The sequence below is a fragment of the Marinobacter arenosus genome (assembly GCF_019264345.1).
In the GTDB taxonomy this organism is placed as follows: Bacteria; Pseudomonadota; Gammaproteobacteria; order Pseudomonadales; family Oleiphilaceae; genus Marinobacter; species Marinobacter arenosus.
This window is the reverse complement of the sequence record NZ_JAHVAO010000001.1, coordinates 1,207,714-1,265,384: the sequence shown is the minus strand read 5'-3', so window position 1 is coordinate 1,265,384 and position 57,671 is coordinate 1,207,714. Positions and strand designations below refer to the sequence as shown.

Genomic DNA, 57,671 nt, shown 5'->3' with positions numbered 1-57,671 from the left:
CCGCCGTTGAGCTGGTGGAATCCCGGGCCGCCATGCTGCAATCGCTGCCCGGTGTGCTGTCTGTGGAGCCGGATACCGTGGTTACGGTCCGGGCGAGCCAGGCGGGCGCAACCTGGGGCCTGGACCGGGTTGATCAGCCCTTCCTGCCTCTGGATGACACCTACCAATACCCAGATCAGGCAGGGCAGGGCGTCAACGTCTACGTGATCGATACCGGCATCCGGGACACCCATGAGGAATTCACGGGCAGAGTCATCGCGGGGCGTAACTTCGCCGTGAACGACACCGGGCTGCTTGGGCTTGGCGGCCTTCCGTTGATCGGGCCGCTGGTGAACATCGGAGGCGAAACCGACCCGAATGACACGACGGACTGCAATGGTCACGGCACCCACGTTGCCAGTACCAGCGTCGGACGCCTCTACGGCGTTGCCAAACAGGCTTCGGTGGCGGCCGTGAGGGTGCTGGATTGTTCGGGCGCAGGCAGTACCGCGGACGTCATCGCAGGTGTTGACTGGGTCGCCGCAAACCATCAGGCACCGGCAGTTGCCAATATGTCACTGGGTGGCGGTAATTCCGACGCGCTGGATGACGCGGTGCGTGGGGCTGTTGAGCAGGGCGTTACTTTCGTGGTGGCTGCAGGGAACAGCGATGCCAACGCCTGTGACGGTTCCCCGAACCGGGTGCCGGAAGCCATTACCGTGGGCAGTACGGATCGGGAAGACCAGCGGTCCTCGTTTTCCAACTTCGGTGAGTGTCTGGATCTGTTTGCGCCGGGCTCGGAGATCACCGGCGCCTGGTATCAGAGCGACACCGAAACCAACACCATCAGCGGAACCTCGATGGCTTCGCCCCATGTTGCGGGTGCCGTGGCATTGCTGCTGGGGGCAAGTCCCGGGTTGGCGCCGAGTCAGGTGGATGCTGCGCTGGAAGACCTCGCCTCGACCAATGTTCTGAGCGACGTCAACAGCGGTTCGCCGAATCTGCTGTTGCAGGTGCCCCGCTAAATCTGGCCCCACAAAAAAGCCCGGGCGAGTGCCCGGGCTTCGATGGTGCTGGACTCTGGGCAGAAAGGCTCAGAACAGGACGCGGCAGCGGATGGTGCCTTTCACGTGGCGCAACTTCTCCAGCGCCAGCTCACCGTACTCCTTGTCAACGTCGACCACCACGTAACCAATGTCTTCCTTGGTTTGCAGGTACTGGCCACAGACGTTGATTTCGTTCTCCGAAAACACCTGGTTGATCTCGGACATCACGCCCGGCACGTTCTCGTGGATGTGCAGCAGGCGGTGCTGGTTCGGGTGAGACGGCAGTGCCACTTCCGGGAAGTTGACCGACGACACCGACGTGCCGTTGTCACTGTACATGGCCAGCTTCTCGGCGACTTCGCGGCCAATGTTCTCCTGGGCTTCAATGGTAGAGCCGCCGACATGCGGGGTCAGGATGACATTGTCGAACTCACGGAGCGGGGAGACGAACTCTTCGGTGTTCGACTTCGGCTCAACCGGGAACACGTCAATGGCTCCGCCCAGCAGCTTGCCGCTGCGCAGTGCGTCGGCAAGCGCGTCGATGTCCACAACCGTGCCACGGGACGCGTTCATCAGGATGGAACCGGGCTTCATCTGCGCGAACTGCTCCGCCTTGAACATGTACTTGGTCGACGGCGTTTCCGGCACGTGCAGGCTGACCACGTCAGCGATGTTAAGCAGCTCCTGCAGGGTGCCTACCTGGGTGGCGTTGCCAATCGGCAACTTGGAGACCACGTCGTAGAAGTAGACATCCATGCCCAGGCCTTCCGCGAGTACACTGAACTGGGTACCGATGTTGCCGTAGCCGATGATCCCCAGTTTCTTGCCACGGATCTCGTAGCTGTCCTTGGCGGACTTCAGCCACTCGCCGCGATGGGCCTTGGCGTTCTTCTCGGGAACTCCACGCAGCAAGAGAATGGCTTGTGCCAGAACCAGCTCGGCGACGCTCCGGGTGTTGGAGAAGGGCGCGTTGAAAACGGCAATGCCCCGGCGGGTTGCCGCCTGCAGGTCGACCTGGTTGGTGCCGATGCAGAAACATCCCACAGCCACCAGTTTGTTGGCAGCTTCAAATACTTTCTCGGTCAGCTGGGTGCGCGAGCGAATACCGACGAAGTGCGCATCGGCAATCTTCTCAATCAGGTCTTCCTCGGCCAGCGAGTGAGTCAGATACTCGATGTTGGTGTAGCCTGCAGCGTTCAGGGTATCAATGGCAGATTGATGCACGCCTTCCAGCAGCAGGATCCGGATTTTGCTCTTTTCGAGAGACGTATTTGACATGGGCTTGCTTCCGAACCTTTCGTCACGTGAAATGACCCGTGGCCAGTGATCGTCAGGGCTGGCTCACAGAACAGGGGCGGTATGATACCATAAACGCAGAATTTCACAGCGCGCCGGTTTACCTGAATCAACTGCCCCACAAACCGCCAGTTTTCAGGCCTCCGGACCAACCTCGATGAGACATACGCATTCATGAATTCCGAACAGATCATTGCTTCCCTGAAAGAGCTGGTCGCCTCTGGCGACAATCCCGGAAAGGTACTGACCGATCCTGCGGATCTTGAGAACTATGGCAAGGACTGGACCAAGATTTATCCGCCCAAGCCGGTGGCGATTGTTCTGCCAAAGACCACCGAGCAGGTTCAGTCGCTGGTGCAGTTTGCCAACGAGAATCAGGTGGCCCTGGTGCCTTCCGGCGGCCGAACCGGTCTGAGCGCCGGCGCGGTTGCGGCCAACGGTGAGGTGGTGGTCGCGTTCGATAACATGAACCAGATCCTGGACTTCAACGCCAGTGACCGGACCGTCCGCTGTCAGGCGGGCGTGGTCACGGAGCAGCTCCAGAACTTTGCCGAAGAAAACGGGCTCTACTACCCGGTGGATTTTGCCTCCGCCGGCTCCAGCCAGCTTGGCGGCAACCTGTCTACCAATGCCGGTGGTATCAAAGTCATTCGCTACGGCATGAGCCGTGACTGGGTGGCTGGCATGAAGGTGGTGACTGGAAAGGGGGACGTCCTCGATCTCAACAAGGACCTGGCCAAGAACAACACCGGCTATGATCTGCGCCACCTGTTCATCGGGGCGGAAGGAACCCTGGGTTTCATTACCGAAGCCACCATGAAGCTCTCGCGCAAACCCGACAACCTGACGGTGCTGGTGCTGGGATTGAACGACCTGACCAACACCATGGATGTGCTTCAGACCTTCCAGAAGCAGATTGACCTCACCGCGTACGAATTCTTCTCGCACCAGGCCATGGGGCATGTGCTGGCTCATGGTCAGGTCCAGGCCCCGTTCGAGACCGAGGCGCCGTACTACGCGCTGCTGGAATTCGAAGCCGTTTCCGATCAGGTCATGGACGATGCCATGTCGCTGTTCGAACAGTGCGTGGAGAATGGCTGGGTGCTCGACGGCGTCATCAGCCAGAGCGAGACCCAGGCCCAGAACCTCTGGCAGTTGCGGGAGCGGATCTCGGAATCCATTGCGCCCCGCACGCCCTACAAGAACGATATCTCGGTCGTGGTTTCCAAGGTGCCGGGATTCCTCGAGGAAATCGACGCGGTGGTGACCGAACATTACCCGGATTTCGAGATCATCTGGTTCGGCCACATTGGCGATGGGAACCTGCACCTCAACATCCTCAAGCCCGAGGATATGGCCAAGGAAGACTTCTTCGAGAAGTGCCAGCAGGTCAATAAGTGGGTATTCGAGATTGTCGAGCGTTACCAGGGCAGTGTTTCGGCCGAGCACGGCGTGGGCATGACCAAGAAACCGTATCTGCAATACACCCGCAGCGAGGCGGAAATCGCCTACCTGAAAGGCATCAAGCAGGTGTTTGACCCTGCGGGCATCATGAACCCGGGAAAGATCTTCGACTGATGCAGGATCATATCGTCGTACTCACCGGCGCTGGCATCAGCGCTGAAAGCGGACTCTCCACCTTCCGTGACAACGGCGGTCTGTGGGAGGAGCACAGTGTGTACGACGTGGCCACGCCCGAGGCGTTCGCCCGCAATCAGGAACTGGTGCTGCGGTTCTACAATGACCGGCGGCGCCAGCTGGAATCCGCCCGGCCCAATCAGGCCCACCGCCTGCTGGCGGAGCTGGAATCCAGATACCGGGTGACGGTGGTCACCCAGAACGTCGACGACCTGCACGAGCGTGGCGGCTCCAGCAACGTTATTCACCTGCACGGTGAACTGACCAAGGCCCGCAGTTCCCGGCATCCGGAGCTCATCTACGACATTGGCTACCGGGACATCCGGCAGGGCGACACCTGCGACCGCGGCGCCCAGCTTCGCCCCCACATCGTCTGGTTCGGCGAAGAAGTGCCAATGCTGGAGGCAGCGGCGGACGTGGTTCGCACCGCCGATCACCTGCTGATCGTGGGCACCTCGCTGCAGGTCTACCCGGCGGCGGGCCTGGTGCATGAGGTGGACTGGGATGTGCCGATTACCGTCGTCGATCCCGGCGAACCGGCGTCCGTGTCCCGGGCCCGGGTGATTCGCAAGGGTGCTGGAGAGGGCGTTGCCGAGTGGATAGGTAGCCTGAAGTAACTCTTAGCCCGGTCCAGCTTGCTCCGACAGTTTCAGGTATTTTTCCAGTTCTTCCTTGAACGCCGCCTGCACCCCCAGCCGCTTCAGCATCCAGTAGTGCCCGGCAATCATCCGGTCGATAAAGATGCTCTCCACGGGCGGCTTGAAGTAATCCAGGTATTTGAAGACGGTACTGGTCTTGGCCGCTACGTGCTTGTGCAGGTCCGCTTCGGCGAAGTCGTAGGGTTCGTCCTGGTTGAAAGGGACAATCAAGATGTCGCGCCACATTGCGTAATAGGCTTCGTCCACGGCTGGCTGGCTTTCGACCCGGGCACCCAGAGCGATCAGGTGGCGGTCCAGTGCCTGATAATCCTCCTCCAGCGCCGCAACCAGGGCCTTGCGATAAGACTCCACAATGCCCGGTTTCAATTTTTTCACGCAGCCGAAATCGTACATGATGATGGAGCCATCTGGCCGGTAGGCGAAATTGCCGGCGTGCGGATCGCCGTGGATGCACTGGAAACGGAACAGTTGGTCGGCCATGGTGGTGAAGATGCGCTGGCCGATGAGGTTGATGGTGTCCTGATCGTAGCGCTCCGGTGTGACCTCGCTGACATGGTCGCCCTCGACCAGTTCGAGGGTGAGTACCCGGCGGGTCGAGTGGCTGTCGACCACCGACGGAATGATGACCCAGTCGTCGTTCTGGTGGAACTGCCGGAATAGCTGGATGTTATCGGCTTCATTGACGTAATCGAGTTCCTCTTTGAGCCGTTCCCGGATCTCGCCGAAGAGCTGGTCGACCGCCTCCTTGGGCATCTTCAGCAACCCGCCGAGCTTGAGGGTCATGCGTAGTTGCTTGAGATCCGAATCGCAGGATTCGTCCACCCCCGGATACTGGACCTTCACAATCACATCCGTGCCGTCGTACAGGCGGGCACGGTGTACCTGGCCGATGGAAGCCGCGGCGTAGGGCTTTTCCTGAATGTATTCGAAGAGTTCCGTGACCGGCTTGCCGAGCTCCGATTCAATCTGCTCGACGATCACCTCAAAGGGCATGGGGGGTGCTTCTTTTTGCAGCGTCTGTAGAGCCTCGGAGAATTCCTTGGGCAGGAAGTCCTGGGTCTGGGACGCAATCTGGCCCACCTTCATGACGGCGCCTTTCAGTTCACCCAGGGTGTCGACAATCTGTCCGGCCATCCGGGTGTAGCTCTCGCTCTGAGCGCCCTCGTCGTTCTCGCTGCGAAACATCCGGCGCGCGCGCTGGCCAGCGTACTGGCCGGCCACGGAGGCGGTCATGCCTGCGAGTTTCAGAAATCGTCCGCGTCGGGAGGTTACCGGTTTCTTTGCCATGCCAGATGTACGTCCTTCACCGGAGATAGGTTTGCTGACTGAACGTTAAACCACTTTGGTTTCCACGAACAGCACATCCTCCATTTCCAGTGACAGTGTCTGGTCGATTTGCAGGGGGCCAACCCCCTTGGGCGTGCCGGTCAGCACGACATCACCGGGCAGCAGTGAGAACAGGCTGCTGATATGGGCAATCAGTGGGACCACCGGGTTGAGCATGTCGCGGGTCTCCCCGGTTTGCCGGCGCTCGCCGTCAATGTCCAGGGTAAAGTGGATGTTGTCCGTGCGAAGTTTTTCCTTGGCGACAAACGGTGACAGCGGGCAGGCGCCGTCGAACGCCTTGGCGCGTTCCCACGGGTGGCCCTTCTCTTTCAGCGTGGTCTGAACATCCCGGAGCGTCAGATCCAGTGCCAGACCATAACCGAGGATGGCGGTTTCCGCTTCACTCGCCGAGGCGTTGGTCAGCGGGCGCCCGATCAGCACCGCCAGTTCCGTCTCGAAATGAACCGACCCGAGATTTCGGGGGAGGATCAGGGGGCGGGTGAGGTGCACCGCCGCTGTCGAGGGTTTTATGAACAGCAGCGGTTCATCAGGCACCGGGTTGTCCAGCTCCCGGGCGTGTTCGGCGTAATTGCGGCCGATGCAGACGATTTTGCCCAGTGGCAGGTGTACGGGCGTGCCATCCTTCCAGTGGTGCTGATAATCCTGCATAACCGCCTCCTGTCTGCTGTGGTCAGTCTCCGTCGAACGAACAGACAGTATAAACCTGAAGCCCTTCCTCCTGCAGCTTGCGGGAGCCACCCAGGTCCGGAAGATCGATCATGGCTGCCACTTCCACGATCTCGGCACCGATACGTCGGATCAGGCGGGTGGCCGCAAGCATGGTACCGCCGGTGGCGATCAGGTCGTCCACCAGTACCACCTTGTCGCCGGGCTTGAAGGCATCCTTGTGCAACTCCACCGATGCGGTGCCGTATTCGAGTTCGTAGTCTTCGACCAGCGTGTCGAACGGCAGTTTGCCCTTCTTCCGGACCAGCACCAGTGAGGCGTTCAGTTCGTACGCCAGAGCCGAGCCGATGATAAAGCCGCGGGCGTCAACGGCCGCCACGGCGTCGATTTCATGACCGTGATAGCGATGGACAAAGGCGTCAATCAGCTTCCGGAAGGCCGTTTTGTCCTGCAGGACGGTGGTGATGTCTCTGAAGGCCACGCCGGGCTTGGGCCAGTCCGGGACGGTGCGAATGGCCTTCTTGATGCTTTCTGCAAAATAATCCATGAAAGGTCCGGTTTATCGCTCTGGCGGCGGCTCAGGCCGCGTCCAGGAAGATGAATTTCAGCACGAATACAACGGCGATGGTCACCACGCTGGCGTTCAGGTCAGACCAGCGCCCGCTCAGGGCTTTCACGATAGCGTAGGTGATAAAGCCCAGGGCAATGCCGTTGGCGATGGAAAAGGTCAGCGGCATCATCAGCGCGGTCACCACCGCAGGCGCGGCGTCGGTGATGTCTTCCCAGTCGACCAGTTTCAGGCCGCTGGTCATGAGCACGGCCACGTAGAGCAGGGCGGGTGCCGTCGCGTAGGCCGGGATGATGCTGGCAATGGGCGACAGCAACAGGCAGGCCAGGAAGAGAACCGCCACCACGACGGCGGTCAGACCGGTACGACCTCCGGCCGAGATGCCCGCCGTGGACTCGATGTAGCTGGTGGTTGTGGACGTGCCCAGGGCCGCACCGGACATGGTGGCCACCGAGTCGGACATCAGGGCCCGGCCCAGGCGGGGCAGTTTGCCCTCCTTGTCCAGCAGGCCACCGCGCTGGGCAGCGCCGATCAGGGTGCCGGAGGTGTCGAACAGGTCTACAAACAGAAACGCGAACACGATGCTGATCATGCCGACGTTGAGCGCACCGGCAATGTCCAGCTGCATAAAGGTCGGAGCCAGGCTCGGCGGTGCCGACACGAACCCTTTGTATTCCACCATGCCCAGCATCATTGCGATCAGCGTCACGGCGATGATGCCAATCATCACCGCACCGGTTATCCGCCGGAACGACAGCGCGCAAATCAGCACGAATCCGCCGAAGAACAGAAGGCTTTCGGCCGTCTTGATCTCACCCATGCCAACCAGTGTGGCCGGATGATCGACGACGATACCGGCATTCTTCAGGGCAATCAGCGCCAGGAAGAAGCCGATGCCGGCGGAAATGCCAAAGCGAAGTGACATCGGAATGCTGTTGATGATCCACTCGCGAATCTTGAGGACGCTGAGCAGGAAGAAGATCAGGCCCGAGAGGAAGACTGCCCCGAGAGCAACCTGCCAGCTGTAACCCATGCTGCCGACGACCGTAAAGGAGAAGAAGGCATTCAGCCCCATGCCGGGGGCCAGGGCGATCGGGTAGTTGGCCCATAGGCCCATGATCAGGGTGCCGATGGTGGCCGCCAGACAGGTGGCGACAAATATGGCGCCAAAGTCCATGCCGGTGGACGACAGGATGCTCGGGTTGACCACGATGATGTACGCCATGGTCAGGAAAGTGGTGATGCCCGCTACCAGTTCTTTTCGAACTGTGGTGCCGTGGGCCTGGAGTTGGAACAGTCGTTCAAGCATGACGGGAGTCTGCCTCTCAGGATGCCAAAAGTTGGGATTGGGAATCAGTGTCGAACGGAAAACGCGAATTGCGTGAAAAAACGGCAATCTTACCGGCTGACGGCCCTCAGGCCAAGGGATGATTGACAGTTCACTATTAATTAGGTGTCAAGCTATTGGTGGTTGGCGTCCCGCTGAAGGCGAATGTCGTAGCGTACCGCCAGGATGCGGACAATCGCGATGAACACGACACCGATGGTGAGCGGCAGGGCTTCATTCACAAGGAGCGACTGGCAGAAAAAGTAGAGCCAGCAGCCGGCAAACGAAACGGACGCGTAGACCTGGTCCTTGCGGAAAATCTGCGGGACCTCGTTGCACAGCGTGTCGCGCAGGGCGCCGCCGAATGTGCCGGTCATCACGCCCAGGAAGGAGGCGATCAACCACGAGTGGCCCAGGTCCAGTGCCAGTTGTGCGCCCAGAATGGAAAAAACACCAAGTCCCACGGCGTCCGGAATGACGATCTGTGAAGCCCGGAGCCGGTCAGCGTGCTTCCAGTAGCTGAACAGGATCGCCATCACGAGGATCAGCACTGGCTGCTCCTGGTGTTTGATCCAGTACACCGGGTGGTTGTCCAGAATCAGGTCCCGCAGGGTGCCGCCGCCCAGTGCGGTGATGAAGCCGATGGTAAACACGCCGACAGGGTCCATGTTCTTGGCTCGCGCCACGATCATTCCCGAGATGGCAAAGGCTATGATCCCGAGCATTTCGAGCAGGTAGACAATGTCGAACATGGCAGGGCCTGACGTGATGAGAACGAACAACGGAACGTCTTGAACCGGGTGCGCGAAGAATAGCCCAAAAGATCGGTGGATTCATCCCGGGATGCCCGGCTTGATCGTCGAATTGATCCATAGTCACGTGTCCATACGTATCATGTGTCGCATTTATATCAATTCTGCAGTTTGGAGTCGCTGACATGTCCCTGATGCGCTTGGCCTACGCCAGTGAAGCCACCTTTGAAGCCAAGCCGGCGGAAAAAGGTGTTGAGCCCAACGTTGCCCGGATTCTGATGACATCGCGGCGCAACAATGGAAAATGCCTGCTGGTTGGGGGGCTGTATTACGGAGACAACCGCTTCTTCCAGTATCTCGAAGGGGACGAAAAAGACGTTCTTGAAACCTACCGCAGAATCCAGAGTGACAGCCGGCACAAAAACATCGTCACGTTGATTGAAGAGCCGCTGGAGGCTCGCACCTTTGAGAACTGGTCCATGAAGTACGTCCCGCTATCAAGCGACGTACACCGTTTCCTGAAGAAACATGGCCTCAGCCGATTCGATCCGGCTTCGTTCAGCTCGACGCAATGCGAGGAGATGATCCAGTTGATCCGGAGCTCCAGTCAGGACCTGAAGCTCGTCAACCACGATGAAGACGGAACGTTCGAGGCGAAGTCACAGGTGCTCTCGACCGGCCTGCGTAACGGCCTCATCGCTGCTGCCCTGTTCCTGGTGGGGGCGCTATTTGTTGCCGGTTCGATGCTGTGAGGCAGGGGGCGACGCTGCATAAGTCTCGCTTATAAAATTCGATAAGAGATCTTTATTTGCTTCATGGGGAGACACTGTTTAGCTTGACGGGTACTGAAAATCAGGCCGACGATCGGTCTGCCCCGTCGCCAAAACAATGCTGTTACAGGAGTTTCCATGAAAGCCATCCTCTGCAAGGAATACGGCCCGGCCGATACCCTGGTGATTGAAGACGTCCCCAGCCCGGAGGTTAAGGGCCGTGGTGTCAAAGTTCGGGTAAAAGCCGCCGGTCTGAACTTTCCCGACACCCTGATCATCGAGGGCAAGTACCAGCTGAAACCTTCCATGCCGTTCTCCCCCGGCGGCGAGATGGCCGGAGAAGTGATTGAGGTCGGCGAGAAAGTGACCCGCTTCAAGCCCGGCGACCGGGTTGCCGGCCTGACTGGTTACGGCGCCTTTGCCGAGGAAGTGGTGGTGCCTGAGCAGAACCTCCTGCCGGTGCCTGATGGCATGTCCGATGAAAAGGCGGCTGCCTTCACCATGGTGTATGGCACCTCATACTACGCGCTCAAGCAGCGCGCCAACCTCCAGCCGGGTGAGAGCCTGCTGGTGTTGGGTGCCAGTGGCGGCGTGGGTCTGGCCACGGTGGAACTGGGCAAGGCGATGGGGGCTCGTGTGATTGCCGCTGCGAGCTCCGCCGAGAAGTTGGCCATTGCCAAGGACGCCGGTGCGGACGAACTGATCAATTACACCGAGGAGCCCCTGAAGGAGGCCGTCAAGAACCTGACCAAAGGGAAGGGCGTGGACGTGATCTACGACCCGGTTGGTGGTGATTTTACCGAACAGGCGCTCCGTGCCATGGGCTGGAACGGTCGGCACCTTATCGTCGGTTTTGCCGCCGGTGATATTCCCAAGGTTCCCGCCAACCTGACCCTTCTGAAAGGCTGCTCGGTGGTTGGCGTGTTCTGGGGCAGCTTTACCCAGCGTGAGCCGGAGGCCAGTGCCCAGAACATGATGGAGCTGATGAAGCTCTACGCCGAGGGCAAGATTGATCCGAAGATCAGCGAAGTGTTCGAGTTCGAGGATTATGCCAAGGCCCTGGGGGCGCTGACCGAGCGCCGTGCTACCGGCAAAGTGGTGCTCAAGGTAGGCTCCTGAGATTTCCTATAGTTCCGTTGCTTGAGCGACGTGCTGAGTCAGCCTTCCCAAAAATGTAGAGGGCCATGGACGGCCCGAAACAAGCGCACACGGATGTGCTTGTAGCGGTTTTTGGGAAGGCTGACCCAGCTCGGCGAACTCCGGGCCGCGAAGGCTGGAGCCAAAAGCAGATCGACGAACGCCAAGCGTTAGAAATTAACTTTCCCGGCGTCGATCTCGGCAACCAGCTCCGGCGTTAGCCGAGTATACCCCTCCGTTTTCGGTAGCCAGGCAAACACCGCCTCATCGGCCCGCTCCAGCGAATAACCGGTTTTCTGGATGTCCACCTTGCGATACTTGAAGGTGCCGGTCTTCTCGATGGCGTGGGTGACCCGCACGAACACGGGAATCGCGTAGGGTGGCAGGTTGGCGCTCAGATACGCAAACAGCGCGTTGACATCAAAGTCGCTGGCCTTGCCATGGGGCACCAGGGTCACCATGCCCGCCTTGCCATTGGTGTTCGGGATCTCGACGCCGTAGACGATGGCCTCTTCCACCAGGCCGGAACCATCGATGATGTTTTCCACCTCGTTGGTCGAAACGTTTTCGCCTTTCCAGCGGAAGGTGTCGCCCATGCGATCGACAAACTGCAGGTGCTTGCATCCGATCTCTTTCAGCACGTCGCCGGTGTTGAACCAGGCATCGCCTTTCTTGAAGGCGTTTCGCACAATGGATTTTTCGGTCGCGTCTTTCTGGGTATAGCCCTCGAAGGACCATTTTTTCGTGATCTCGCCGATCAGGAGCCCCGGCTCACCTTTGGCGACCTCCTCCATAAAGCCCTTGGCGTTGCGCACCGGGTCCCGGGTGCCGTCATGGAACTTCACCAGTTTGTAGGGTGCGGTGGAGAAGCCAACGGTGTTGTCCATGTTGAAGAAGTTGCTGAAGCCGATGTTGCCCTCGCTGGAGGCGTACAGTTCGGCCACGGTTTCGATGCCGAAACGCTCCTTGAATTCCTGCCAGATGGACGGGCGCAAGCCGTTCCCGATCATCTTGGTCAGTCCGTGGGTCCGGTCCTGATCGCTGGCGGGCTGGTTCAGCAGGTAGCGGCAGAGTTCGCCCACATACCCGAAAGTTGTGGCGCGATAGCGGCGCACGTCGTCCCAGAACGCACGGGCGGAAAACTTCCGGCGCAGGGCGATGGCAGAGCCGCCCGCCAGTACCGAACCCCAGCACACCAGCAGGGCCGTACCGTGGTAGAGCGGCAGGGTGCAGTACAGGACGTCCTCGGGTTCCATCGCCAGGGACATAAGGCCAAAGCCGCCGTACGCTTTTATGAACTTGCGATGGGACCCCGGAGCCGCCTTGGGCAGGCCGGTTGTGCCTGAGGTGAACAGGTAGATGGCGGTGTCCCCCATGCGTGGCGGATCGCAGAGCTCAGGGTTGTCGCTGTTGAAGGTGCTGACTCGCTCCGCCATGTTGAGGTAGCCCTCGGGTGCCTCACCAAAGGCGTTCAGGGTGTTGACGTCGGGCACGAACAGGAAGGGGGTGGGGTGGCTGGTCCTGAGTTTGTCCTTGACGCCTTCAAACGACGAGATCAGCTCCTCGCCGACCACCACCATCTTCGGTTCGATCAGGTTGATGCTGTGTTCCAGCACCTTGCCTTTCTGGGAGGTGTTCAGCATGGCGCAGGCGACGCCGAGTTTGGCCGCGCCCGCGACGATCGCCAGTAACTCCGGACGATTCTCCAGGAAGACCGCAATGGCGTCGCCCTTGGTCAGGCCCTGGGCCTGCAGGAATCCGGCAATGCGGTTGGCCCAGCTGTTGAAATCGCGCCAGGTGGTCGTCCGATCTTCGAACAGTATGGCCGGCCGCTGACCGTGCCTTTCGGCATTCCGTTCGATCAGGGTGCCCAGGGTCAGCTCCCGGTTTTCATCCTTGGCCGCGTAATAGTAATAGCCGCGGGCAATGGACGGGAAACGTCGCATGATGCCCGGCAGTCGCCGGGCGATATCCAGTGCTGAAACGCTGTTGTTGCTCATACTGTTCTTCCGTAAGGGGTCCGATTATCTTTATTGTCGGTCTCGCTCCTTCGCCACGGGAATGCTGCCCTGGCGCTAGTCCAGGAACAGATCCGGCATAAGAGGCTTATCGCCCGGAGCGTACCGGTAAGGTTCGAAATCCGTAATGCCATCCTGCCGCAGCAGGTCTTCGTCAATCAGGTGCTGGCCCGTCAGGTCGTCCGCGGTGCGATTCAGTATGCTTACCGCGGCATCGGCCATGATGTCCGGTTTCCGGCCCTGCGCCATCATCTGTGGCCCGCCGACTTCAAACTCGATCGCCGCGGTGGCGATCAGGGTCTTTGGCCACAGCGTGTTCACGGCTATGCCGTAACGCCTGAATTCCTCGGCCATGCCCATGCTCAACATAGTCATGGCGTACTTGGTCGTGGTGTAGGGCCCGTACTGGGCAAACCACTTGGTGTTCAGGTTCAGCGGCGGCGACAGGCTCAGTATGTGTGCCCGATCCGAGGCTTTCAGATAGGGCAGAGCCGCCTGGCTACAGGTGAAGACTGCCCGGGCGTTGACCTGGTGCATCAGGTCGTACCGGCTGACCTTCAGGTTTTCCACGCCAGTCAGACGGATGGCGCCGGCGTTGTTGATCAACGCGTCGATGCCACCGAAGTGGTCCGCGGCCTCGTCCACGCGCTGGCGAACCTGCCTGTCGTCACGAACGTCGAGAACCAGGGGCAATGCCTGGCCACCGGCCGCCCGTATTTCCTCGGCCACGGTGTGAATGGTGCCCGGCAGCTTCGGATGTGGTGTGTCCGACTTGGCCGCAATAACCACGTTGGCGCCCTGTCGGGCACAGGCCAGTGCGATTGCCCGGCCGATGCCGCGGCTGCCTCCGGTGATAAATACCGTACGCTGGTTCAGTGTGTTCATGCTCCGGCCTCCTGTTTGGCGGATTCGTCGGCGGTAATCTCCACCAGCAACTGGCTTCGTTTCACCTGATCACCCTTGCTGGCATGTACCTGGCCGACAGTTCCGTCGCGGTCGGCCTTGACTGGGTGTTCCATTTTCATGGCTTCCAGGATGACCAGCGTCTCGCCCTGACGGACCGCCTGTCCAGGCTCGACGAGCACTTCGATGAGGGCACCGTCCATGGACGCCTGGATCCGTCCGCTGCCGCCACCAAGGGCGCCCGCTGCGGGCTGATGGGTGATGTCACGCACCAGCCAGGACTGTCCGGAGGCCTGGAAATATAGGGAATCGCCATCCCGGTGATATTGGCAAGACTGACGCACACCATTGTCGATGATGCACAGATGGTCGTCCTGAAGGTTTTCGATCTTCACGTCGTGTTGGTTGCCATTCAGGTCGAGACTCAGGTGGCTGCCGGTTCGGCGTACCAGGAGTTCAAGGCTGTCGTCACCGATTTCGAGCAGGATCGGGGTCCTGGTGGCCGGTGCATTGCTCCAGGCGGTCTGGCCTGAAATGCCATGGTCGAGCACGCTGGCAGCCATGGCCAGCTCCCGCGGGCCCGGACTTTGCGGCTGCAATGAGGGATCCTGGCTGAACGACTGCTGCAGGAAGGCGGTGGTTGCGTCACCGGCGCCGAAGGTCTCGTCAGCGATGATGCGGCTGAGGAAGTAGCGGTTGGTGGTGACACCGAACACGAGGGTGTCCTCGAGGGCCCGAATCAGCCGCCGGCGGGCATCGTCCCGGTTTTCGCCCCAGGCAATCACTTTTGCCAGCATGGGGTCGTAGTGCGGGGTAATAATGTCGCCGGAGCGCACACCGGTGTCGAAGCGTACGCCGTCGCCTTCGGCCGGACGGAAGACCAGCAAGAGGCCGGTCTGGGGCGTGAAATTATTGGCGGGATCCTCGGCGTAGAGTCGAACTTCGATGGCGTGGCCGTTCAGTTCGATCTCCTCCTGTGCCAGCGGCAGTGGCCGCCCCTCGGCGACGCCGAGCTGCCAGGCGACGAGATCCTGGCCGGTGATCAGTTCGGTCACCGGGTGCTCCACCTGCAGGCGGGTATTCATCTCCAGAAAGTAGAAGTTACGATCCTTGTCGACCAGAAACTCCACCGTTCCGGCACCCTCATAACTGCAGGCCAGCGCCGCCTTGACCGCCGCTTCACCCATGGCGGCCCGCAATTCGGGAGTCACAAACGGCGACGGCGCTTCCTCCACCACTTTCTGGTGTCGCCGCTGCACTGAACAGTCCCGTTCGCCGAGATACACCGCATTGCCGTGGCGATCGGCGAACACCTGAATTTCCACGTGGCGAGGTTCGATGACGGCTTTTTCGAGGATGAGTTCGTCGTCGCCGAAGGCCTGTTTGGCCTCGGAGCGGGCGCGCTTGATGTTGTCGGTCAGGGTCGTTTCGTCCTCCACCAGGCGCATGCCCCGGCCACCGCCGCCGGCGGACGCCTTGATCATGAGCGGATAGCCGATGTCCGCGGCGGCCGCAATCAGTTCGTCGTCGGTGGCGTTGTTGCCCTCATAGCCGGGTACAACCGGTACGCCGGCTTCCTGCATGGCGATTTTGGAGCGGCGCTTGCTGCCCATGAGCTCAATGGCATCCGACGGCGGCCCCACGAAAGCCAGGCCCGCAGCCTTGCAGGCGTTGGCGAAGCCGGCGTTTTCGGAGAGGAAGCCGTAGCCGGGGTGAACGCAGTCGGCCCCGGTTTTTCGGGCGGCTTCGAGAATGGCGTCGGCGTTCAGGTAGGAGGCGGTGACCTGGGCCGGGCCGATGCAGACTGCCTCGTCCGCTTCTTGAACGTGCAGGGCGTTGGCGTCTGCCTCGGAGTAGACGGCCACGGTTCGATAGCCGAGGGCCTTGGCGGTGCGGATGACTCGGACGGCAATTTCACCGCGATTGGCGATCAACAGTTTGCTTAGCATGTTCTTGATCTCTCAATTGGGAGCGGGTCCGCGGGTGAATGCGGGCGTGGGGCCAGAAAACCGCTACAAGCACGTCCATGTGCGCTTGTTTCCGGCCATCCCTGGCCTCCAACATTTTCTGACCCCACGCCCGCATCCACCCGCTCCGCGATCATTCGGAGTCACCTGCCCAGGCCGGTGGACGCTTCTGCATGAAGGCCATGGTGCCTTCCGCGCCTTCGCTGCCCCGGATGGCTTCGGCGAACTTCTCGGCCGCGCTGTCGAGCAGGCCACTCATGGCCTCATGGCCCACCCGGTGGAGCAGTGCCTTGGTTTCGGCGGTGGCGACCGGCGCGCACTGACGAACCCGTTCCAGGGCGTGGGCAACCATCTCTTCAAGTTCCTGATCGGAGGTGGCCGCCTGGTGGACAATCCCCAGATCGCAGGCTTCGTCCGCGCCAATCCGCAGCCCGAGCAAAGCGAGGCGACGGGCCTGGGTCAGACCGATCCGTTCGACCACGAACGGGGCAATCTGGGCTGGAATGACGCCCAGTGAGGTTTCCGGCATGCCGAACTTTGCCGTCGGGCCGGCGATGGCTACGTCGGACACGCAGGCGAGTCCGAAGCCGCCACCCATCACGGCACCTTCGGTCACCGCGATCACGACCTTGGAGGATTCGTTGACCTGCTGGATCATCTGACCGAAGGCTCGGTTCAGTCGGTAGAACGGATCGGCTTCGCCCTCGGCCGCTTGCTGGCCCCGGGCGCCGGCCATGTCCTTGATATCGCCGCCGGCGCAGAAGTGTCCGCCGGCACCCCGGATGACCACGGCCCGGATGTGCAGGTCGGATTCGATCTGCGAGAAAACCGTCGATAGCTCGGCGACCATCTGCAGGCTCATGGCGTTTCGCACCTCCGGCCGATTGATGGTGATGAACAGGGTCGGGCCCTGTTTCTCCAGCAGCAGTGTTTCGCAATGAGGTAAGGATTCCATCTCAGACGACTCCATGCCGTGTTAGTCGCGTTTCTTGCCAGGCAGGGTGCCCATCATCTTGCAGATGATGCCCAGCATGATTTCATCGGCGCCGCCGCCGATGGAGACCAGGCGAACATCCCGGAAAGCCCGTGACAGCGGGTTATCCCACATGTAGCCCATGCCGCCCCAGTACTGCAGGCAGCTGTCCGTAACCTCACGGCCCAGACGCCCGGCCTTGAGTTTGGCCATGGAGGCCAGTTTGGTAACGTCCTTACCTTCGATGTGCAGCTCGCAGGCCTGATAGGTGAGGGCGCGCAGGGCTTCCACTTCGGTTTGCAGTTCGGCCAGGCGGAAGTGGATGACCTGGTTGTCGATCAGTGGCTGGCCAAAGGTCTTGCGCTCACGGCAGTAGGCGATCGTCTGGTCGATGCAGTTCTCCAGTGCCTTGATGACGTTGGCGGCGCCCCACATGCGCTCTTCCTGGAACTGCAGCATCTGCATCATGAAGCCGGTGCCTTCGGCGCCGATGCGGTAACGCTGGGGCACACGAACGTCGTCAAAGAAGATCTGGGCGGTTTCCGATGACCGCATGCCGAGTTTGTTCAGGTGGGGACTGAAGGAGATGCCCGGGGAATTCATGGGCACCACGATCAGTGACTTGTTCTTGTGGGGTTTGTCGTCGCTGGTGTTGGCAAGCAGGCAGATGAAGTCGGCCTTCGGGCTGTTGGTGATCCACATCTTGGAGCCGTTGATCACGTAGTCGTCACCGTCCGGGCGGGCGGTGGTCTTCATGCCCGCGACGTCGGAGCCCGCGCCCACTTCACTGACGCCAATGCAGCCGACCATCTCACCGGCAATGGCGGGTGCGAGGAAGGTGCGTTTCAGCTCGTCGGAACCGAAGCGGGCAATGGCCGGGGTGCACATGTCGGTCTGCACGCCTACCGCCAGGGGAACGCCGCCGCAGTGGGCCAGCCCCAACTCTTCAGCGGCAACCAGGTTGTAGCTGTAGTCCAGGCCCATGCCGCCATATTCTTCCGGCTTCTGGATGCCGAGGATGCCAAGCGCCCCCAGTTTCTTGAATACTTCATGGATGGGAAACTCGCCGGCTTCTTCCCACTCGTCGCAGTGGGGATTGATCTCTTTCTCCACAAAATCCCGGACGGTTTTTCTGAGGGCTTCGTGTTCAGCTGTAAATTTCACCGTGTTGTTCTCCTTGTCGGAAATTGGGTCGTCAGTCGCACCGGAACTTGTTGAGTGTCAAAGGCGTGCGACGCCGAAGGAATTGGGGCGCAGAGGTCGGGCCTCGGCTTCTCGGCATACCGAGAACACCAGCGCCAGAACCCGGCGGGTGTCCCGCGGATCGATCAGGCCGTCGTCCCACAGGCGTGCTGTGCCGAACAGGGCGGTAGAGCCGTCTTCCAGTTTCTTGGCCGTGGCCTGTTCCAGGAAGTCGAGGGTTTTCGGATCCGGCTCGATGCCGCTACGGCGCTGTTTGTCCTCCGCCACAATGCGCATGACCTTGCCGGCCTGGGCGGGGCCCATGACCGCGGTGCGGCTGTTGGGCCAGGCGAAAATGAATCTCGGGTCCAGGCCCCGGCCACACATGGCGTAGTTACCTGCACCATAGGAGCCGCCGATCACGATTGCGACCTTGGGGACCCGGCAGTTGGCGACGGCCTGGATCATTTTGGAGCCGTGTTTGATGATGCCGTTTTGTTCCGAGTGGGTGCCGACCATGAAGCCGGTGGTGTTGTGCAGGAACAGCAAGGGCGTACCGGCCTGGTCGCAGAGCTGGATGAACTGGGCCGCTTTGGCGCTGCCGGCCGGGGTGATCGGGCCATTGTTGCCGATGATGCCGACGGAATGGCCCTCAATGCGGATGGTGCCGCACACGGTCTGGTCATCGAATTCGTTTTTGAAGTCCATGAACTTCGAGCCGTCGGCGATGCGGGCCAGGATTTCCCGGACGTCATAGGGCTTCTTGGAATCGGAGGGGATGACACCCAGCAGCTCTTCGGCGGGATAGAGCGGTTCGTCCCAGCTCAGTTCCCGTTGCGGGGGCAGCTGTTCGTTCCAGGAAAGGGCTTCCAGGATGTTGCGGGCCTGGCGGATGCCGTCGGCATCGTCCTCGGCCAGGTACTCCGCGGTACCGGCCACCTGGGCGTGCATCTCGGCGCCACCGAGTTCCTCGTCGGTCGCCACCTCCCCGGTGGCGGCTTTCAGCAGGGGTGGTCCGGCCAGGAACATTTTGGCCTTGCCGCGCACGGCCACCACGTAATCGGACAACCCGGGCTGGTAGGCGCCGCCGGCGGTGGCGTTGCCGTGCACCACGGTGATCTGGGGAATGCCGGCGGCGGACATGCGTGCCTGGTTGGCAAAGCCGCGGGCACCCTGGACGAAGATGTCCGTGGCGTAGTTCAGGTTGGCGCCGCCGCTCTCGGAGAGCGAGACCACCGGAAGCTTGTTTTCCATGGCGATCTGCTGCAGGCGCAAGGTTTTGTCCAGACCGGCCGGGGTAATGGTGCCGCCCTTGATGGCACTGTTGCTGGCGACTACCAGGCAGCGGATGCCGCTGACCGTGCCGATGCCGGCGATAATGCCACCGCCGGACAGGCTGCCGTCCTTGTCGTCGTGCATCTTGTAGCCGGCGAGGGAACAGAGTTCCAGGAACGGCGTGCCCCGATCCAGCAGGCGATTGATTCGGTCCCGCGGGAGCAGTTTCCCACGCTTGGTGAATTTCTCCCGGGCCGCCTCCGCCAGGTCCAGGACTTTCTGTTCCACCTCCCGGAAGGACCGGATATGGGCGTCCATGGCATCGGTGTTGGCCTGAAACTCCTCGGACCGGGGATCGACACGGGTTTCCAGTACTTGCATGGCGTTCTCCTCAATCCTCGCTGAGCACGTTCGGGGTCGTGGCCCGGTGGAAGCCGTTGAAGGGTTCGTTGTTCTTGGCTTTGGGCAACGGCCAGACCCGGCCACCCTGGGAGGCGCCACCATCGATACGCAGGCAATCACCACTGATAAAGGCCGCGCCCGGGCTCAGCAGGAAGCAGATCGCGGCGCTGACTTCCGATTCGGTACCCATGCGCTTGATGGGCACGTTGTCGCCGAGGCTGCGGATCCACTGCTTCATATGCTCCGGGTAGTTGTCCATGCCACTTGAGGCGATCCAGCCCGGTGCCACGGCATTGACCCGCACGCCGGAAGTTCCCCATTCCACCGCCGCGGTCTGGGTGAAATTCACCATTCCGGCCCGGGCAGCGCCAGAGTGACCCATGCCGGGCATGCCGCCCCACATGTCCGCGACGATGTTGACGATGGCGCCACCGGTTTTCGACAGCGCCTGGGTATAAGCTTCCCTCGCCATCAGGAATCCCCCGGTCAGGTTGGTCCGGACCACGGTTTCCCACCCCTTCTGGTTAATGCCGGTCAGCGGCGAGGGAAACTGACCTCCGGCATTGTTAACGAGGCCATTGAGCCCGCCGTGTTCTTCCAGAATGGCCGTCACCGTGGCTTTGACCGAGTCCTCTTCCCGGATATCGCAGACGTGGGCAGTGGCCATGCCACCGTCTTCGATGATTTCGGCTTTCACCTTCTCGACCTTTTCCGCCTTGCGGCCCACCAGGGCGACCCGGGCGCCGAGGGCGGCGAGCTCATGGGCGGTGCAGCGGCCAATGCCCGAGCCGCCACCGGTCACGATGAAGGTCTGGTCCTTGAACAGGTCGGGATGAAAGATGGATTGGTAGCTCATGAACGGGATCCTTGCTCCAGAACGGCCCGATTGACGGGCACAGGGAATTCGAGAAGTTGCTGGGCGAATGCCTTGCCCTGGGGGTCGATACGGAGGCTGGCAACACCGCCGCCGCCGAGGCTGTGTTCCAGCAGGAAGTTAAAGGCATGCAGACCCGGCAGCGCCCAGCGGGTGACCTTGCCGGTTTCCGGGTTGAGGGTGTGGCTCATCCACTCCGCCACGGCGCCTTCGGTCAGGGCGGCCTCGATGAAGGGCACGAAATCCGGATGACGGGCGATGACCCCGATGTTGCTGTGATCGCCCTTGTCGCCACTCCGGGCCCAGGCCAGTTCAATCAGCGGCACGGTGGTGTCGGCCTCCGGCGCCCTCCGGTCCTCGGGTTCGGCAGGCAGGCTGCTTCCGTCGAAGCCGCCTTCAGTGGCGATCCGTACTGGCTTTTGGTCGCCGCCCAGGTCCACGGTGACCGTCACTTCCGTTTTCGGGACCAGGCAGGAGTAGAGGCGGATTTTTGGCCAGACGGTGGGGCGCCCACCTACAATGCCGGTGATTCCCGGTGCCATGCCCGTGGCGGCCTGGGCGATTTCCCGGGAGAACAGCACCAGCGCTTCCTTCTTGGGGTGAGCCGTACTGATCTTGACCACGACCTCCCGGCAGTCGGCGGCGTGACCGTGGGCACCGTAGGTGGTCTCGGTGCCCAGCAGTTCGATACTGGTTTCCGAATAGTCTGGCAGATCCCGCTCACGGAACAGGCGTGAGGTTTTCGCGAGGATGGCCTCAGCCACGGATTGGGCCTTGGCGCGGGCATTGATGCCGGCCAACAGGAACGTCACTGTGCATTTGAACCCATCGGGCCAGGTGCCCGACACCTTGTAGCTGTCGGTGGGAGGCATCCCGCGGGCGCCGCGCACGGACACCCGGTCCGGGCCGGATTCTTCCAGGATGACGTCGGTAAAGTCACAGGCCACGTCCGGGAGCAGGTAGGCCCGAGGGTCGCCGATCTCATACACCAGCTGTTCAGCGACCGTGCCCCGGGTCACCTGCCCGCCGGTGCCGTCAGGCTTGGTGATGACGAAGTCGCCGTCGGCTTGCACTTCGGCAATTGGAAAGCCCATGTCAGCGTAGCCGTCGGCAACCTCTTCCCAGTCGGTAAAATTGCCGCCCGTGGCCTGGGCGCCACACTCAAGAAGGTGTCCGGCGAGACTGCCCTGGGCGAGCTTGTCGTAGTCGGTCCAGTCCCAGCCAAACTCATGCACCAGCGGGGCGAGCACCAATGCGCTGTCGGCGATCCGGCCGGTGATGACGATGTCTGCACCCTGTTCCAGTGCCGCGACCAGTCCCGGCGCGCCGAGGTAGGCGTTCAGGCTGACCATCATCGGTGGCATGGGTTGTCCGGTGGTCATCTCGGTTATCCCGGCCTCACCCAGGTTTTTCTTCCTGGGTAGCAGGTCATCCCCCAGCACCAACGCAATGTTCAGATCCACACCGGCCTTTTCACAGAGGGCCTGAAGCGCATCCCGGCAAGCCACCGGATTGACGCCGCCGGCATTGGCCAGCACGCGAATTCCCTGGTCGCGAATGTCGCCCAGCAGGGGCCCCATGACCGTCTGTACGAAATCCCGGGCATACCCCTGGGAGGGATCCTTCATCTTCTGACCGGCCATGATCGACATGGTGATCTCGGCGAGATAGTCCGCCACCAGGTAATCAAGGTTGCCCTTGTGAACCAGTTGCGCCGCAGCGGTCTCGGTGTCGCCCCAGAACGCGGCGGAGCAGCCGATGCGGATTGGCTTCGTACGCTTTTCAGAATCTGCCATCGTTACGTGCCCTGTTTACGTTGGCCGACCGTGCTGGCGGCAAAAGGTCGGCGGGGTTGTCCAATGATGAATTCGACAATACCAAGCAAGCGCTTGGTTTGTAAACAGGGAAATGTCAGGTAGAATTATTGGCCTGTTTCGACTGCTGGAAATCCGCTGTGAGCCAATCTGAAATTCTCCAAGCCCTGATCGCTGATAACCTCGTCTCTGACCCTAATGGCGCCCGCGGCCGATTGCTGAAAGAGGCGGCTCGTCTGTTCCGGGACAAAGGGTATGAGCGCACCACGGTGAGGGACCTGGCCGCGGCCGTGGGGATCCAGTCCGGCAGCCTGTTTCACCATTTCCGCACCAAGGAGGAAATCCTCAAGGCGGTCATGGTGGAAACCATTCGTCTGAACACGGCGCTGATGCAGGCGGCCGTCGATGCCGCCGAGTCGAGTCAGGAGAAATTGCGGGCGTTGGTCCGGGCCGAGCTGGAGTCGGTAAACGGCCAGACCGGTGAAGCCATGGCGGTGTTGGTGTTCGAGTGGCGCAGCCTCTCCGAGGAATCTCAGGCGGAGGTGCTGGAGCTGCGGGATATCTACGAGACGCTGTGGCTTGATGCGCTGTCCGCCCTGAAGCATGAGGGCCGATTGCAGGCGGATCCGTTTGTGGTGCGTCGGATGCTGACGGGCGCGCTTAGCTGGACGGTCACCTGGTACAAGCCCAGTCGCGGTGGGCTAACGCTCGACGGGCTCACCGATGAGGTGATGGCAATGATGGGGCTGGCGACGTCCGCGGCGTGACTCCGTCCATCGGGCTTTCCAAAATCGAGGCCTTGTTGGCTTGATTGGCAGGAATGGTACGCGGGTTCCAGAATCGCTCTGAATCAAAAGCCTCTGTTTTAACTAGAAATTTTCTCCGTTATGTAACTTTCATTGCGGGCCATTGGCCTGATCGGCATGTCCCGGTTGGCAATCCAGCCATTTTTGTCGAACAGTTTTCCACGCATTCTTGCCCCGTTGATGAAGAGAAGCGGCGAGTCAGATCGGGTTTCGGGTCACGGTACGGGCCTGTGACTCCATGGTAAAACACCGGCTCTGGCATCCCGAACTTATAAAAACAATGTAAACAGGGCGAATTATGATCTCCTCTCTGGTAACCCTCGCCGGTCGCACTCCGGCCGTACGTCTGAAACTGCTCATGTTGACAGCCGTCGCTGTCCTGGCCGGCTGTTCCGCCAACCCGATCTACACCACCACCGGTGTCGTTCTTTCCAATTATTCCGAGGGAGAAGCGACGCCTTATGTCATGCAGATGTCGGATCCCGAGATGGCCTGTTCGCTCGGCGAGGGCATCGATCCCTTGCTGTACTCCTTTTCCCGCGTGACCGATGCGCCAGACAGCACTGGCTCGCTGCTGATGCTGCTAGCCGGTAATTGTATGGAATACCGCGCCTGGGAAGCCGAACTCGCGTACCTGAGGGCCGACTTCGAAGGCAACGTGCCTGCCGCCAAGGACGCTCGTGAGGAGGCCAAGCGCCTCAATGCCAAGACCGCCGAGCGTCGACTGCGTGCCTTTAACCGGGCCATGGCCGCTTACGAGTTTGATCCGGCTGCCGAGCCGCTGGAATGTCCGTTCCTCTTTACCGAGCAGGACGAGCTCACCTTCCTGCTGGGGCTGCTGACGGGCATGCAGGCCATCGTGAACGACGCCAATTCCGGCGCCATGGCCGGTATTCCACGCAACATTGCCCCCCAGGCAGAGCGTGCCGCCACCTGCCTCGATAACGAGAAGTGGGGCGGGTTGCCCAACTCGATCCGCGCCCTGGTCTGGCTGCTCCTGCCGGATACCCGCCCGGCGCTGTCCCCCGACCCCTGGCGGGTTCTGGACAACAGTTCCGAGCTGGGCGTGAAAGTTGGCATGCGCGCATCCATGGCGCTCGAGGCGGTGGCTGCCGAGACCTTTGGTCGTCCCGACGTTCTGGCCGATACGATTGCGGAATTCGTTGACGCCGAGGAGCGAATTGATGTCTGGGAGGACTACCGCCTGGTCGACCATGTCGCGGCCGGCGTCATCCGGTTTTCCTCCGACAAGCACTGGACGGCCAATTACGGTTACCGCACACCTCAGAGTTTCTTCGGCAAGATGAGCCCCGAGCGGAATACTGAAAACGTCGAAACCATGAGCCTGGACGATCTGCTCTAGGGCTATCCGTCAGAATCCGACTGAACACCGATAAACACAAAAATGACCCGGAGGTCGTTATGATCCGCAAATCCCTTACTGCATTGACCCTGGCCGCTGTCGCCCCGCTGGCGTCGGCCCAGACCGTATCCATGTGCGTCTTCGATGTCATTGGCGCCAATGGCGATCTCTACAACATGGTCAAGGACTACGCGCTGGAGATGAAAGCCCACGGCGTCGATTTCAATCTCAAGCCCTACACCGATGAGGGTGTGGCCGTTGGGGATTTCAACGCCGGCCAATGCGACGCCGTTGCGGCTACGGACCTTCGTACCCGCCCGTTCAACCGGTTTACCGGCAGCATCAGCGCGGTGGGCGCGCTGCCCACCTACGATGACCTGAAAACCCTCCTGGCAACGCTGGCGCAGCCCAAAGCCGCCCCGCTGATGAAAGAGAACGGGTATGAGGTGTTGGGGATTGTCCCTGCCGGTGCGGGCTACCTCTTCGTCAACGATCGCAGCATTGATACCGCAGGCGAGCTGGCCGGCAAGCGTATGGCAACGCTGGACTACCAGAAAGACGCCATCCACATGGTGAACTTCGTCAAGGCAACCGTGGTGCCCTCGGACATCACCAATTTCGCCGGCAAATTCAACAATGGCTCGGTTGACACGGCTTACGCCCCGGCCTTCGCCTACGAAGCCCTGGAACTCTACAAGGGCATTGGCGAGAACGGCGGTATCGTGGATTACCCGCTGGCCCAGCTGACCATTCAGCTCATTGCCAAAGACGATGTGCTGGACGATGAAACCGCCCAGAAGGCCCGTGAGGTCGCCTGGGGCATGTTCCCGCAGGCCATGGACCTGATCTCCCGTCAGGAAGCGGCGATTCCCGACGAGAAATGGGTGCGCATCCCCGAAAAGGACATTCAGGGCTACCAGGAAATGTTCCGTCAGAACCGTCTGGAAATGCGTGATGGCAAGAACGGCGCGCCGGACGTGTACCACCCCAAGATGCTGGGTCTGTTGAGCAAGATTCGCTGTGCCAGCAACCCTTCCGCTTCCGAGTGTACGGCGGCGAACCGCGAATAACAGGGTGGATCACTCATGAACTGGCGAGCCTTGACCGCGCCCGCAGCCCAGACACTGTATCCCGTGCATCGCATGCACGGGGTAATCCTGCTGCTGCTTCTGCTTTTCACATTGTTGCTGGGGATGGGAAACTCGCTGCACTCGCGCCTGCTGTGGGTGGGTGAGCAGACCTGGCCCAATTATTACCTGCTCAATCCGGACGCGACGGAACCGTCGTGTCAGCTGGAAATGGATGTGGACGCCGAGGTTCGCAAGCGGATGGACGCCTACAAGCCGGACCCGGACGACCTGTTCAGCTCGCCACCGAATCCAGAGGCGATCCGCCAATCCCTGGCGCGGAATCTCGAACTCTGCCAGCAAGAGTATGTGCTGTACGAACAGAATCTTGAGCATGCCACTCCGGCGCTGGGCCTGTTCAAGACCGTCGAGCAGGGATTGGCGGATTTTCTCCTCGATAACATCGAGCTGACGAAGTACCTGTTCATCGCGATGTTTGCCATGGCTGCAGCCATCGCTGCGCTGGACGCGGACCACATCGCGTTGCGGCTGCCACGGAACCGGGCCGAGTGGCGATTCAGTCAGGCGACGCAGTTCGTGGTGAATGGGCTGATGGTGGGATCCCTGAATTCCTACCTCGGTAAGCTCGCCAGTTCTCCCGGATCGGAGGGCACGGTCGACCTTCAATACGCCTGGGCGGCGGTGTTCGGCCTCTTCATGGTGATCAACGTCATCCGGTTCGTGAACGTTCCGGAACGGATGAAAAAGGGCCGGTTGGCGCTGTCGTCCGGTCTGGTGATGCCCCTCTACTGCGCGATGGGGCTGATCGCCATGAGCTACTTCTTCTTTGTGGACGGCTACTCATCGGGCCTGGCGATCTATTTCGGCATGATGTCGAACCTGTCTTCGATGTTCATCAACATCGGCCTGTATGTGCTGGTGGGTATGGTGCTCAAGCAGACCCGGCTGCCGGAGCTGCTCCTCAATGTGATCAAGCCGTACAACCTGCCGGCGCCAATGCTGGCCTCGGTGATCATCTTTGCCACGGCGTTCCCGACCGCCTTTACCGGTGCGTCCGGTATCTTCATCCTCGCCGTGGGCGGGGTGGTCTACGACGAGCTGCGTCGGGCCGGCGCGGGTCGGCAGTTGGCACTGGCCACCACGGCCATGTCGGGCAGCCTTGGTGTGGTCCTCAACCCCTGTTTGCTGATCGTGGTTGTGGCCGCCCTGAACAAGGAAGTGACCACCACCGAGATGTACGGATGGGGGTTCTGGGTGTTCATTATGTCCGCTTCGCTGTTCTCCCTGGTCGTCTGCAAGACCCAGGGCAACTGGAAGCCTCGGCCGGCTCCTGGCGCGTTCCGGGCATCGCTGGTCCAGATGAAGCCACTGATTCCCTACGTGCTTGTTGGTGCGATCGTGATCCTGGCGATATGGGCGATACTCGGGCTGAAGTTCAACGAGTACAGCGCACCGATGATTCTGCCGCTGGTCATGCTGGCCCTGGTTTTCCTGGATGCCGGTAGTGACAGCCGCGATGCGGGGGAATCCCGGCTTCAGGCGTTCTGGAAGCGCAGTTCCTACGCGGCCAGTGATTCGGCCGTCCACATTGGTGCCTTGCTGGCGCTGATCGGCTTTTCCATCTGTCTGGGCGGCATCCTGGAGCGCTCGGACATCGTCCACGCGTTGTTCCCGGAGAATCTCACCAGTCCCTGGGTAGCCATGCTGGTCATCGTCGTTATGCTGACCTTCATCGGCATGGTGATGGACCCGTTCGGTGCGGTCATCCTGGTGTCGGCGACCATCGCCCAGCCAGCGATTCAGTTGGGGATCGATCCGCTGCACTTCTGGATCGTGTGCCTGGTGGCTTTCGAGCTGGGCTACCTGAGCCCGCCGGTGGCGCTCAACCATCTGCTCACACGCCAGGTCGTCGGCGAAACCGAGGTACTCGCAGGCGAGCGCACGGGCACATTCTGGCACCGGTATGAACGGCTGTTGCTACCCCTGGTGGTCATGGGGCCAACGTTGCTGCTGGTGGCCTTCGTGCCCATGCTGTTCTACGCTCTATAACAAGGACTGAAACGACCTGAACCGCCTCCGGGGAACACCCGCGGGCGGTTTTTTGGCATCTGGGGCGCCGGTTTCGACGTATCGGTTAACACTCAGTAAATAACACCAGCTCTGCGATGATGTATGCTGGAGAACGATCGGAGAGTAATCCCTATGTTATCGAAGCCATGCCCCAGAACGCTGATCAAACACACGGCGACCGCCGGCCTTTTGCTGGCCCTGGCGGGGTGCGGTGGTGGCTCGGACAGCAGCTCCGAGCCAGTCGCGGTAGCGCTCTCCGGTATCATTGACATCGAGACCGGCACCCGGGTCGATGCGGATAACGCGGACCTGCTGGCATTGAGCGAAACGCGCCTGACGTCCCCGCAAAACCTGCCCGCGGAATACATCCTGGCGGGTTACGTCAGCCCCTCGTCGGGGGCCTATCCGCCCCTGGCGGATTTTCCCGCCATCGGGTATCCGGCCGATCCCGATGACACCTTTTCCATGCGGTTGCGGAATGGCCAGACCGTCGAGTTACAGGCGTTCGCCACCCGGGCCGGCGCGTCGCCCCTGAGGCTGACTGTTGATGGTGTTCAATCCACTGTAACCACCAGCACAGACAGTCGTATCGGTGTCACCAATTCCGGTGCAGACGGCACCTATACCGTCCGGGTTGAGTCTGAAGGGACAACACCCATGCTCTATGTCCTGTCCACGGCGGTGAATCCGGCCGGAGAAGCCGTCTCCCTGGAATGGCCGAACCATGAGTTTGTGGAAGGTGAGGCGCTGGTCGCCCTGAATCAGTCTTTGGACCAGGCCTCGGCCCAGTCCATGCTTTCCGCGAACGAAATGGTGCCTGCCCAGGAGCTGGCCCCGGGGCTTTGGCGGGTCAAGGCCCCGGTTTCAAAAGCTCTGACTGGTGGGCAAGCGGGCGCTGCAACCCTGGACTGGATCCGCTCCCTGAAGGCGCGTCCGGATATCGCCTCGGCCACCCCGAATTATCGGATGCAGGCGATGACGCCCATCAGCGAGCCACTCTACAGTGCCCAGCAGTGGCACTACAGTTTGCTGAATGCCCCGACGGGCTGGCAACTGGCTCCTGACGGGGGTGAAGGTGTCACGGTCGCGGTAATGGATACGGGGCTGTATCGAGGTTCAAGTGCCTGGCACAGCGATATCAATGCCAACGTTGTTTCGCCATTGCCGGCGGGATCGGACTTTGTGTCTGAGCAATTCGATAATGACGGCCAACCGGGCAGGGACAGCAACCCGGCTGATCCGGGCAACAGCGTCGGCGGCAGCGTGTTCCATGGCACCCACGTGTCCGGGACGGTTGCCGCGGTGATCAACAACGAGGGCGGCGGCGGTGTCGCCTTCAACTCATCCCTGCTGCCCGTTCGGGTGTTGGGCGAGGGCGGTGCCGGTTCTTCGGCCGATCTGCTGGCGGCCCTGCAGTGGGTTGCCGGTCCCGAGAGCGGCGCTCCGTTGGCGGATATCGTCAACCTGAGCCTGGGTGGGTTGCCCTTCCTTCAGTCCCTGCAGAATGCGATCAACGTTGGGACCGAACGGGGCATTATTTTCGTGGCCGCCGCAGGCAACGCCGCGACCAGTTCCGAATCCTATCCGGCCGCGTTCGATAATGTCTTCGCCGTCAGCGCCGTTGATGGCGCGGGCGATCTGGCGTCCTACTCGAATTTCGGGCCCTGGGTGGATGTGGCTGCGCCCGGTGGTGATGCCAGCCGGGACGGGAACGCCGATGGTCGAGGCGATGTGGTGGTCAGCACCAGCGCCAGTGTCATCAACGGTTCGTTGCAGGAAACCTACATCGGTCTGCAGGGCACCTCAATGGCGGCGCCTCACGTCTCGGGAGTCATGGCGCTGATGAAAGATCAGAATCCCGCACTGGATTACGGTGCCATCAATGCCTTCCTGATGGCTGGCGAGTTAACCGTGGCGCCTTGTGGTAGCCCGCCCTGTCCGAAATCCAACGAGTTGGGGTATGGGCTTCTGGATGCGGGTAAGGCGACATCCGCCGCGCTGTCTTCGCCAATCACAGACCTGTTGACCGCCTCGCCGGCCATTGTGTCGCTGTCATCCGAAGGCAGTCTTTCGGCAACTGTGTTGCTGGAGGTCTACGGTAATGATGCCCAGCCAGTAACGATTGAGGCGATCTCGGAGCCGCCGGCGTGGTTGACCATCGAACCTTTAACGGAGAGCTCGGGTACGCGGTTTGATCTTGGCATGTCATTGAATCTTGACGCCCTAGAGCCTGGTATTTCAGAGAGAGCTACGCTCGAGGTGACCTACACTGGGAGCGAGACTCGAACTCTCACTATCCCAGTCGTCGGCCAGCAGGTCACCGACCAGCAGGCCCGCGATGCTGGCCGGCACTTCGTGCTGCTGGTGGATCCGGAGCCGGAAGGCGGCTTCTACACCACCGTCGCCCAGACCAACGTGGTGGCCGAAAATGGTCGCTACCGGTTTGCCTTCGTGCCGGATGACGGCCAGGAACCGAAGCAGTTAAACGAGGTGCCGCCGGGGAACTACATTCTGGTGGCCGGCACCGATCTGGATAACGACGCCCTGATCTGCCATGCCGGCGAAGCCTGCGCGGAGTACCCGGTGGCTGGCCTCAGGGAAGAAATCACCGTTTCTGCGGGCGAGGCCATTGAGGGCATCCGCATGACCACCAGCTATTCCCGGCCGTCGATTTCCGCGACTTCGCCGGATCAGCTGCCTCGTCCGGGATTCCGTGGCTATCAGTTGCTGTCACCCGCCCCGGACGCCAACGACGTAAAGGCCCTTGCCCAACCATGATCCAGATCCCTAGACTGATGACCGGAGTGGCTGTTCTTGCTGGCGTGTTCGGTGCCGGCTGTGCGGTCAGTCAGACGGAGACAGCCTCCGGTGCACCGCTGGCCCGGCAGATCGTGCAGTCCTCCAATTGTGGGCTGACGGCGCCCGGCCATGTGCACCTGAAAAGCCGTTCCGATGTTGATCGGCTGGAGGCCCTGCCGGGCCGCAGTCTGCCGCTGGCGCCGCTGCGGGAGATCCGGTTCGAGAACGAGCACGTGATTCTGGCGGCTCTCGGGCAGAAGCCCACCGGTGGCTACAGTGCCACCCTGGCAGGATCCATGATTGACGATGGCGTGCTCGAACTGACGCTGAACATTCATGAGCCGGAACCGGGAATGATGGTCACCCAGGCCCTGACGACCCCATGCGCGGCCATCGCCGTGACCGCCTCTGGCTGGAATGACATTCGGATCACGCCGGTCAAAAACAACCGTTGATCTTTCCCGCTGAATCCCTAAGCTATGACGCAGCTTCTTGTTCCTATTGCGGAGTTACTTCCTGCTTATGAGTCAACAACAATACAACGCCGATGCCATTGAAGTACTGAGCGGCCTGGACCCGGTGCGCAAGCGCCCGGGAATGTACACCGACACCAGCCGCCCCAATCATCTGGCGCAGGAAGTCATTGATAACAGCGTGGATGAGGCCCTGGCCGGACACGCGCGCCGCATTGATGTGGTTCTATACAGTGATGGTTCGCTCAGTGTCGAAGACGATGGCCGGGGTATGCCAGTGGACCTCCATAAGGAGGAGGGCCTGCCCGGGGTCGAGCTGATCCTGACCCGGCTGCATGCCGGCGGTAAGTTCTCTCAGGGTAACTACAACTTCTCCGGCGGCTTGCACGGCGTGGGGGTTTCCGTGGTCAACGCGCTGTCCACGCACCTGGAGGTGACCATCAAGCGGGATGGTCAACTGCACCGCATGTCCTTTGCCAATGGCGACAAGGCCTCTGAGCTGGAAGTGGTGGACACGGTGGGTAAGCGTAACACCGGTACACGACTGAAGTTCACACCGGATGCCAGCTACTTCGACAGCCCGAACTTCTCCGTCAGCCGGCTTCGTCATAACCTGCGTGCGAAAGCGGTTCTCTGCCCGGGGCTCACGGTCACCTTCCTGCAGGAAAAGACCGGTGAAAAGGACGAGTGGTATTACGAAGATGGCCTCAGGGACTATCTGCGCACGGCCCTGGCGGACATTGAGGCGGTACCCCTGGAGCCGTTCACTGGCAGCTTTTCCGGTAACAAGGAAGCCGTCGACTGGGCCATCCAGTGGTTGCCGGAAGGTGGCGAAGCGGTGATGGAAAGTTACGTCAACCTGATCCCCACGGCCCAGGGCGGCACCCACGTCAATGGCCTGCGGACAGGCCTGCTGGAGGCAATGCGGGAGTTCTGTGAGTTCCGGAATCTGTTGCCCCGTGGGGTTAAGCTTTCGCCGGAGGATATCTGGGAGCGGGCAGCCTACGTGCTGTCGTTCAAGATGCAGGAGCCCCAGTTCTCGGGTCAGACCAAGGAGCGCCTGTCGTCCCGCGAGGCGGCTGCGTTCATTTCGGGCGTGGTCAAGGACGCCTTCAGCCTCTGGCTGAACCAGCATACGGATGTTGCCGAGGCACTGGCTGAGCTGTTCATCAGCAATGCCCAGCGCCGTCTGCGGGCCAGCAAGAAGGTGGCGCGGAAAAAAGTGACATCGGGTCCGGCGCTGCCGGGCAAGCTCGCGGACTGTTCCGGCGGGGATACCGCCCGATCAGAGCTCTTCCTGGTGGAAGGGGACTCGGCCGGTGGTTCGGCGAAGCAGGCCCGTGACCGTGAGTTCCAGGCGGTAATGCCGCTGCGGGGCAAGATTCTGAATACTTGGGAAGTGGACCCGTCGGAAGTGCTGGCGTCCCAGGAAGTGCACGATATTGCCGTGGCCATCGGCGTTGACCCGGGCTCGGACAAGCTCGAAGGTCTGCGCTACAACAAGATCTGCATCCTCGCCGATGCCGATTCTGACGGTCTCCACATTGCGACCTTGTTGTGTGCGTTGTTTGTGAAGCATTTCAGGCCGGTGGTCGCTGCTGGCCACGTGTTCGTTGCCATGCCGCCGCTGTACCGGGTGGACCTGGGCAAGGAGACGTTCTACGCGCTGGATGAGCATGAGAAGCAGGGCATCATCGACCGGCTGGCGGCCGAGAAGCGCAAAGGCAAGATCTCGGTTACCCGCTTCAAGGGGCTGGGTGAGATGAACCCGCTGCAGCTTCGGGAGACCACCATGGCGCCCGATACCCGCCGTTTGGTAATGCTCACGATCGAGGACGGTGACGACACGGACAGCCGCATGGACATGTTGCTGGGCAAGAAGCGGGCCTCCGATCGCCGGTCCTGGCTGGAAACCTACGGCAACATCGCCGACGTTGCCGTTTAATATTCCCAAGGATGCTATAAAAAGCATCCTTTATTCTTTCTAAGTATTCCTCAAAGCCGTTATCCTGCCAGTTTTCTTTCCGGGAAGAACCGTAAATGGACTGGCAAGGCTGGTTTGCGCTGGGCCTGGCGGGCACCTCGCTGATACTCATGAGTGTTGGACGAATAGCACCCCACATGGTGATGATGGGGGTGTTGGTCGTGCTCAGTGCCAGTGGCATTATTTCGGCGGATCAGGCGCTTGCGGGTTTCAGCAACAGCGGGCTGATCACCGTGGTGGCCATGTTCGTGGTCGCTGCCGGCATTCACCATTCCGGTGGTGTCGACCTGCTGGTGCATCATTTGCTCCGCAACCCGAAAACCATCCGCAGTGCCCAGGCCAGAATCGCGCTCCCGGTATCGCTGCTGAGTGGCTTCCTGAACAACACGCCGGTGGTCGCGACCATGATCCCCGCGGTGCATGCCTGGTCCAGGAAAATCGGCATCTCTCCCTCCAAGCTAATGATTCCCCTCAGTTATTCCGCCATTCTCGGTGGCACGCTGACACTGATCGGTACCAGCACCAACCTTGTCGTGAATGGCCAGTACCAGCAGCTCACGGGTGGGGAGGGATTTTCAATTTTCTCGATCACCGCGGTCGGGCTGCCCGTTGCCGTCATCGGGGTGGCGGTCATCCTTCTGGTGATGCCCCGAGCACTGCCGGACCGGAAAGACCAGCAGAAGTTCGGTTCCATGCGGGAGTTCACCCTGGAGGTCGCGGTTTCCTTCGACGGGCCGCTTGTCGGTAAAACGGTGGGTGAGGCTGGTCTACGGGAGCTGGAACGGCTCTACCTGGTCGAGATCGAGCGCGACGGAAGCGTCGTTACCGCCGTGCCTTCCGAGGAGCGCCTCAGAGGCGGCGACCGGCTCGTGTTTGCCGGCGACACCCAGGCCATCTCCGATCTGCTGCGCATCAATGGCATTGTGCCGTCCGTGCACGAGGATGAGCCCAGCCTGAGCCAGGACCGTGCCGAGCGCAGGTTGGTTGAAGCCGCCCTGTCGCCGCAATCGGACGTGCTCGGCCTGACCATCCGTGACGCCCGGTTCCGGGACCGGTACGGCGCTGTCGTTCTCGCTGTGGCGCGCGGCGGGGAACGGGTTTCCGGCAACCTGGGCAATATCCGCCTGAAGCCGGGGGACGTATTGCTGCTGGAGGCGCGACCGGCGTTTGTGAGTCGCCAGCGCTATAATAAGGATTTCCTGCTGATCAACGATCTTGAGACAGATACACCGCGCCATGACCGGGCGTGGCTGTCTTGGGCGATTCTGCTGGTGCTGGTCGGACTGGCCGCCTGCAGCGTTCTGAGCATGCTCAATGCGGCCCTGTTGGGCGCTACCCTGATGATCATTACCGGGTGTTGCTCCGTCGGACAGGCCCAGAAGTCGGTGGATGTCCCAGTGATCCTGACCATTGCCGCCTCCTTTGCCCTGGGTGCCGCCCTGCTGGAAACTGGCGCCGCACGGTTTGTCGCCGAGGGCATTCTCGGCCTGAGCCAGGGCAATGTGCTACTGGCGATCCTCCTGGTCTACATCACGGTGTCGGTGCTGACCGAAGTGATTACCAATAATGCGGCTGCGGTGCTGGTGATTCCGGTTGTCCTGTCCATGACAACCACGATGGGTGTGGCTGCCGAACCTTTTGTCATTGCGGTTATGATGGCCGCATCTGCGAGTTTTGCGACACCGCTGGGCTATCAGACTAACATGATGGTTTTCGGGCCGGGCGGGTACCGCTTCGGTGATTTTGTTCGGGTGGGATTGCCGATGAACGTGTTTATCGGTGCAATTACGGTCGTCGTCATCGCCCTGGTCTACGGGATCAGTCTTGGCTGACCGGGGGCACGGGAGGGTTCGCCAGGATGTCGCAGCACAACACCCGCAGTTCACCCTCCTGGTAATAGCCCTGGGACAGGGTCACGCACATGTAGGCGCCGGTGACGCAGAGGTAAGGGGCAGTGATGTGGAGGCTTTCCGGCTGCGCCAGTGCCTGGCGGAGGTATTGTTGCCTGAACCAGTCTGCGCTGCTGGTGCTCTCAAGGGGCTTGAAGCGCGGGTCTAGGCTGCGGACTCCCAACTCGGATACGAGGGTGTCCTGGATCTGTATGCCCCGGTCGTTTACCAGGTAGCAGCGTGAGACGGCAGGGTGGTTCAGCAGTTTCACGCAGGCCTGATCCATGCTCAATCCGCTTCCCAGCCTGTCGATGGCGGTCCTGAAAAAACCGCTGAAAAACTCCACCAGCTGTCGTGTCGGATCCAGGGTCACCTGATTGCGGACCTTGTATTCGTCCAGCAATTCGTCAAAGTTTGCCGGGGATTGGGTGAGCGCCTCAAGGTCGATGCTCGGGCGCCGGAAGAAAAAGCCCTGAACGAAATCGACGCCTGCATCAATGGCGATCATGGCCTGATCCCGGGTTTCCACCCCTTCCAGCAAAACCAGGCAGCCTGACTGATGGAGCAGGGAAGCAATGCCATTGAGGATCTGCCTGGCCTTGTTATCTTCGGTGGCACGGGTCAGCAGGGTGCGGTCCAGTTTCACGATGTCCGGAGACAGATTCCAGATGCGCTCGAAGTTCGAGTGACCGGCCCCGAAATCATCAATGGCCGTGAGGCAGCCCAGTTTCTTGTAGTAAGCGACGGTTTCCTTGAGTTTCTCTGCATCGTCAGTGGGTTGTTCAACGATCTCCATAACAATTCGATGCGGCGGCAAACCGGTCTGCTTCAGTAGCTGCCCGAAAAACGAATCGGCCTGACTGCCGCTGGTCACTGCCTGGGGCGACACGTTCAGGAACAGCCAGTTGAGCTGGTCCTCCAGGCCGCTGTAATTGCGAATGTGCAGATAGCGGCAGAGCCGGTCCAGAAGCAGGTTTTCCGCATGGGTGGCCGGCAGCTGAAACAGGTGAAGGGGCAGAACCGCAGAATTGTCGTTGTCGAAGGCCCGGATCAGGGCTTCGTAACCGACGATGCGCTTGTGAGAAATGCTGTATATGGGTTGCAGAGCCGTCCGGAGGGTAAGTCCCTGGAAACTGGCGGTCCAAACGTCACCTTCCTGGCTAAGCATGGGGGACAGCAAATCCAGTTCCGGGGCTGTCAGCTTTTCGGAGAGGCTTCGCGACATAGACTGTTCTGATCGGTTGCACGAAAACATCAGGTGCCGGAGAAGGGCGGCCTGAACTGTCAATAATCAGTACATATGCGGCGAGCAAACAGGCAGCACTACTGACGTAAGTGCCGAGATTGCCAAAAAAAAGAAATTATTACCACTGTTTCATGTAGAAAGTGGAAACCGATTGCATCTTTGTCGGACCAACGGCCGGAATCACCGGCCGAGCGGCCCAAAGGCCGCCAGGGGATCAGTTGTTGCTTGGAACGACAACACTTTCGTCGAACTCGAGTTCCATGTCTGTATCCTCTCTGTCAATGAGGCCCCACGACGGGGCTGCTAAATATGTGTTAAGTCTATCGATGTTGCCGTTTTGAACAATCCGTAAAAGCCGTATACGACCAAAGGCATAGATGTAATCCTTTGGTCAGAAATTCTGATGGTGGTCAGCAAAACATTTCGATTTTTCTTACCATTAGCCGCTCGTAGAATGCGGCCAACGTGATCAGGCAGGGAAGGGTTCGAACCAACGATGCAGATCAGAAATTCCTCCGACCGATATGGCGCTGTTGCCATCTCGATCCACTGGCTTGTTGCTTTTGCAGTCATCGGCCTGTTTGCGCTCGGTTACTGGATGGTGGACCTGTCCTACTACCACGACTGGTACAAGCGCGGACCTGATATTCACCGGGCCGTCGGTATCCTGTTATTCGGGCTCATGCTCGCCCGTATGGTCTGGCGCACGCTCAATTCCGGACCGGGACCGTTGCCGAATCACTCTCGCTGGGAGGTTGCCAGCGCGCAAGCCGTTCACCTGCTGCTGTACCTTTTGCTGTTTGTGGCCATGGTCAGTGGCTACCTGATTTCCACCGCTGATGGGTCTTCCATCAGTGTGTTCGGGTGGTTCGACGTGCCCTCGGCAACCGGGCAGATCAAGGGGCTTGAAGACACGGCAGGGGCGGTTCACTACTGGTCGACCTGGGCGATTGTCGTGCTTGCCGCGCTTCACGCGGGAGCTGCCCTCAAACATCACCTGATTGATCGTGACCGAACCCTCCAGCGTATGCTTGGTCAGTAGGCCTGGCGGCGTTTAAACGTTAACAAACGGCCCTTGGGGTCTGAACTGAGAAAGGGAGATACCGATGAAGAAAGTTCTGCTCGCATCCGCGATGTCCGTGGCACTGATTGGTGGCGTGCACGCTAATGAGCACAGCGGCACCTACGCGTTTGATAAGGAGGGTGCGCACCAGTTCGTTACCTTCAAGATTTCACACCTGGGTTACAGCTGGCTGTATGGACGATTCAACGATTTTGACGGCCAGTTCGTTTACGACGCCGAAAACCCGGAGAACAGCTCTGTCTCGGTCACCATCGACACCTCCAGCGTTGATTCCAACCACGCCGAGCGGGACAAGCACCTGCGTAGCGAGGACTTCCTGTTTGTTGATGAGTACCCGGAAGCGACCTTCAAGAGCAAGCGCGTTGTGGTTGATGACGAGGGCGAAGCGGACATCATCGGTGACCTGACGCTCCGTGGCGTGACCAGGGAAGTCACCCTTGAGGCCGAGTTGATCGGCCACGGAGACGATCCGTGGGGTGGATATCGTATGGGCTTTGAAGCCGAGACCGAGCTTCGACTGAAGGACTTCGGCATTCCCATGGATCTGGGCAAGGCCTCTGAAACCGTCGACATCATTATTTCTGTCGAGGGTGTCCGTCAGTAAGAACGCACGGTGCCTGTCAGGAGGGTCCGGGCCCGCCGTGTCCGGAGCCCCCTGATTCAAGGCGAGTCGGCAGCGAACGTGTTGCAGGCTTCAATGTCTCCGCTCTCGAAGCCCCTTCGGAACCAGCGTACTCGTTGTTCCGACGTGCCGTGGGTAAAGCTGTCGGGCACCACCTGACCGCCGGACCGGCGCTGGAGCCGATCGTCCCCGATCGCTGACGCGGCCATCAGGGCTTCCTCAAGATCGCCGGGCTCCAGGATTTGGCGATCCCGATGGGCAATGTGCCCCCAGACCCCGGAAAAACAGTCGGCCTGCAGTTCCTGGCGGACCGAAAGCGCATTCACCTCTTCCCGGGAACGTCCTCGACCTGCCTCCCGAACTTCCTGGCTGATCCCCAGCAGCGTTTGCACATGGTGTCCCACCTCATGGGCAATCACATACGCCTGGGCAAAATCCCCGGGCGCTCCAAATCGCCGGGCCAGATCCTCGAAGAACGACAGATCCAGGTAGACCTTCTGGTCACCCGGGCAGTAAAACGGTCCGACTGCGGCACTGGCGAAGCCGCACGCCGATTGCACCTGGTCGGAGAAAAGAACCAGCGTTGGTTCCCGGTAAGTGCCGCCAAGGCCGTTGAATATGGTTTGCCAGGTATCTTCGGTGTCCGCGAGGACCACCGATGTGAAATCGGCAAGTTCCTGCTCAGCCTGAGAAAAGTCACGGGGTGCCTGGGCGACGGTGGCGCCTCCCGTCAGCGTGGGCAGCAGGTCAATGCCGAGGAACTTCCCGCCCAGCACCACGGCAACCCCTGCGATGAGGATCGCGCGGCCAATCTTGCTTCGGAATAGGAGGGGCAGGAGCCTCAGTAGCAGGATGCCACCCGTACCGGCTGAGGAATAACGCTGGGATTGCCCGCGTCGATCGTCGATGTTGTCGCTACGTCTGCCACTTCGCCAGCGCATTCCAGTACCCTCCCGCCGCACCCTGCGACGGAACCGGTCCAGGAAGCGAGGTTATGTTAACCAGAAGAATAGCAGTGGATGCGGGAAAGTCGTCGTGACCGATTGGGTTTTCTGTGTCAGAAAAGGAAACCGGGCGAGATCAGGTCGCCCGGTGAGTGGGGTCAGTCGTTTTGCTGGTCGATTGACCCGACTTGCAAAGATGACGCTGTCGCCAGAACTGGCCGGCAAAAATGACCAGCCAAATGAGCACTCCCGCCCAAAGGTAGGGCTCGGGAATCTGGAATGTGCCGCTGATTGCAAACTCCACGAGGAGCATCAGCGCAACTGCCAGTACCGCATTCACCATGGCAGTGACCATGGCTTGCCCGCAGGCCTTGAGGTTGGGTTTCATAGTGTTCCGCTTGTTTGGAGAGTTAAACGGTCTTCTATTCAGTGAAGGCGAGCATACGGCTAGCATTACAGAGTCTCCATTCGGGAATTCCGCTATTGGAAATTGGTGTATCCGTGCCGGCGTCCATATAATGTGGCCTCGCGCTGAGGTCCGTGATTAATTCGGACGCAACGGGTAGCATCGTCGGCGTCATTCACAACAGGTAATACAGGCAAAAGAGGCATCCATGCCAGAGTTTCAGACTACGGATGAAGGCTTTGAGCGGGTTTCACTCAGGGACTACACGGAAAAGGCCTATCTCGACTATTCCATGTACGTCATCCTTGATCGGGCCCTGCCCAATGTGGGAGACGGGTTGAAGCCGGTTCAGCGGCGCATTGTATACGCCATGTCCGAACTGGGCTTGAAGTCCACGTCCAAGTACAAGAAATCCGCGCGTACCGTCGGTGATGTTCTGGGTAAGTTCCATCCTCATGGCGACAGCGCCTGTTACGAAGCCATGGTGCTGATGGCCCAGCCGTTTTCCTACCGTTATCCACTGGTGGATGGGCAGGGGAACTGGGGATCGCCCGACGACCCCAAGTCCTTTGCCGCGATGCGATACACCGAGTCACGGTTGGCACCGTTTGCGGAGGTACTTCTCAGCGAGCTGGGTCAGGGAACCGTCGACTGGGCACCTAACTTTGACGGCACCATGGATGAGCCCTCAGTCCTGCCGGCGCGCCTGCCCCATGTTCTGCTTAACGGCACCACCGGTATTGCGGTCGGTATGGCCACGGACATTCCACCTCACAACGTGCGTGAGGTGACCGCCGCCTGTATCCGGTTGCTGGATAGCCCGGATGCCTCGGTGGATGAGCTGTGTGAGCACATCAAGGGCCCGGATTTCCCCACGTACGCCGAGATCATTACGCCGCGCAAGGACATCCGCCAGATGTACGAAACCGGTCGGGGCTCGCTGCGGATGCGGGCACGCTGGATTCGCGAGAACGGCGAGATTGTCATTACCGATCTGCCGCACCAGGTGTCCGGTGCCCGGGTGCTCGAGCAGATTGCCCAGCAGATGCAGGCGAAGAAGCTACCCATGGTGGCCGACCTGCGAGACGAGTCGGACCATGAAAACCCCACGCGCCTGGTGATTGTTCCCCGTTCCAACCGGGTGGACCTCGAAGGCCTGATGGCGCACATGTTCGCCAGCACCGACCTTGAGAAAACCTACCGGGTGAATATCAACGTGATCGGCAACGATGGCCGGCCCGGGGTCAAAGGTCTGCGCGAGATTCTGACCGAGTGGCTGGCCTTCCGCCGGACCACGGTGACCCGACGCCTCCAGCATCGTCTCGACAAGGTTCTGGCGCGCCTGCACATCCTCGAAGGCTTGCTGATTGCCTACCTCAATATTGATGAGGTGATCGAGATTATCCGCACCGAGGACAAGCCCAAGGCGGAGCTGATGTCACGGTTCGGGCTCTCGGCCGATCAGGCCGAAGCCATCCTCGAACTGAAGCTGCGCCACCTGGCGAAACTCGAGGAAATGAAAATCCGGGGTGAGCAGGATGAGCTGGCTGCCGAGCGCGATGAGCTGCAGTCCATCCTCGGCTCCGAAGATCGCCTCCGGGAACTGATCAAGGCGGAGTTGCAGGCGGACGCTGAAACCTTTGGTGACGACCGCCGCTCACCGATCGTTGAGCGCGAAGAGGCCCGGGCGTTCAGTGAGGTTGACCTGGTCTCCAATGACCCGGTCACCGTGGTGCTGTCGGAAAAAGGCTGGGTTCGCGCCGCGAAGGGCCACGATATCGAGCCGGAAGGCCTGAGCTACAAATCCGGGGACCGCTACGCCCTCGCGGCAAGAGGACGCAACAACCAGCAGGCCATCTTCCTGGATTCCACCGGTCGGGCGTACTCACTGATGGCGCACAGTCTGCCGTCGGCCCGAGGCCAGGGGGAACCGCTGACCGGCCGGATTAACCCGCCGTCCGGTGCGACTTTTTCCGGCCTTTTGATGGGAGATCCTGCCCGTAAAACCCTGCTGGTGACCGACGGCGGGTATGGCTTTGTCACGTCCCTGAACGACATGATCAGCAAGAACCGGAATGGCAAGGCGGTGGTCAGCGTGCCAAAGGGCGCCCGCATCATGCCGCCCATTACGGTTCCGCAAACGGATAAAACACTGTACCTCGGTGCCATTTCCAACGAGGGCAGGATGCTGGTCTTCCCACTCAGTGAGTTACCGGAACTGGCGAAGGGTAAGGGCAACAAGATCATCAGTATTCCGTCGGCCCGGGTTCAAAACCGGGAAGAGTTCGTGGTAGCGGTGGCGGTATTCGCCGAGGACGATCAGCTGGAAATCCGGGCCGGGAAGCGCAAGATGGGCTTGCAGTTCAGCGACCTAGAGCATTATCTGGGTGAGCGTGGCCGGCGTGGCCACAAGCTGCCTCGCGGGCTCCAGCGGGTGGATGCCATTGACGTGATTGCTTCCGCGGCAAGAACGGAAGAAGAGGAGAGCGCCGAGAGTGAGTGAACTGGTACTGATTAACGTTTCCGGTCGGGACAAGCCCGGGCTCACCTCGGAGATTACCGGGATCATGGGCCAGTACGCGGTTCGTATCCTCGATATCGGCCAGGCGGTGATTCACGATCACCTGACCTGGGGCATCCTGATTGAGATCCCGGACGAATCCAAGTCGTCACCGGTGATCCGCGATCTGCTGTTCCGGCTCCACGCGCTTGATCTGCAGGTGCGGTTTGCGCCGATCTCGGTGGAGGAATATCAGTCCTGGGCGGAAGGGCGCAACCGGGCCTGTTACATCGTCACACTGCTGTCCCGCGACATCAAGGCAGAGCAGATTGCGAGGGTGTCGGCGATCACCGCCAGGCATGGACTCAACATCGACAACATTTCCCGTCTGTCGGCCCGTCCGTCGTTGAACCCATCGGAAAACCGGATTGCCTGCGTGGAGTTCTCGGTGCGTGGCACGCCATCCGATCTTGAAACGCTTCGGGCGGATTTCCTGCACATCGCCGGCGAGATGAACGTGGACATTGCCTTCCAGGAAGACTCCATATTCCGCCGTAACCGGCGGCTGGTGGTCTTCGATATGGATTCCACCCTGATCGACGCCGAGGTCATCGATGAGCTGGCTCTTGAAGCCGGTGTCGGCGAGCAGGTGGCCGGGATTACCGAGCGCGCCATGCAGGGGGAGCTCGACTTCAGCCAGAGTTTTGCCGAGCGTCTGGCGTTGTTGAAGGGGCTGGACGAGTCCGTGCTTGAAGGCATTGCCGCCCGACTCCGGATGACCGAGGGTGCCGAGCATCTGATCAAGAGCCTGAAGGCGCTGGGCTACCGTACTGCGATCCTGTCCGGTGGTTTCACCTATTTTGCCCGCCACCTCCAGAACAAGCTGGGCATCGATTATGTCTATGCGAACGAGCTGGAGATCGAAAACGGCAAGGTTACCGGCCGTGTCGCCGGACAGATTGTCGACGGCAACCGGAAGGCTGAATTGTTGCTGGAGATTGCCGAGAAGGAACACATTTCCCGTGAGCAGGTGATCGCCGTGGGGGACGGGGCCAACGATCTGCCAATGTTGAGCCAGGCTGGGCTGGGTGTGGCGTTCCGCGCCAAGCCGCTGGTCAAGGAATCCGCGCGCCACTCGATTTCGACGTTGGGGCTGGATGCGATTCTGTACCTGATCGGTTTCCGGGAGAGTGAGACCAATCAGGGGTTGGAGCGGGCAGGTTTCTAGGACGATCCCGATCGTCGGACAAAAAAAGACCGGCTCCTCGAAGGGGCCGGTCTTTTTTTCGCCTCACGTGCTGGGGGTCACTGGTCGCCGAAGTCGTAATTCATCTCCGGAACCGGCGCCTGCAGGTAGTAACCCTGGATGTAGTTCACCCCGGCCTGCCAGAGCGTGGCCAGAACGCCAGCGTTCTCGACCAAGGGAATGATCGTCAGCTTTCCGCTGCTCTGCAGCGTCTTCACCATCTCCTTGACCTGCTCTTTGGCTTCGTCGTTCTTCTGGATTTCTTCGGTGAACGAGCCATCGATCTTCACGTAGTCCGGATCGATGTGTTTCAGGGTATTGAATGGGTTGAGCGCGCACCCAAACTGGGAAATGGACAGCTTGCAGTGCAGCTCGTGAATGGCCTTGGTGAATTCCTTGGCCTGCTTCAGGTAGTTGTTGGCGTCCCCTTCGCGGATCTGGAAGATGAGCGAGTCGCCGGGCAGGCGCGCGGCCTTGAGGGCGACGCTGAGCCAAGGCGTAAAGGTCTTGTCCTGCAGAGTCTCTGCCGTCAGGTTCAGGAACAGCCGCGTATCGTGTCCTTTCGAACGGTGGCCGGCCAGGTGTTTGATGGTTTGCAGGATCACCCAGCGGTCGATCTTGATGGCCGTGTCGGAAGGACCCATCGGCGGCAGGAAGTCGTAGGGCGAAACCTCCTCGTTGTCCTTGTCGAGCATGCGGACGAACGCTTCGTAGTGCTCTTCACCCTCACCACGGAGGTTGATGATCGGCTGGAACAGCAGTTTGAAGCGGTTGTCTTCCAGTGCCTTCTGAATCGCCTCTACGGAGTTGCTCTCATCCAGCGCTTCGTAATCCGCGGGGTTGTACACCAGAACGCCGTTGCCCTGCTCATGGCCGTCCTGCTTGCGAACGTCAGACGACGCCGTATGCGCCCGTGCCATCAGTTCTTCCGCCTTGGGCGAGTTCTCGGTAATGGCCGCAACACCAATGCTGACGGTGAACTGGATCGTGCGGCCGTTGATGTCGAACAGGTGATCTTCTACGGCCTTGCGAATACCCTCGCTGCGTTCGGCCATGCTCTTGTCGTCGCAGGGCTGGCCCATGATGCAGAAAGCGTCATCGCTGAGACGGGCCAGAACGACGTCGTCGCCAGCCTGTTCTTTCAGCAGGTTCGCCAGATCCCCCAGCAACAGGTCGGCACCGGCAATGCCCACCTGGCCTTTCAGGCTCATGAAGTTGTCGAGGGCGATGTAGGCGAGGGCGCCAGTCTCGTTATTCTTGCCGGCCTTGGCGATGTTCTCCGCCAGGGCGTCCATCAGGTGCTGACGGTTGTACAGCCCGGTCAAGAGGTCCTGGCTGCTGATCTGGCGAAGCTTCTCCTCCAGTTCAGCGTCGCTGTGTTCCGGCTGCATGACAATCTGGGTGCACGCCTCACCGTCGTAGGTGGCGGCGGATACCGACATGGTGACGTTCAGTTCGTGATCGTCACTGCGCCGGGCTGTGCAGTTCAGGGTCATGCCGTCTTCGCCCTTTTCGACGAAAGACTTCATGAACTCCTTGTACTTGTCCTGGCTATCCGGCGTCAGGGTGTCCAGGACCGGGATGCAGATCAGTTCGTCAATGTCGTCGTAGCCCAGGAATTCCATGTAGGACTGGTTGGCATAGATGTGCATGCCATCATTGATGTAGGCGATCGCATCCTTGGAGCTTTCCAGCAGGAGCTGACAGCGCTGTTCGGCTTCCCGCAGGTGGGATTCCAGGACCCGGCGACGCCGACGCTCGTCAAGTGCGGCCAGCTCACGATTGACGGTCAGGACCAATTGGTCCGTATACGCGAACGGGACGGTGTCCTGGGCACCCGCTTTCATCATTGCCACCGTGCGCTCACGGTTCGCTTCCTCCGTGAGCAGAATGAACGGAATGTCCTTGTCCATCCGGCGGATCATGGCCAGGGCGTCGTCCGCAGTGAACTCCTGCTCCAGGTCCCGAGCCAGCAACAGGTCCCAGTTGCCGGCTTTGAGGGTCTCTTCGAGGTCTTCCTCTGACGTGATGCGGTGGGCTCGGGTGGCCTTGCCGGAGTTTCTCAGGAGGCTGACCAGGGATTCGGCATCGTTCTGGTCGGGATCAAGGATCAGTAGGTGTACGGTCGCGTTCTTTTTCTGCATTCGTAAGGCGTCTCGTGAAACACGTTTGGCTGAGCCGACCCGATTTTATAGTCGTCAGTAAGCATTTACATCCTGCACATGAGTTGAGGATTGTCTGCATCCGTGGGCCGGTCGGTCATGTATGCTGAATGATGCAGTGGATAGCCTCCAATAACAACCCTCAGGCCTCGGGGTTTCGCTACCAACGGTTACAGAGACGGCCAGAGCGAGTCGAACTCATCCTCACTGGCGCCGGACGAGGGCGCCGGCGTGCTCGGATTCAGTGCAGCGGCGTTCTGAAGTTTCAGTTCGAACTGGCTGATGCTGCCGGTGGACGACACCTTTTTTGACAGCTGTCCCTGGTCTTCGCGCCCGTCATGCAGGAGCGAGATACGGCTGCCGGGCTGGAAGGGAAGGCGCGGAGTAATCAGGGTTGCCGACTGGTTGACCACGCTGATTTCGGGCAGGAGCAGGCCCCGAAGGTATTCGCTACTGTTGCCCACCTTCTGGATCAGTCTCACGCCGCAAGGCGCGGCGCTTGGGGCCAGGAGTTCAATGCCGACCTGCGTACCCTGGTTTTTGATCTGGCGAATCCAGCGAACCACCGCCACGCTCCAGGGGTGAGACGTTTGCTCACGCACACCCAGAATCTCGCCCGCCTGCAGCGACGCGGGCACATTGCTGTCCCAGGCGACGCAGTAGCCGCCGGGGCTGGTGTTGATGAGCAGGGCATGGTGGGATTTCGGCCGATTTTTCTCCGCAAACTGGGTCGATGCGGTGCCGTGGCTGCCCCGGAAGGTGATGGGCGCATCGGAGGAATGCAGGCCGTCGTCGCTTGGCCCGGCGTCATGCGCACCAGCCCAGGCGTCCTGGTTCTTGCGGGCATTGCGCACGAACAGGTTTTCTTCATCGTGTTGGCCGTTATCGTTCCCACTCACAAACTCGGTGAAGGTTTTCTCGCCGGCAATAAAATAGTGTGCCGCGGACAGGCCAACGCACACTTCCAGGTGGCCCTGGCTGGCAATGCGGTTGAAATTGCGCTTGGCCAGAATGCCCAGGGCCTGGCTCAGATGGGTCAGCAGGGTATCGCTGACTTTGGCTGGCACGTTCAGGTTACTGTCGCCCTTGATCTGGTAACCGGGGCCTTTGCCCTGGTTGCGTCGGACGTGCAGGGCGTCCATTACCATGGAAGACAGTTCTCGGGTATCAAAGCCGAAACTCTCTTCCCCGGGCTGGTGATCAAGCAGGCTTCGATAGATTGGCGGATTGTCGCGCTCCATGTTGCACACGAACAGGCTGTCCTCGCCGATATCGGGGCCGCAGCGGGTATGATCGCTCCACACCTCGCACAGCTCGTACACCTGCAGAAGTTCTGACTGGCGCAGCTGGTTGGGGCGGGCACACCCCAGTAAAAGAATGCGCTTGTAGGCATCAGCCACGGAGCTGGAGCGTCGATGCAGCAGGGTGTCGTCCTCAACGTCCATCGAAGCCAGCTTGTTGCGGTGGGCAAACCGGAACAACCGATGGCACTCGAGCCAGCTCTGGGCCGGACTGGGGCAGTAGAGCTGATGGGAGCGGACGATGGTGGCAGCGAGTTCGGAAATCGCGCGGTGCGCGGCGGTGGCAACCTGCTTGCGGTTGCGGTCTACCCCGCCGTTGTCGAGGAATTCCAGCACGCAGAGTTTGTAACCGGAGGCCAGGTGCAGCTGAAGCGCCTGGGACAGGTTGGCAATTTTGCGCTGTTTTTCGGGCAGGGCCACAGCCATGCCCAGGTAATGACGGGACAGTTCGTTGCAGACAAAATGGATTTTTTCGCGAATCAGTTCCAGAAACTGGATCCGTTGCTGCGGTGCGATAAACAGGTGGTTGAGCTCAATGATGGCATGATAGAGCTGGCGGGAGACCTCGCCGATGTTGGCCATTGGCAACTGGCTTACCCATCCCCGAAACGCTTTGGGCGTGGTATCACAGAACGACAGGCTGGCTGTCTTTTGTTCAGGGACTCGAAGATCTGGTTTCAGGATCATGCCTTCCATGAATTCACGCCACTTTTCAGGGTCACGGTTGGTATCCCGGGTTAGCCCAGTACAGCACGGCAGTAGGGTATTCGTACTGCCGGCCTATCAAGGAAAACACCGCAAATACTATTATTGTTCGAACATTACCGGACTCTAAAATAGCAAGCCAGTTACAAAAAGCGAACAAATCACGAGTTCACAATCTTTGACATGTGAAGTTAGGCCAGGTTTTGAGAAACGTGTCACGGGAACAGGTTGATAGGGGACTTGCCCTCTCTTCCAGGGACTTCCCGCACCAGTTTTGGGACCAGAAAGCCGGGCAAACGGTTCAGTAGTGCTCGAACCAGGCCCCGCGCCTCATCATCGGTTACATCGTAATGGTGGGCCCCTTCAACCGGGTCAAAAGCGTGCAGGTAATAAGGCAGTACGCCGGCGTCAAACAGGGTTTCACTGAGCGCCTCGAGCACATCGGCGTCATCGTTCACCCCGCGCAGGATGACACTCTGGTTTAACAGCATAACCCCGGCGGCCCGCAGTTTGCCCAACGCCTCCCGGGTTTCGTCGTCGATCTCGGCGGGATGGTTTACGTGCAGGACCATGACGACTTGGACCGGCGTTGCACTGAGCCAGTCCAGCAGCGCGTCGCACACGCGCTGGGGGATGACGACTGGCAGCCGGGTGTGAAGCCTCAGGCGCCGGATGTGCGGGATGGCGCTCAGGTCGGATGCCCATTGGGCCAGCAGTCGATCATTGACGGCAAGCGGATCCCCGCCGCTGAGGATCACCTCATTGATCTCAGGACTTGCCGTCAGCCTGTCGATCACGTGCTGCCGGTCTCGCGGGCTCAGCCGCTGGTCCTCATAGGGAAAGTGGCGGCGGAAACAATAACGGCAATTGATGGCGCACTGTCCGGTCACCATGAGCAGCGCCCGGCTGCGGTACTTGCGGATCAGTCCGGTGGCCTGAATTGCACCGTCCTCTTCGAGCGGATCACGCAGGAACCCCGGAACGGTCTGGCTTTCCTGATGCAGTGGCAGCACCTGTCTAAGCAAGGGGTCGTGCGGGTCGGCCTTACGCATCCGGTTGAGGAAAGGCTCCGGGACCCGCACGGGAAATAGTTTATGTCCGGCCCGAGCGCCTTCCAGCCATTGTTCGGGCGATAACGCCAAGCGTTCAAGAAGGGCCTCGGGCGAGGTGATCGATTCCGAAAGCAGTTGCTGCCAGCTTCGGTCGCCATCGGCAAGGTGGGCTTCTATACGGGTGGGGGTTCGCTGTATCATAGCGACCTTTGATTTTTAAACTGCATTCTGTCAGGTGAACATTTCATGGCTTCATATTCTACCAACGAATTCCGCAGCGGTCTTAAGGTTTTGCTGGATGGCGACCCCTGTATCATGCTCGACAATGAATTCGTCAAACCGGGGAAAGGCCAGGCCTTCAACCGGGTAAAACTGCGGAATCTCATGACCAACCGGGTCTGGGAACGCACCTTCAAATCCGGCGAGAGCCTCGAAGCCGCTGACGTCATTGATCAGGACATGGAGTACCTGTACACCGACGGCGAGTTCTGGCACTTCATGCTGACGGATGGCTCGTTCGAGCAGTATCCGGCCGATGCCAAGGCGGTGGGTGATACCGTCAAGTGGCTGAAGGAACAGGACGTGTACACGGTTACCCTGTACAACGGAGCCCCGTTGACCGTAACCCCGCCCAACTTTGTTGAGCTGGAAGTGGTGGATACCGACCCGGGTATGAAGGGCGACACGGCACAGGGCGGCTCCAAGCCCGCGACACTTTCTACCGGCGCCGTTGTTAACGTGCCACTGTTCATCACCATCGGTGAGGTGCTCAAGGTGGATACCCGGTCTGGCGAATACGTCAGCCGCGTGAAAAGCAGCTAACCCCCGGTATGACCGAAACTCCTGTCTGGCAGCCTTCTGCCTCCCAGGCAGCATTGGAAAGCCGTGCACAACAGTTGGCGTTTGTGCGCGGCTTTTTTGCTTCGCGAAAGGTCATGGAGGTCGAGACACCGGTGTTGGCCCGGCATGGTGTAACTGACCTGAATCTGGATGGCGTCTCGGCAGACGTTTCGGCCGTGGGCCAACGTGGCGGCTGGCTTCAGACCTCCCCCGAATACCACATGAAGCGGCTTCTCGCGGCTGGCTCGGGACCGATCTATCAGGTGTCAAAGGTGTTCCGGAACGGCGAACGGGGTCGGCGCCATAATCCCGAATTTTCGTTGCTCGAATGGTACCGCGTTGGATTTGATGACATCGAGCTGATGGCCGAAGTGTCGGACCTGGTCTGCGGCTGGCTCGACTGTCCGCGTCCCCGTCAACGGTCTTACCGTGACGCCGTTAAAGCCTGGGCCAACTTTGATCCCTTCGAAATCAGTGATCATGATCTGGCGCGTATCTGCGAGCAGTGGCTCGAGCCGGAGCAGCTTGCAGGCCTGGGGCGCGACGGTTGTCTGGATTTGGTGATGAGTTTTGCCGTAGAGCCGAATCTCGGGCGGGGCCATCCAGAGTTCATTACCGGCTACCCAGCCTCACAGGCGGCGCTTGCCAGGGTGTCGCGAGTGGATGGTCACGATATGGCTCACCGTTTTGAGCTCTATATTGACGGCCTGGAGCTCTGTAATGGCTACTGGGAGCTGGCCGATGCCAACGAGCAGCGTCAACGGTTCGAGGCCGATAACCGGCTTCGCAGGCGATCCGGAAAGCCGGAGATGACGGTGGACGAGGCGTTTCTGGCCGCAATGGCCGCTGGTCTGCCGGATTGTGCCGGCGTTGCCCTCGGGCTCGACCGGCTACTGATGCTGAAACTGGGCGCCGAGGATATTTCCGAGGTCCTCGCCTTTCCCTTCGAACGGGCCTAACGCTCAGGCCAGGGTGCCGAAGGCTTGGCCCATTTGTACGGTCTTGCCCGCATCAAGGTGATCGTTCCAGCTCACGGAACCCTTGGGCATAATCATCACAACCGTGGAACCCAGTCGGAACCGGCCCATTTCCTCGCCTTTGGCAAAGGTCCTGGCCTCCTCGCCTTCGTAGCGTGTGCTGGTGATCAGTCCGCTGCCGGGGGCCACGACGCCCGACCACACGGTCTCGACACTGCCGACGATCATGGCGCCGACGAGTACCATGGCCATGGGGCCGGCGTCGGTGTCAAAGATGCAGGCGACCCGTTCGTTTCGCGCGAACAGGTTTGGGACATTCTCTGCCGTCACCGGATTCACTGAGAACAGTTTGCCGGGAATGTAGACCATTTCCCGAAGGGTGCCAGCCACCGGCATGTGGATGCGGTGATAATCCTTTGGTGACAGGTAGATCGTCGAGAATTCGCCCTCTTCGAAGGGCTCGGCCCGCTGTTGATCGCCGCCCAACAGTTCCGTCAGGCTGAAGGTTTGTCCCTTGGCCTGAAAAACCCGGTCACCACTGATCTGTCCGAGTTGGCTGATGGCACCGTCGACCGGGCTGACCAGGGTTTTTTCGCCCTCGGCAAGCGGGCGAATGCCCGGTTTCAGGGCCCGGGTGAAGAAGGCGTTGAAGCTGGGGTAGGATGTGTAATCCGGTTCTGCGGCTTCGCTCATGTTTACCCCATAGCGGCCGATAAACCACTTGATCACGCGATTCTTGAGCGCGGGTGTGCGGTCGTTTTCCGCGAGCCGGCCGGCGAGGCGTGAAACCGCCAGTTGCGGTACAACGTACTGGCTCAGAACAAACAGCTTGTTAAACATTGAATAGGAACCCTTAGCGCTCAAAGGCGCGAAGTTTACCAAAGACTGGTCCTTGTATAGAAATTGTTTCATGGCTTAGCGGTGGTTGCAGAGCCTTGCTATGATCGGGGCTCATAACAATGCGGACGCGCTTGGCGTTCGTCGATAACCAAAAACCAAGGCGTACATTCTTCCCATGTTACTTATTATTGGAGCGGTGGTTGTCGTTGCGAGTGTGCTCGGTGGATACACGCTGCACGGTGGCAACCTGATGGTCCTCTGGCAACCGACAGAGGTTCTGATTATTTTCGGTGCTGCAATCGGATCGTTCGTGATTGCCAATCCATTGCACACGGTCAAGGAAGTATTCCGCGGTGCGCTGCGGCAGTTAACGGGGTCACCGTTTAATAAGTCCTTCTATGTGGATTTGCTCAGCCTGCTGTACGAGATCTTTGACAAATCCCGAAAGCAGGGTGTCATGGCCATCGAAGAGGATATTGATAACCCCGAGTCCAGCCAGATTTTCAGTCGTTACCCGGCGATCATGAAATCGAAAGAGCTGCTTGCCTTTATCACGGATTACCTGCGCATCATCAGTTCCGGCAACATGGCAACCCACGAACTGGAAGGCATGATGGAGAATGAGATCGACAGCCGCGAGCACGAACTGGCGGAGCCATCGCACGCGGTTCACAAGATTGCGGATGCCCTTCCGGGCCTGGGCATCGTCGCAGCGGTACTGGGTATTGTGATTACCATGAACTTCCTTTCCGATGGGCCGGAGCGTATCGGCATCAGTGTCGCGGCGGCGCTGGTCGGTACCTTCCTCGGTATTTTCATGGGGTATGGCTTTGTAGGCCCTCTTTCTGCCGCCATGGAACACACCGCCAAGTACGAGCTGAAAGCCTATGAATGCACCAAGTCTGCCATAGTCGCGACGGTGTCAGGGCAGGCGCCGCAAATGGCGATTGAATTCGGTCGTAAGGCATTGCCCACCGACAAGCGGCCCGGCTTCCAGGAACTGAACGATCACGTTCGCTCCAAGTAATCTCTGTCCAACTCTGACCTGGAGCTGATGCGTGGAAGAACAACCGATCATCATCAAACGCAAGAAGGTGGTTGCTGGCGGCCACCATGGGGGCTCGTGGAAGGTGGCCTTTGCCGACTTCGCGACCGCCATGATGGCGTTTTTCCTGGTGCTCTGGTTGACGGCGACGGCCACGCCCGAGCAGAAACGCGCGGTGGAGGGTTATTTCCGCGACCCCGTCGGTTTTACCGAAGGCGGTTCGCCCAATCCCATTGACCTGGAGGGCAGCGCGTCGGTGGTTACCGAGGCCAGTCCCGATATTGAATCCAGCCAGATCCAGATCGAAGACGACGTGGTGGACGAACTGTCCGAAACCCTTGAACAACGCCGTATGGAGGAGTTGTTCCAGGAACTCAAGGAGCGGATTGAACAGAACGAAACGCTGCAGGAGTTCAAGGATCAGTTGCTGATCGATATCACGGACGAGGGCTTGCGCATTCAGATCGTCGACCGCTCGGGCCGCCCGATGTTCGACAGCGGTCGCGCAGAACTCAAGTATTATTCGCAGGACATTCTGTTCGAGCTCGCCAAAACCCTGGGTTCGGTGGATAACAAGCTCAGCCTGACAGGGCACACCGATGCGACGCCGTTCAGTGGACGGCCGGGCTACACCAACTGGGAGTTGTCAGCCGATCGCGCCAACACGGCCCGGCGGGCCCTGGTAGCCGGCGGTGTCCGGCCGCAGCAGATTGCCCGGGTCGTGGGGCTGAGCGACTCGGTGCTGTTTGACAAGGAAGATCCGCAAGCACCGATCAACCGCCGGATTTCCATCATTGTGCTGAATAAGAAGACGATCAAGGGAATCCAGGACAGTGCCGGCCTCAATGGTGAGCCGCTCATTGATCTGACCAAGCCTTCAGAAGCCGAGCAGCAGGAAGCCATGGAGAAGCTGGAGAGCGGCAACTGGCAGGACGACAAACCCGAGCCAGCGCCGGGCGAGCTGACCTGGTAATCCTGGCCGCGCGGCGTTCAGTCCAGCTTTAGGCCGCGCGCCTGCTGTTCGCTCATGTCCTGCAGGATGCGGTGGAAACTCTTCAGGCGTTCCGGGCTGATGCGCCCTTTGTCTGCCGCGGCGTCGATGGCGCAGCCGGGGTCACCCATGTGCCGGCAATTGCGGAATTTGCAGTGGCCGATCTCTTCCCGTATCTCCCGAAAGCCGTATTCAATCTCCTGTGGCGTCATGTGCCAGAGGCCGAATTCCCGAATGCCCGGAGAGTCGATCAAGTCACCGCCAATGGGTAGGTGGAAGAGTTTGGCGGTTGTGGTGGTGTGTACGCCTTTGCCCGTGCTTTCTGAAACGGCGCCAACCCGGATGGCCTCATCCGGAATCAACGTCTGGATGATTGACGATTTTCCGACACCTGACTGGCCGACGAAGACGCTGGTCTGGTTCTTAACCAGGGCCTCAACTTCCGGCGAAGGCCGATCGCCGGATTCCGCAGCGGAGGTGCGGACAACCTCGTAGCCCAGCGATTCGTAACGATCCAGCAGGGCGTTGATCTGGTCCCGGTTCCGGTCAGTGATCAGGTCGGTTTTGTTCAACAGGATGACGGCCGGAATATCGGTGATTTCCGACGCCACCAGGTACCGGTCGATCAGGTTGTCGTGGGGTTCCGGCTCCGACGCAATGACCAGAATGATGTGATCAATGTTGGCCGCCACCGGTTTCAGGGCGCCGAAATTATCCGGGCGTTGCAGCAGGTTCTGGCGGTCACAGCGGGCGACGATGACGCCGGTTTCGTTCTTGCCGGGACGCCACACTACCTTGTCGCCGGTGACCAGGCTGTCGATGTTGGCCCGGACGAAACAGCGCACTACCTCACCCGAGCGTTCTCCTTCCAGGGCCTCCACATCCAGTTGCTGGCCATAGTGAGCAATGACCAGGCCTTCCTGTTCCGGGCCCAGTTCCCCGGCTTCGGCCTGTTCCATAACGGCTTTTTCCTTCCGGGCGGCGCGGGCGGCTCGTTCTTCCTGGATTTTCTTGATTCGGAATTGCTGCTGTTTGTTCAGTCGCCGTTTTGCCATTAAGGACCAGCTGCCAGTATTCGGTGGAGTGAGGTGTCACATCATACGTGAATCGGCCACAATACGCAGAGTATTACCCATTTCCACCATCAAGATACCCCGAGGTTAGGAGCTGAGAATGGCAGAAGGTGACCGTTTAGTTTGGATAGACCTGGAGATGACCGGCCTCGACCCGGAGAAGGAACGGATCATTGAGATGGCCACCATCATCACCGATTCGGAGCTCAATGTCGTGGCTGAAGGGCCGGTCATTGCCGTGCATCAGCCTGATAGCCTGTTGGACTCGATGGATGAGTGGTGCACGAACACCCATGGTGCCAGTGGCCTGACTCGCCGGGTGAAGGAAAGTACCATCGATGAGGCCGAGGCGGAAAGGCAGACCCTCGCGTTCCTCCAACAGCACCTGGAGTCCGGCAAGTCGCCGCTGTGTGGCAACAGCATCGGTCAGGACCGTCGATTCCTCGTCAAGTACATGCCAAAACTGGAGGGTTTCTTTCATTACCGCAACCTGGACGTTTCCACCATCAAGGAGCTGGCGCGGCGCTGGCGCCCGGACGTGCTGGCAGGCGTGAAGAAGCAGGGCAGTCACCTGGCCCTCGATGATATCCGGGACTCCATCAACGAGCTGCGGCACTACCGCGATACCTTCTTCAAGCTGTAGGTGCCGAACTACAGCCCGTGTTGCGTCAGGGCCCATTGCACGTGCTCGCGGACCATACCGTTGGGGTGGTCCGCCCGCTGTTTCAGGGCTTCGATGACGGGAATGGTTGAGGGCGCATTGCCCAGGCCTACGGCCAGGTTCCGCAGCCACCCTTCATAACCTGTACGGCGAATGGCCGACCCCTCGGTCCGCTTCAGGAACTGCTCCTCCGTCCACAGAAAGAGCTCTGCAAGGGAGCTGTTGTCCAGACCGTGGCGCGGCTGAAAATCGTCTTCGCCGGTGGGCTTGCTGAATTTCTGCCAGGGACAGACCAGTTGGCAGTCGTCGCAGCCAAACACCCGGTTGCCCATCAACGGTCTCAGTTCCTCGGGAATGCTGCCCTTGAGTTCAATGGTGAGGTAGCTGATGCAACGTCGAGCGTCGAGTTCGTGCGGTCCGACGAATGCATCCGTCGGGCACAGGTCGAGGCAGGCGGAGCAGCTGCCGCAGTGGTCCGTTTCAAAGGGGTCATCAACGGGCAGCGGAGCACTGGTAAAAATCTCGCCCAGAAAGAAAAACGAGCCGGCTCTGGGGTGGATCAGCATGTTGTTCTTGCCGATCCATCCCAGCCCGGCGCGTTGGGCGAGCGCACGCTCCAGCACCGGCGCGCTGTCCACGAACGCTCGATAGTCATAACCGCTGACAGCTTCGTCAATCCAGTTCGCCAGCGTGGCGAGGCGTTTGCGGATCAGCTTGTGGTAATCCCGTCCCAGCGCGTATCGGGTCACGTACGCGTTTTCCCGGTTAGTAAGCGCTTCTTTCGGGTTGTCCGGAGCCGGCAGGTAATCCATTCGCACGGAGATGACCCGGGCCGTGCCGGGCACCAGCGATGTGGGCGTGTAGCGCTTGTCGCCGTGATAGCCCATGTAATCCATTTCGCCCTGATAGCCTTTTTCCAGCCAGTGCTGCAGATGCTCGGCATGAGGGCCCGTTTCAGGGAGGGTTATGCCGAGATCTGAAAAGCCGAGTTCGCAGGCCCGCTCGCGAATGCGATCAACCAGGTCTGCGAAATCCTTTTCGGTATTTGAGGGGGCAGATGCTGCGCTCATGGGGCCTGCTGTTCTGAGGCAACTTATTGAAAATCAGTATGCCAAACTTTAATTTGATTAAGTTATGACCTTTTTCCCTGTTTTGCTATGCTTTACAGGTATATGGCCATTTTTCTTAAACCGGTTTCTGTAACGGGAGCGAGGGCTCATGCCGCCGTCCGATGTGAGCAGTCTACCAGACCCATTGTTTTCCGCCGATGCCGTGCGGGAGATCGATCGCTATGTGATTGATCAGCAGGGGGTAGACGGGTTTGACCTGATGCAGCGGGCTGCCTATTCGGCGTTTCGGCGGCTGGTTCGGAGCTGGCCGGATACGGGGCCTGTGCTGGTATTGTGCGGTGCCGGGAATAATGGCGGTGATGGCTACCTGGTGGCGGCCAACGCGGCCCGTCACGGAATCGAGGTGCGATGCGTGGCGGTAGCCCCGACCACGAAGTTATCCGGTGACGCCCGCAAGGCCTGGCAGAAGGCCTGCAGCGACGGGGTGCCGGTTCTGGAGATGAGCGATCTGGATGAGGCGGAGCTGGATGACCTGTTCAGCCATGCCGGAGTGCTGGTGGATGCGATGCTCGGCACCGGCGTATCGGGAGCGCCGCGAGACCCCTTCGCCGGCCTGATCGCCCGCTGCAACAACGTTGCGGCTCCGGTCCTGGCGATAGACCTACCCTCTGGGCTCAACGCCACCACGGGCGCGGCGGAGGGAGACGTGGTTCATGCGGACCTGACCGTGACGTTTATTGGTCTGAAGGCGGGCTTGTTTACCGGTCAGGGGGCGGCCGTCTGCGGGACTGTGGTGTTTGAGGGGCTCGACGCCGAGGATGGCGTGGCCTTGAGTGGTCAACAGCCCCTGGCGCACCGGCTTGATTGGCCGGCCACCCGGCCGTGGTTGTCGCGACGGTCGGCGAATGCCCACAAGGGGAATTTTGGTCACGTGCTCGTGGTGGCGGGTGATCGTGGATTTGGCGGGGCCGGTTTGATGGCGGCTGAAGCCGCTGCACGGTCGGGCGCGGGGCTGGTTTCCCTGGCCACTCGTCCGGAACATGTGACAGCGGCCCTGGCACGATGCCCATCGATCATGGTCCATGGCCTGATTCATGGCTCTGAGTTACCTCCGCTGCTGGAGTCGGCAACGGTCGTTGTCTGCGGTCCCGGCATGGGGCAGGGAGCCTGGGGACAACAAATGCTGGAGCAGGTGGTCGACAGTGGCAAGCCACGGGTGCTCGATGCCGATGCCCTCAACCTGCTGTCATCACGTGTGCCGGTGCTGGCGGACAATCATATATTGACGCCGCACCCGGGCGAGGCGGCCCGACTGCTGGACTGTCTGGTGCCGGAAGTGGAGGCGGACCGGGTTGCTGCGGCCAAAAGGCTGCAAAAGATTTACGGGGGTACGATTCTTCTTAAGGGCGCCGGGACGGTGATTGCTTCCGAGGGCGAAACCGTCGATATTGTCAGCGGCAGCAACCCCGGCATGGCAACCGGAGGCATGGGTGACGTTTTGTCCGGCATGATTGGCGCTTTGTACGGTCAGCTTGGTAATGCTAGGCGAGCGGCAGGGCTGGCTGCGAGCGTTCACCTGGCGGCCGCCAACCTGGCTTCGGAGAGCAAAGGGTTTATAGGGCTCATACCCAGCGATGTAATCGATGCATTACCGTCCGTGTTCCGCGAGTCGGAAGCCGGCGATGGACGGACTTGGGAGGACTCATGAGTATTTTCGGAAACGAGCGGCGCCTGTTCCTGGAGAATGAGTCGGAAACCGAACACCTCGGGCGCGAGATCGCCCGGGTGGTCATCGAGTCGGGCAGGGGCCTTACCGTCTTCCTGGATGGCGACCTTGGCAT

General features: G+C 60.3%; 47 protein-coding genes (2 of these 47 only partly in view). 24 read left to right on the top strand and 23 right to left on the bottom strand.

Going from position 1 to position 57,671, the window contains the following annotated elements; all coding sequences use genetic code 11:
* On the top strand, positions 1-1,004 hold the 3' portion of the coding sequence (locus KXD86_RS05745; protein WP_218635098.1) for a S8 family peptidase. It extends 286 nt beyond the left edge of the window; 1,004 of the gene's 1,290 nt are visible here — the last part of the coding sequence; the start codon falls outside the window, past its left edge; the stop codon is at positions 1,002-1,004.
* Positions 1,005-1,073: 69 nt separating this feature from the next.
* Here the strand turns inward: KXD86_RS05745 and serA are convergent, their stop codons facing one another.
* Entirely contained in the window at positions 1,074-2,303 is a 1,230-nt protein-coding gene (serA, locus tag KXD86_RS05740) for a phosphoglycerate dehydrogenase (protein WP_218635097.1), read from the bottom strand.
* A 192-nt stretch (positions 2,304-2,495) separates the two neighbouring features.
* Here serA and KXD86_RS05735 point away from each other — a divergent pair, with 192 nt between their 5' ends.
* Both KXD86_RS05735 and KXD86_RS05730 read left to right on the top strand, forming a co-directional pair.
* Complete coding sequence (locus KXD86_RS05735) at positions 2,496-3,899, top strand: D-2-hydroxyglutarate dehydrogenase (protein WP_218635096.1); 1,404 nt, start codon at positions 2,496-2,498, stop codon at positions 3,897-3,899.
* Positions 3,899-4,576, top strand: a complete 678-nt coding sequence (locus KXD86_RS05730; RefSeq protein WP_218635095.1) for an SIR2 family NAD-dependent protein deacylase — start codon at positions 3,899-3,901, stop codon at positions 4,574-4,576. Before KXD86_RS05735 ends, KXD86_RS05730 begins: the two co-directional genes overlap by 1 nt.
* A gap of 3 nt (positions 4,577-4,579) precedes the next feature.
* Here KXD86_RS05730 and KXD86_RS05725 read toward each other — a convergent pair whose 3' ends face one another.
* The 5 genes from KXD86_RS05725 to KXD86_RS05705 form a co-directional block, all read right to left on the bottom strand.
* Positions 4,580-5,905, bottom strand: coding sequence for an ABC1 kinase family protein (locus tag KXD86_RS05725; RefSeq protein ID WP_218635094.1), 1,326 nt, complete (start codon positions 5,903-5,905; stop codon positions 4,580-4,582).
* Positions 5,906-5,950: 45 nt separating this feature from the next.
* The gene (locus tag KXD86_RS05720; protein ID WP_218635093.1) at positions 5,951-6,613 is read right to left on the bottom strand and encodes a fumarylacetoacetate hydrolase family protein; all 663 of its coding nucleotides are present in this window, start codon (positions 6,611-6,613) and stop codon (positions 5,951-5,953) included.
* Between the two features lie 22 nt (positions 6,614-6,635).
* The gene (locus KXD86_RS05715; RefSeq protein WP_218635092.1) at positions 6,636-7,178 is read right to left on the bottom strand and encodes an adenine phosphoribosyltransferase; all 543 of its coding nucleotides are present in this window, start codon (positions 7,176-7,178) and stop codon (positions 6,636-6,638) included.
* Between the two features lie 31 nt (positions 7,179-7,209).
* The gene (locus tag KXD86_RS05710) at positions 7,210-8,508 is read right to left on the bottom strand and encodes an NCS2 family permease (RefSeq protein WP_218635091.1); all 1,299 of its coding nucleotides are present in this window, start codon (positions 8,506-8,508) and stop codon (positions 7,210-7,212) included.
* Positions 8,509-8,660: 152 nt separating this feature from the next.
* Positions 8,661-9,278 carry a trimeric intracellular cation channel family protein gene (locus tag KXD86_RS05705; RefSeq protein WP_218635090.1) on the bottom strand — a complete coding sequence of 206 codons (618 nt, stop codon included), beginning with the start codon at positions 9,276-9,278 and terminating at the stop codon, positions 8,661-8,663.
* Between the two features lie 185 nt (positions 9,279-9,463).
* Between KXD86_RS05705 and KXD86_RS05700 the strand changes: the two genes are divergently transcribed.
* Complete coding sequence (locus tag KXD86_RS05700) at positions 9,464-10,030, top strand: BLUF domain-containing protein (RefSeq protein ID WP_218635089.1); 567 nt, start codon at positions 9,464-9,466, stop codon at positions 10,028-10,030.
* Positions 10,031-10,186: 156 nt separating this feature from the next.
* Positions 10,187-11,167 (top strand): NADPH:quinone oxidoreductase family protein, encoded by a 981-nt coding sequence (locus KXD86_RS05695; protein ID WP_218635088.1) that lies wholly within the window; start codon positions 10,187-10,189, stop codon positions 11,165-11,167.
* A gap of 188 nt (positions 11,168-11,355) precedes the next feature.
* Here KXD86_RS05695 and KXD86_RS05690 read toward each other — a convergent pair whose 3' ends face one another.
* The 8 genes from KXD86_RS05690 to KXD86_RS05655 form a co-directional block, all read right to left on the bottom strand.
* Positions 11,356-13,185 (bottom strand): long-chain-acyl-CoA synthetase, encoded by a 1,830-nt coding sequence (locus KXD86_RS05690; protein WP_218635087.1) that lies wholly within the window; start codon positions 13,183-13,185, stop codon positions 11,356-11,358.
* A gap of 75 nt (positions 13,186-13,260) precedes the next feature.
* Positions 13,261-14,088 (bottom strand): SDR family oxidoreductase, encoded by an 828-nt coding sequence (locus KXD86_RS05685; RefSeq protein ID WP_218635086.1) that lies wholly within the window; start codon positions 14,086-14,088, stop codon positions 13,261-13,263.
* Positions 14,085-16,055: an acetyl/propionyl/methylcrotonyl-CoA carboxylase subunit alpha gene (locus KXD86_RS05680; RefSeq protein ID WP_218635085.1), complete on the bottom strand. Its 1,971-nt coding sequence runs from the start codon at positions 16,053-16,055 to the stop codon at positions 14,085-14,087. The genes KXD86_RS05685 and KXD86_RS05680 overlap by 4 nt, the downstream gene beginning before the upstream one ends.
* Before the next feature lie 151 nt (positions 16,056-16,206).
* The gene (locus KXD86_RS05675; protein WP_218635084.1) at positions 16,207-17,028 is read right to left on the bottom strand and encodes an enoyl-CoA hydratase/isomerase family protein; all 822 of its coding nucleotides are present in this window, start codon (positions 17,026-17,028) and stop codon (positions 16,207-16,209) included.
* Between the two features lie 21 nt (positions 17,029-17,049).
* Positions 17,050-18,210, bottom strand: coding sequence for a citronellyl-CoA dehydrogenase (atuD, locus tag KXD86_RS05670; RefSeq protein ID WP_218635083.1), 1,161 nt, complete (start codon positions 18,208-18,210; stop codon positions 17,050-17,052).
* Between the two features lie 57 nt (positions 18,211-18,267).
* Entirely contained in the window at positions 18,268-19,884 is a 1,617-nt protein-coding gene (locus KXD86_RS05665) for an acyl-CoA carboxylase subunit beta (RefSeq protein WP_218635082.1), read from the bottom strand.
* A gap of 10 nt (positions 19,885-19,894) precedes the next feature.
* Positions 19,895-20,761, bottom strand: coding sequence for an SDR family oxidoreductase (locus KXD86_RS05660; RefSeq protein WP_218635081.1), 867 nt, complete (start codon positions 20,759-20,761; stop codon positions 19,895-19,897).
* Entirely contained in the window at positions 20,758-22,575 is a 1,818-nt protein-coding gene (locus tag KXD86_RS05655; RefSeq protein WP_218635080.1) for an acyclic terpene utilization AtuA family protein, read from the bottom strand. Before KXD86_RS05655 ends, KXD86_RS05660 begins: the two co-directional genes overlap by 4 nt.
* 158 nt (positions 22,576-22,733) lie before the next feature.
* On the opposite strand from KXD86_RS05655, the gene KXD86_RS05650 reads away from it, so the two are divergent.
* The 8 genes from KXD86_RS05650 (at position 22,734) to KXD86_RS05615 (ending at position 35,008) form a co-directional block, all read left to right on the top strand.
* Positions 22,734-23,360 (top strand): TetR/AcrR family transcriptional regulator, encoded by a 627-nt coding sequence (locus KXD86_RS05650; RefSeq protein WP_218635079.1) that lies wholly within the window; start codon positions 22,734-22,736, stop codon positions 23,358-23,360.
* A 337-nt stretch (positions 23,361-23,697) separates the two neighbouring features.
* Positions 23,698-24,762: a hypothetical protein gene (locus tag KXD86_RS05645; protein ID WP_218635078.1), complete on the top strand. Its 1,065-nt coding sequence runs from the start codon at positions 23,698-23,700 to the stop codon at positions 24,760-24,762.
* A 59-nt stretch (positions 24,763-24,821) separates the two neighbouring features.
* Complete coding sequence (locus KXD86_RS05640) at positions 24,822-25,832, top strand: putative solute-binding protein (RefSeq protein ID WP_218635077.1); 1,011 nt, start codon at positions 24,822-24,824, stop codon at positions 25,830-25,832.
* 15 nt (positions 25,833-25,847) lie between these two features.
* Positions 25,848-27,899, top strand: coding sequence for a TRAP transporter large permease subunit (locus tag KXD86_RS05635; protein ID WP_218635076.1), 2,052 nt, complete (start codon positions 25,848-25,850; stop codon positions 27,897-27,899).
* Positions 27,900-28,052: 153 nt separating this feature from the next.
* Positions 28,053-30,698, top strand: coding sequence for a S8 family serine peptidase (locus tag KXD86_RS05630; RefSeq protein ID WP_218635075.1), 2,646 nt, complete (start codon positions 28,053-28,055; stop codon positions 30,696-30,698).
* Between the two features lie 17 nt (positions 30,699-30,715).
* Entirely contained in the window at positions 30,716-31,174 is a 459-nt protein-coding gene (locus KXD86_RS05625) for a protease complex subunit PrcB family protein (protein ID WP_218635074.1), read from the top strand.
* A 67-nt stretch (positions 31,175-31,241) separates the two neighbouring features.
* On the top strand, positions 31,242-33,137 hold the full coding sequence (gene parE / locus KXD86_RS05620) for a DNA topoisomerase IV subunit B (RefSeq protein ID WP_218635073.1): 1,896 nt from the start codon (positions 31,242-31,244) through the stop codon (positions 33,135-33,137).
* A gap of 95 nt (positions 33,138-33,232) precedes the next feature.
* Positions 33,233-35,008 carry an SLC13 family permease gene (locus KXD86_RS05615; RefSeq protein ID WP_218635072.1) on the top strand — a complete coding sequence of 592 codons (1,776 nt, stop codon included), beginning with the start codon at positions 33,233-33,235 and terminating at the stop codon, positions 35,006-35,008.
* Here the strand turns inward: KXD86_RS05615 and KXD86_RS05610 are convergent.
* Complete coding sequence (locus tag KXD86_RS05610) at positions 34,995-36,290, bottom strand: EAL domain-containing protein (RefSeq protein ID WP_218635071.1); 1,296 nt, start codon at positions 36,288-36,290, stop codon at positions 34,995-34,997. The genes KXD86_RS05615 and KXD86_RS05610 overlap by 14 nt on opposite strands.
* Before the next feature lie 517 nt (positions 36,291-36,807).
* Here KXD86_RS05610 and KXD86_RS05605 point away from each other — a divergent pair.
* Both KXD86_RS05605 and KXD86_RS05600 read left to right on the top strand, forming a co-directional pair.
* The gene (locus KXD86_RS05605; protein ID WP_218635070.1) at positions 36,808-37,353 is read left to right on the top strand and encodes a cytochrome b; all 546 of its coding nucleotides are present in this window, start codon (positions 36,808-36,810) and stop codon (positions 37,351-37,353) included.
* Positions 37,354-37,417: 64 nt separating this feature from the next.
* Positions 37,418-37,999 (top strand): YceI family protein, encoded by a 582-nt coding sequence (locus tag KXD86_RS05600; protein WP_218635069.1) that lies wholly within the window; start codon positions 37,418-37,420, stop codon positions 37,997-37,999.
* Positions 38,000-38,055: 56 nt separating this feature from the next.
* Here the strand turns inward: KXD86_RS05600 and ypfJ are convergent, their stop codons facing one another.
* Together ypfJ and KXD86_RS05590 are read right to left on the bottom strand one after the other, a co-directional pair.
* Positions 38,056-38,958: a KPN_02809 family neutral zinc metallopeptidase gene (ypfJ, locus tag KXD86_RS05595; protein WP_218635068.1), complete on the bottom strand. Its 903-nt coding sequence runs from the start codon at positions 38,956-38,958 to the stop codon at positions 38,056-38,058.
* A gap of 139 nt (positions 38,959-39,097) precedes the next feature.
* Entirely contained in the window at positions 39,098-39,349 is a 252-nt protein-coding gene (locus KXD86_RS05590; protein ID WP_218635067.1) for a hypothetical protein, read from the bottom strand.
* Positions 39,350-39,575: 226 nt separating this feature from the next.
* Here KXD86_RS05590 and parC point away from each other — a divergent pair, with 226 nt between their 5' ends.
* Complete coding sequence (parC, locus tag KXD86_RS05585) at positions 39,576-41,870, top strand: DNA topoisomerase IV subunit A (RefSeq protein ID WP_218635066.1); 2,295 nt, start codon at positions 39,576-39,578, stop codon at positions 41,868-41,870.
* Entirely contained in the window at positions 41,863-43,095 is a 1,233-nt protein-coding gene (serB, locus tag KXD86_RS05580) for a phosphoserine phosphatase SerB (RefSeq protein WP_218635065.1), read from the top strand. Before parC ends, serB begins: the two co-directional genes overlap by 8 nt.
* Before the next feature lie 77 nt (positions 43,096-43,172).
* Here serB and KXD86_RS05575 read toward each other — a convergent pair whose 3' ends face one another.
* The 3 genes from KXD86_RS05575 to epmB all read right to left on the bottom strand — a co-directional run bounded on the left by KXD86_RS05575 (position 43,173) and on the right by epmB (position 48,534).
* Positions 43,173-45,257 (bottom strand): EAL domain-containing response regulator, encoded by a 2,085-nt coding sequence (locus tag KXD86_RS05575; protein ID WP_218635064.1) that lies wholly within the window; start codon positions 45,255-45,257, stop codon positions 43,173-43,175.
* A gap of 188 nt (positions 45,258-45,445) precedes the next feature.
* Positions 45,446-47,272 carry a cyclic-di-GMP receptor FimW-related protein gene (locus KXD86_RS05570; RefSeq protein ID WP_218635063.1) on the bottom strand — a complete coding sequence of 609 codons (1,827 nt, stop codon included), beginning with the start codon at positions 47,270-47,272 and terminating at the stop codon, positions 45,446-45,448.
* Between the two features lie 224 nt (positions 47,273-47,496).
* Positions 47,497-48,534 (bottom strand): EF-P beta-lysylation protein EpmB, encoded by a 1,038-nt coding sequence (gene epmB, locus KXD86_RS05565; RefSeq protein WP_218635062.1) that lies wholly within the window; start codon positions 48,532-48,534, stop codon positions 47,497-47,499.
* Between the two features lie 45 nt (positions 48,535-48,579).
* On the opposite strand from epmB, the gene efp reads away from it, so the two are divergent.
* Complete coding sequence (gene efp, locus KXD86_RS05560) at positions 48,580-49,155, top strand: elongation factor P (RefSeq protein WP_218635061.1); 576 nt, start codon at positions 48,580-48,582, stop codon at positions 49,153-49,155.
* 8 nt (positions 49,156-49,163) lie between these two features.
* On the top strand, positions 49,164-50,132 hold the full coding sequence (gene epmA, locus KXD86_RS05555) for an EF-P lysine aminoacylase EpmA (protein ID WP_218635060.1): 969 nt from the start codon (positions 49,164-49,166) through the stop codon (positions 50,130-50,132).
* A gap of 3 nt (positions 50,133-50,135) precedes the next feature.
* On the opposite strand, the gene asd is transcribed toward epmA, so the two are convergent.
* Positions 50,136-50,990, bottom strand: a complete 855-nt coding sequence (gene asd / locus KXD86_RS05550; protein ID WP_218635059.1) for an archaetidylserine decarboxylase — start codon at positions 50,988-50,990, stop codon at positions 50,136-50,138.
* A gap of 175 nt (positions 50,991-51,165) precedes the next feature.
* Here asd and motA point away from each other — a divergent pair, with 175 nt between their 5' ends.
* Both motA and motB read left to right on the top strand, forming a co-directional pair.
* Complete coding sequence (motA, locus tag KXD86_RS05545; protein ID WP_218635058.1) at positions 51,166-52,017, top strand: flagellar motor stator protein MotA; 852 nt, start codon at positions 51,166-51,168, stop codon at positions 52,015-52,017.
* 31 nt (positions 52,018-52,048) lie between these two features.
* The gene (gene motB / locus KXD86_RS05540; RefSeq protein ID WP_218635057.1) at positions 52,049-53,008 is read left to right on the top strand and encodes a flagellar motor protein MotB; all 960 of its coding nucleotides are present in this window, start codon (positions 52,049-52,051) and stop codon (positions 53,006-53,008) included.
* A gap of 17 nt (positions 53,009-53,025) precedes the next feature.
* Here the strand turns inward: motB and rsgA are convergent, their stop codons facing one another.
* The gene (gene rsgA, locus KXD86_RS05535) at positions 53,026-54,081 is read right to left on the bottom strand and encodes a small ribosomal subunit biogenesis GTPase RsgA (RefSeq protein ID WP_218635056.1); all 1,056 of its coding nucleotides are present in this window, start codon (positions 54,079-54,081) and stop codon (positions 53,026-53,028) included.
* Positions 54,082-54,199: 118 nt separating this feature from the next.
* Between rsgA and orn the strand changes: the two genes are divergently transcribed.
* Positions 54,200-54,742: an oligoribonuclease gene (gene orn / locus KXD86_RS05530; RefSeq protein ID WP_218635055.1), complete on the top strand. Its 543-nt coding sequence runs from the start codon at positions 54,200-54,202 to the stop codon at positions 54,740-54,742.
* 8 nt (positions 54,743-54,750) lie between these two features.
* Here orn and queG read toward each other — a convergent pair whose 3' ends face one another.
* Positions 54,751-55,830, bottom strand: coding sequence for a tRNA epoxyqueuosine(34) reductase QueG (gene queG / locus KXD86_RS05525; RefSeq protein ID WP_218635054.1), 1,080 nt, complete (start codon positions 55,828-55,830; stop codon positions 54,751-54,753).
* A 148-nt stretch (positions 55,831-55,978) separates the two neighbouring features.
* On the opposite strand from queG, the gene KXD86_RS05520 reads away from it, so the two are divergent.
* Positions 55,979-57,538, top strand: a complete 1,560-nt coding sequence (locus KXD86_RS05520; RefSeq protein ID WP_218635053.1) for an NAD(P)H-hydrate dehydratase — start codon at positions 55,979-55,981, stop codon at positions 57,536-57,538.
* Positions 57,535-57,671, top strand: the beginning of a protein-coding gene (gene tsaE, locus KXD86_RS05515; RefSeq protein ID WP_218635052.1) for a tRNA (adenosine(37)-N6)-threonylcarbamoyltransferase complex ATPase subunit type 1 TsaE. Its footprint extends 361 nt past the window's final position; the window shows 137 of its 498 coding nt (coding positions 1-137); it begins with the start codon at positions 57,535-57,537; its stop codon lies off the right edge, out of view. The genes KXD86_RS05520 and tsaE overlap by 4 nt, the downstream gene beginning before the upstream one ends.

Coding starts and splice junctions, on each gene's coding strand:
- KXD86_RS05715 (WP_218635092.1), bottom strand. CDS start 7,178: ATGGATTATTTTGCAGAAAGCATCAAGAAGGCCATTCGCACCGTCCCG.
- KXD86_RS05615 (WP_218635072.1), top strand. CDS start 33,233: ATGGACTGGCAAGGCTGGTTTGCGCTGGGCCTGGCGGGCACCTCGCTG.
- KXD86_RS05665 (WP_218635082.1), bottom strand. CDS start 19,884: ATGCAAGTACTGGAAACCCGTGTCGATCCCCGGTCCGAGGAGTTTCAG.
- parC (WP_218635066.1), top strand. CDS start 39,576: ATGCCAGAGTTTCAGACTACGGATGAAGGCTTTGAGCGGGTTTCACTC.
- parE (WP_218635073.1), top strand. CDS start 31,242: ATGAGTCAACAACAATACAACGCCGATGCCATTGAAGTACTGAGCGGC.
- KXD86_RS05625 (WP_218635074.1), top strand. CDS start 30,716: ATGACCGGAGTGGCTGTTCTTGCTGGCGTGTTCGGTGCCGGCTGTGCG.
- efp (WP_218635061.1), top strand. CDS start 48,580: ATGGCTTCATATTCTACCAACGAATTCCGCAGCGGTCTTAAGGTTTTG.
- KXD86_RS05675 (WP_218635084.1), bottom strand. CDS start 17,028: ATGGAATCCTTACCTCATTGCGAAACACTGCTGCTGGAGAAACAGGGC.
- orn (WP_218635055.1), top strand. CDS start 54,200: ATGGCAGAAGGTGACCGTTTAGTTTGGATAGACCTGGAGATGACCGGC.
- KXD86_RS05655 (WP_218635080.1), bottom strand. CDS start 22,575: ATGGCAGATTCTGAAAAGCGTACGAAGCCAATCCGCATCGGCTGCTCC.
- motA (WP_218635058.1), top strand. CDS start 51,166: ATGTTACTTATTATTGGAGCGGTGGTTGTCGTTGCGAGTGTGCTCGGT.
- queG (WP_218635054.1), bottom strand. CDS start 55,830: ATGAGCGCAGCATCTGCCCCCTCAAATACCGAAAAGGATTTCGCAGAC.
- KXD86_RS05735 (WP_218635096.1), top strand. CDS start 2,496: ATGAATTCCGAACAGATCATTGCTTCCCTGAAAGAGCTGGTCGCCTCT.
- KXD86_RS05590 (WP_218635067.1), bottom strand. CDS start 39,349: ATGAAACCCAACCTCAAGGCCTGCGGGCAAGCCATGGTCACTGCCATG.
- KXD86_RS05705 (WP_218635090.1), bottom strand. CDS start 9,278: ATGTTCGACATTGTCTACCTGCTCGAAATGCTCGGGATCATAGCCTTT.
- KXD86_RS05660 (WP_218635081.1), bottom strand. CDS start 20,761: ATGAGCTACCAATCCATCTTTCATCCCGACCTGTTCAAGGACCAGACC.
- KXD86_RS05725 (WP_218635094.1), bottom strand. CDS start 5,905: ATGGCAAAGAAACCGGTAACCTCCCGACGCGGACGATTTCTGAAACTC.
- KXD86_RS05575 (WP_218635064.1), bottom strand. CDS start 45,257: ATGCAGAAAAAGAACGCGACCGTACACCTACTGATCCTTGATCCCGAC.
- KXD86_RS05685 (WP_218635086.1), bottom strand. CDS start 14,088: ATGAACACACTGAACCAGCGTACGGTATTTATCACCGGAGGCAGCCGC.
- KXD86_RS05700 (WP_218635089.1), top strand. CDS start 9,464: ATGTCCCTGATGCGCTTGGCCTACGCCAGTGAAGCCACCTTTGAAGCC.
- serA (WP_218635097.1), bottom strand. CDS start 2,303: ATGTCAAATACGTCTCTCGAAAAGAGCAAAATCCGGATCCTGCTGCTG.
- KXD86_RS05710 (WP_218635091.1), bottom strand. CDS start 8,508: ATGCTTGAACGACTGTTCCAACTCCAGGCCCACGGCACCACAGTTCGA.
- KXD86_RS05645 (WP_218635078.1), top strand. CDS start 23,698: ATGATCTCCTCTCTGGTAACCCTCGCCGGTCGCACTCCGGCCGTACGT.
- KXD86_RS05520 (WP_218635053.1), top strand. CDS start 55,979: ATGCCGCCGTCCGATGTGAGCAGTCTACCAGACCCATTGTTTTCCGCC.
- epmB (WP_218635062.1), bottom strand. CDS start 48,534: ATGATACAGCGAACCCCCACCCGTATAGAAGCCCACCTTGCCGATGGC.
- KXD86_RS05640 (WP_218635077.1), top strand. CDS start 24,822: ATGATCCGCAAATCCCTTACTGCATTGACCCTGGCCGCTGTCGCCCCG.
- KXD86_RS05690 (WP_218635087.1), bottom strand. CDS start 13,185: ATGAGCAACAACAGCGTTTCAGCACTGGATATCGCCCGGCGACTGCCG.
- KXD86_RS05720 (WP_218635093.1), bottom strand. CDS start 6,613: ATGCAGGATTATCAGCACCACTGGAAGGATGGCACGCCCGTACACCTG.
- KXD86_RS05570 (WP_218635063.1), bottom strand. CDS start 47,272: ATGGAAGGCATGATCCTGAAACCAGATCTTCGAGTCCCTGAACAAAAG.
- ypfJ (WP_218635068.1), bottom strand. CDS start 38,958: ATGCGCTGGCGAAGTGGCAGACGTAGCGACAACATCGACGATCGACGC.
- KXD86_RS05680 (WP_218635085.1), bottom strand. CDS start 16,055: ATGCTAAGCAAACTGTTGATCGCCAATCGCGGTGAAATTGCCGTCCGA.
- KXD86_RS05730 (WP_218635095.1), top strand. CDS start 3,899: ATGCAGGATCATATCGTCGTACTCACCGGCGCTGGCATCAGCGCTGAA.
- epmA (WP_218635060.1), top strand. CDS start 49,164: ATGACCGAAACTCCTGTCTGGCAGCCTTCTGCCTCCCAGGCAGCATTG.
- KXD86_RS05600 (WP_218635069.1), top strand. CDS start 37,418: ATGAAGAAAGTTCTGCTCGCATCCGCGATGTCCGTGGCACTGATTGGT.
- KXD86_RS05635 (WP_218635076.1), top strand. CDS start 25,848: ATGAACTGGCGAGCCTTGACCGCGCCCGCAGCCCAGACACTGTATCCC.
- KXD86_RS05610 (WP_218635071.1), bottom strand. CDS start 36,290: ATGTCGCGAAGCCTCTCCGAAAAGCTGACAGCCCCGGAACTGGATTTG.
- asd (WP_218635059.1), bottom strand. CDS start 50,990: ATGTTTAACAAGCTGTTTGTTCTGAGCCAGTACGTTGTACCGCAACTG.
- rsgA (WP_218635056.1), bottom strand. CDS start 54,081: ATGGCAAAACGGCGACTGAACAAACAGCAGCAATTCCGAATCAAGAAA.
- KXD86_RS05605 (WP_218635070.1), top strand. CDS start 36,808: ATGCAGATCAGAAATTCCTCCGACCGATATGGCGCTGTTGCCATCTCG.
- KXD86_RS05630 (WP_218635075.1), top strand. CDS start 28,053: ATGTTATCGAAGCCATGCCCCAGAACGCTGATCAAACACACGGCGACC.
- KXD86_RS05695 (WP_218635088.1), top strand. CDS start 10,187: ATGAAAGCCATCCTCTGCAAGGAATACGGCCCGGCCGATACCCTGGTG.